This is a genomic window from Mesorhizobium sp. M0615, assembly GCF_040320805.1.
In the GTDB taxonomy this organism is placed as follows: Bacteria; Pseudomonadota; Alphaproteobacteria; order Rhizobiales; family Rhizobiaceae; genus Mesorhizobium.
Window position 1 is genome coordinate 112954 of sequence record NZ_JAMYQI010000007.1, and the last position, 57510, is coordinate 170463.

The window sequence follows — 57510 nt, forward strand, 5'->3', positions numbered from 1 at the left end:
CGGCGGCCTTGGCGACGATGCCGGGGCCGAGCTTCACATCAGGCGTGCAGACGATGAAGCCTTGCGCGCCCTGCGCGCCCAGATTGTCGATCGCCGACATCAGCTTCTCACCGTCCTCGGCGCCGATCTTGACCAGGGTAAAACCCTTCTCCTTGGCGGCCTGGTCGGCGAACTTCCATTCGTCCTGGAACCACGGCTCTTCCGGCTGTTTGACGATGAAACCGATCTTGGTGTCCTGAGCATATGCAGCGATGGTCGTGACGGACAGCACGGCAAGCGCGCCCGCGACGAGCGCGGTCTTCAGAAGTCGCATGATTACCTCCCAGCGATGGCCGGGCGCTCAGCCCGGATGCAGAGTCTCTAATTCTTTTTATCATACTCGTCAATTGATCTGGTATGATAATTGAGCTACATGCTCTGACAAGCGATCGCTGGCGCAAATCCTCCGCATCCGGTAAGGCCGGGGACGCGAGATCAGTGGTTTCGCCGCCTTGGAGGAGGGCTGAGGTGACCGAAACTTCGAAGAAGGCATCAGGCGACACCCGCCGCCCGCGCGTCATGCCCGATGTGACCAAGGCGCTTGCCGCAGACATCTTTTCCGGACGCTATCCCGCCGGCTCGTCCCTGCCGACCGAAAACGAACTCGGCGTCGAATATGGCGTCAGCCGCACCGTCATCCGCGAGGCGCTGAAGGTGCTGGCCGCCAAGGGGCTGGTGCTGTCGCGGCCGCGCATCGGCACGGTTGTATGTGAACAGGACAACTGGAACATCATCGACCCGCAGGTGCTGGCCTGGCACGCGCCGCATGCGCTGGACGACAAATTGTTCGACGCCATCCTCGAAACGCGCCGCGCCATCGAGCCGCTGGTCGCCGAACTTGCGGCGACTCGTGCGACGCTGCAGGAGATCGCCGATCTCGAAGCCGCCTGGCGCGGCATGGCCAATGCCGGCGAGGATCTCGCCGCCTTCTCGCGCTCGGACATCACCTTTCACCAGATCGTCTATGCCGCGAGCCACAACCCGATCTTTCGCCAGATCGGCAATCTGATCGACACCGGGCTGAAATTCTCGCTCGAAGCAACGGCGACCATTTCGCTCAGCCGGCGCATGGAAGCGGTCGCGGCGCATCGCGAGGTGGTCGAGGCGCTGCGCATGCGCGATGCCGCGGCGGCGCGTGCAGCGGCAGGCCGGATCCTCGACCTTGCGGCGCGCGACCTGGTCAGCGCCAAGAAACTCAAGAACAACTGAGACCAGCATGAAAATCATCTCGCTCACCACCTACATCGTCCCGCCGCGCTGGCTGTTCCTGAAGATCGAGACCGATGCCGGCGTCACCGGCTGGGGCGAGCCTGTCGTCGAAGGCCGCGCGCTGACGGTCGAGGCAGCGGTCAAGGAACTCGGCGATTATCTCATCGGCAAGGACCCGCGCCTGATCGAGGACCATTGGACGGTGATGCATCGCGGCGGCTTCTACCGCGGCGGGCCGATCCTGATGAGCGCCATTGCCGGCATCGACCAGGCGCTGTGGGACATCAAGGGCAAGGCGCTCGGCGTGCCTGTGCACGAACTGCTCGGCGGCAAGTTGCGCGACAGCATCAAGGTCTATTCCTGGATCGGCGGCGACCGGCCGGCGGAAGTGGCTGCTGGCGCCAGGGAGGTCGTTTCGCGCGGTTTCCAGGCGCTGAAGATGAATGGCACCGAGGAACTGCAGATCGTCGACAGCCATGGCAGAATAGATGCGGCTGTCGAACGCGTCGCCATGGTGCGCGAGGCCGTTGGTCCTGGTATCGGCATCGCGGTCGATTTTCACGGCCGCGTGCATCGGCCGATGGCGCGCATGCTGGTCAAGGAGCTGGAACCCTACCGGCTAATGTTCATCGAGGAGCCGGTGCTCAGCGAAAACCGCGAGGCGCTGAAGGAGATCGCAGCGCTGGGCTCGACGCCGATCGCGCTCGGCGAGCGTCTTTACAGCCGCTGGGATTTCAAGTCGGTGTTCGAGCAAGGCGCCGTCGACATCATCCAACCCGACCTCTCGCATGCCGGTGGCATCACCGAATGCCGCAAGATCGCGGCGATGGCCGAGGCTTATGATATTGCGGTCGCGCCGCACTGCCCGCTCGGCCCGATCGCGCTCGCCGCCTGCCTGCAGCTCGATGCCGTCAGCTACAACTGCTTCATCCAGGAACAGAGCCTCGGCATTCACTACAACGCTGCAAACGATTTGCTCGATTATGCCGCCAACAAGGACGTCTTTCGCTACGAGGATGGCTATGTCGCAATCCCCGATGGTCCCGGCCTCGGCGTCGAAATCGACGAGGACTACGTCAAGGAACGCGCCAAGGAAGGCCACCGCTGGCGCAACCCGGTCTGGCGTCACAAGGACGGCTCGTTTGCCGAGTGGTAGTCCGGCCGATCTTGCTGCCAGGCCTTCAGGACCTCGAGCTCAATTTCGCGGTGGCGCCAGCGTAACGCAGGCCTCTGATGGGCCGCGGCGCCGAGCACCAGCGCATGGGAAACGTCGGCGCCGGCAAGCCGCAACTGCTGACCGCCTCGGTTGCGGCAAGCGATCGAAAGCGGTCGCTATCCTGGGACATGGCGGATGTCCTGTTCTCATCGACCTTTTCTTGGCCCGCCAGCCGCGTCACCTGCCCGCGGCGTGCCGGCCTGCGTTCCTGCCGGAGAAGATGCAGCTGCCGAGAAATGTCCCTTCCAGCGCATTGTAGCCGTGATAGCCGCCGCCACCGCCGCCGGCCACCTCGCCTGCCGCATAGAGCCCGGCAATGGGCGCGCCATTGCCATCGAGAACCTGCGAATTGAGATTGGTGTGCAGGCCGCCAAGCGTTTTGCGCGTCAGGATGTTGAGGCGCACCGCGATCAGCGGCCCGTGCCTGGGATCGAGTATCTTGTGCGGCTTGGTCACCCGGAAGATCTTGTCGCCGATGTAGTTGCGGGCGCCGCGGATGGCTGTGACCTGCGCATCCTTGGTATAGGCATGGTCGACCTCTCGATCGCGCGCCACGATCTGGGCGTTGAGCCCGTCGTAGTCGAGCAGATTGTCGCCTGACAGCGCGTTCATCCCGGCGACCAGGTCGGCCAGGTTGTCGCGGACGACGAAGTCCTCGCCCTTTTCCAGGAACGCCGCCACCGATGGCGGCGCCTTGCCGCCGCGCCGGTTCTTCAGCACGGCCCGCCAATCCTTGGCCGTAAAGTCTAGGTTTTGCTCCGAGCCCGACAGCACGAACTCCTTCGAGACGATCGTCTTGCTCAGCAGGAACCAGGAATAATCGTGGCCGGTCGACAGGATGCGCTTCAAGGTGCCGAGCGAATCGAAACTCGGGAAGAACGGCGCCTCCATGCGTTGTCCGAGCGCATCGAACCATAGCGGCGACGGCGCCGACAGGATGCGAATGCCGTGGTTCGGCCAGATCGGATCCCAGTTCTTGATCCCCTCGACATAGTGCCACATGCGGTCGGCGTTGATGACGGCCCCGCCGGCGTCCTGGGTGATCGCCACCATGCGGCCGTCGACATGGTGCGGCACGCCGGCACCATACGCTTCGGCGCTGGCCCCAGCCGCCCGACCGGCCAGACCTTGCGAACCAACTCATGATTGCCGCCGATGCCGCCGGAGGTGACGATCACGACACCGGCCGAAAGGTCGAAATCGCCGACGGCCGTGCGGCTCGACTGCTTGCCGCGCTCGACATCGGATGCCTCCAGGATTTCGCCCGCGACGCCGGTGACCGCGCCGTTGGTCTTGATCAGCCGGCTGACCTGATGACGGAATTTCAAAGTGATCAGCCCTTTGGCGACGTGCTCGCGCACGCGCCTTTCGAACGGCGCGACCACGCCCGGCCCAGTGCCCCATGTCAGGTGGAAGCGCGGCACTGAATTGCCGTGGCCATTGGCCAGCGCGCCGCCGCGCTCGGCCCAGCCGACCACCGGCCACCAGCGCATGCCCATGGCGTAGAGCCACGGCCGCATCTCGCCGGCGGCGAAATCGACATAGGCTTCCGCCACTTTCCTTGGCCAATGGTCCTCGGGCCGGTCGAACTGGGCAGAACCCAGCCAATCCTGCCAGGCGAGGTCGCGGCTGTCCTTGATGCGCAGGCGGCGCTGCTCGGGCGTGTTGACCAAAAACAGGCCGCCGAGCGACCAGAATGCCTGGCCGCCGAGAAAACCGCCACCCTCTTGCTCGACGATGATCACGCGCTTGCCGGCATCGCCGAGTTCCGCGGCTGCGGCCAGGCCGGCCAGCCCGCCGCCAACGATGATTGCGTCCGCGTCAGCCATTGTCGTAGCTCCTGTGCCGGCTTTTGTTTTCGAGATCGGATGCTCGTTGCTAGCCGCGCAGCGCGTTCCAGATGATGCGCGGCAGCTTCAGGAGGCTCGGCTGGTAGTTGAACTCGGTGATCAGGCGGCCGACCATGTGTGCCCTTTTGTGGGTCAGGAACCAGGCCGGCTTCGGCATGATGCGGAACGGCGCTTCGAGCACGCTGCGTTCCGGTCTGTCGAACAAATAGGTGTTGTGGACGACGCCGATGCCGCTCTGCACGTCGTCGAGCGTGTGGCCAGGGAAAGCACCCCAGGTCGGGCGCAGCAGCGCGAACAGAACGCCGCTCCAGGAATTGATGCCGATGCCGCCATAGCGCAGTTCGGCAATGATTTCCTCGAAGCGCTGCCGGCCGATCTCGGCGATCGTCCTGGGATGGATGAGGATGTTGGCGGCAAGCGTGCCGTGCAGCTTTTCATTGGCGTAGGCGACAGCGGCGCGCAGATAGGATTCCGCATTGCCCGCCGGCAGCCGCATGACGCTGAGCGCCGGCGCGAACACCTCGGCATTTTCGAGATAGGTATCCGTGCCCGGCCGGAATGGCACCACCACGCAGGCCGGCCCGCCGGGCCGCTCGAATTTCTGTACGCTGTCGGCATGCGCCTCGAAGGCGGCGAGGCGCTCGGTCGCGCCGGGATAATAGGCCGGGCGCGACGGGGCTTTCTGCATCACCTTTTCGAGGGCCGCCAGAAGCGCGTCGGATTTGTCCCAGCCTTCGGGCAACACGAGCATTTGGCAGGCGATACAGTTGAAACCGGAATTGTTGAGCTTCTGTGTGGCGATCAGTTCGGCATGGTAGGCGATGTCGGCATTCGACCATGGGCCGGGCACCACGATGGTCGGCGCCACGCCGCCAAGCTCAGAGGTGATACGCCGGCTGTTGCGCGGCTTGCCCGCCGCCTTGTTCTTGCGGCCCTCCTCGCCAGGCCCCCAGACGATCGCGTCATGCGAGGCCGCGGCACCGGTGATGTGGATGTCGTCAACGAGATCGTGGTTGCACAGATACGCACCGACATCGGCGCCGCCGCGCACGATGCGCAGCGCACCGAATTCGATCAGCGGCCGCAGCGCCGGCCGCAGGAAATCGATCAGATAGTCGTTGACCGGGTTCATCTTGAGCAGAACCACCTGGTGCTCGACCAAAAGCTTGTGCAGGCAGTCGAGCGGCGCGATCGAGGCGACATTGCCGGCGCCGAGCACGAGGCCGATCTTGCCCTTGCGGCTGGTGCGCGGCGCGTCATAGGCCGAGGCGGTGTTTGCGGCGAGGTTCGCCTTGGTCACGCCGGGCTGCATCCAGATCTCGGCCTTCAGCCCGGTGAACAGCACCTTGTCCCAGAGCGAATTCGGAACCACCGTCACAGCCACCTGTCCGTTGGGCAAGGTGCGAACCGGCAGACTGTCAAGGAACTTCTTGCCGTCCATCAGGCTCAGCGTGTGGATGAACTGGTTGCAGCCATCCATCAGCGCCGCCGGGCCAGCCAGCCATTCCTCACCTTCCAGCGGCGAGCCGGTCGGGATGCCCTTCTTGCGCGTCGCGGTTTTGACCCACGCCTCGGCGACCTCGCGGATGTGATCCTTGACCTGCCGCAGCAAGGCGATCCGCTCGCCATTCGAGGTCTGCGCCCAGTCGTCCTTCCTGGCGTCGAGATCGGTGAGCGCGAGGTCGAGTTCGGCTGCCCATTCAGGCTGCACGGGCTGGGTTTTGACTGCCTTGGCAACCATCCTATCCTCCTCCACTTCGATCTCTTTGTTTGACGCAATTCCTGTGGGAAAACCGCTTCACACTTTTCCTGGAATTGCTCTACGAAAACGGCAGTGCGGCCCATTGCTCGACGAATTTCCCGCCGGAATAGACCTGGATCGAACCGAACTGCTGTAGCACGAATTCGCTCTGCGTCGGACGCAGGAAGGCGTAGTCGTCAGGCCCGACATTGACGTTGTCGGGCAGCGCCATGAATTGCTGATTGGTCGAAAAGCCGAACGTCTTGTCGGTCTTCATCCCCACGGGATGGACGGGCTTCGCCATCCATTTTCCGCCATAGAGAAAACAGCCGCGCCGCGGCAACAGCCCGAGCTTCTGCAGCAGCCAGGAGCGCTGGTCGAGGCCCGGCGCCTGGACATCGACCACTTTCAGGATCGGCGTCGCGATGAATGCCGCAGGCCGCAATTGGCTGAGGCTCGGCACATCGAAATCGGTCGGCAGCATAAAAGCCGATCCGATGGACAATTCATTGGCGCCGACCCAGCTGTCATAGAGCAATGCGGTGCTGCTGCCGCCAAGATTGAGGATCTTGCGCTGGTCGGCGGCAAGGCAAGCGACATACTGGCGAAACAGGCTGATCGCCTTGACGCGCGCCTTGGCCGGTCCTCCCAGCAGTTTGGGGATATGGCCGATATGCGCCTCGTAGGCCATGACGCCTTCGCATTTCAGCCGCGGGTAATTCGCCAACGCGGAAACTGCCCGGGCCAGTGAGTCGGGATCGCTGATACCGCCGCGATGAAGGCCGACATCGACCTCGAAGCAGACGCGCAGCTCGCGGTCGAGCTCGGCGGCAAGCGAGCCATAGGCGGCCAGCCGCTCCTCGGTATCGATCAGCCAGACGATGCGCGACGTAGCTTCGCCGAGCCCGGCGAGAACGCCCTTCGTCAGCGCGTGCCTGGCGCCGGCAACCGGCATCGGCTTGCCTAACAGGAGATCGACATCGGGAAACGCTTTCAGCATCTCGGCGCTGATCGGCAGATGAAAGGTCATCAGCCTGTCGGTCGCAAACGCCGCACGGATATAGTCGATCAGCGGCAGGCATGGCAGCGACTTGTCGACGAGGCGCAGATCGAGGCCCGTGGCGAACTTCGCCTTGATCGCAGCGATGTTGTGATCGAGCCGGTCGAGATCGAGCACCAGGCAAGGCTGAAAGATCCCGGCTGCCCTGAGCGCGCCCGACATTTCCGCGAAATAGGTGTCGGTCAGGCTCATGCCGCGACGCCGAGCAGCCTGGCAATATAGGGCGACACGAAGCGGTTGTCCGGGTCCATCTCGCGGCGGACCGCCATCGCATCGTTCCAGCGCGGATAGAGCGCGCTCAATTCCCTTGATGTCAGGCTGTGCATCTTGCCCCAATGCGGGCGGCCGCCGCGCTTCCTGAAGATCGGCTCGGCGGCGTTGAAGAACGCCATCGGATCGCGCTCGACGCCGTGATGGATGGCGATGGAACAGGTTGGGCGCTTGTAGAAGGGGCTGAGCCAGACATTGTCGGGCGCGACGACGCGCACCTCCATCGGAAAATAGACCTCTGGAAACCGCGTCTCGAGCAGCGCAATGATTTCGCTGAGTGTGGCCGCCCCTTCCTCGAACGGCAGGTGGTATTCCATCTCGTTGAACTTGACGTTGCGCTCGGAGGTGAAGACCTTCAGCCACTCCTCGATATAATCCTCGGCCGGCACCTTGGCGAAGGCCGAGCCGATGAGACGGCGGCGCAGCCAAGGGAGCCAGCTGAGATAGTCGCGCAGTTTTCTCAGCGTCGTCACCGCATCGTCGTCTTCCGTCGGCGGACGCACCGTCGCCGGCGCCTCGGTGATGTCGCTGGCAATCAGCAGCGCCTGGCCCGAAAACGGCACGTAGTAGAACTCGGCCGAACGATGCGCCGTCATGGTGCTTTCGAATTGCGCAAGCACATCGGCGATCGGCGCCGTCCAGCGGCGGTGCCGCATCCGGTAGCTCGCCACGTTGCGGATCGTCACTTCGGTGACGGCGCCGAAAGCGCCGAGCGAAGCGCCCATGGCTTCGATCATGTCGGGGCTCTTGGCACGGTCGAACTCTTTCACGGCGCCACGCCCGTCGACGATCTGCATCGCCTCGAGCTGGGTATGGTAAGCGCCGAGCGTGATGCCCGAGCCGTGGGTGGCGGTGCCCAGCGCCCCGCCGAACGCCTGCTTGTCGATGTCGCCCATGTTCGGCAGCGCCTGGCCGACGCCGTGCAACAGCTTTGCCAGCGCGCCGATCTTGGTGCCGGCGCCGACCCGTGCTGTCAGCCTTTCGGGATCGTGCGACCTCAGGCCCTCGAAGCGATCAAGCGACAGGATCGTCCCGTCATTCTTAACCAGAGGCGTGAAGGAATGGCCCGTGCCAGCGAATCGAACTGGTCCCGGCGCGTTGCGAATGGCACCACTCAGCTCATCGAGACTCTGCGGTTCGGCAAAAGCCTGCGGCGTGGCCGTGACATAGCCCGACCAATTGCTCCACTGGCTGATAGCCTCTCCCACGATCCCTCCCTGGGGCGCCGGCTTTGCCGGTCTTTCTCCTAGCGCTAGATAATATGATACATAGTCAGCTTTTCCGGATATGATACATTGTCAGCTTTCTGTCAAGCTGGCAATCGGAGGTGTCTTGCGTCCGCGCCGGCCACATGGATCTATAGCGACGCACGCTGAGCCGGCGTCGGCATTGAACGCAGTTCGTTGCCCCTTCAAGCCAGCCCAAACGTTTCCACGGCCCGCATGATGCCGCGCAATTCGGCCAGGCCCTTCAGGCGGCCGATCAGCGAGTAGCCGGGATTGATCCTTGTCTTGCCGATATCGTCGGCGAGCAGGTGGCCATGGTCCGGCCGCATCGGGATTTGCCAGTCGGCGCGGCCCTCCTTGCGGCGGCGCGCCTCCTCCTGCATCAGCGCCAGGATGACATGCGCCATGTCGGTGCCGCCTTCGAGATGCTCGGCCTCGTAGAACGAGCCGTCATCCTCGATGGTGATATTGCGCAGATGGGCGAAGTGGATGCGGTCGGCGAATTCCTTGACCATGGCGACGATGTCGTTGTCGGCGCGCGTGCCGTAGGACCCGGTGCAGAACGTCAGCCCATTGGCCTGGCTGTCGACGGCATTGAGAATGAAACGCGCATCCTCGGCGGTCGAAACGACGCGCGGCAGGCCGTAGAGCGAAAACGGCGGATCGTCGGGGTGGATACACATGCGCACCCCCTCCTCTTCCGCCACCGGAATGATCTCGCGCAGGAACCACGCGAGGTTGTCGCGCAACTCCTTCGACCCGATCCCGTCATAGTCCGCAAGCGCCTCGCGAAAACTGTCGCGGTCATACTTGCGCTCTGTAGCCGGCAGGCCGGCGATCAGATTGCGCTCGATCTGGTCGATCTTCTCGGGCGGCAATTCCTTCAGCCGCGCTTCCGCCTGCGCAATACGCGCCGGCGTATAGCATGCCACGCCGTTTCTGCGCTTCAGCACGAACAGATCGTAAGCGGCGAAATCGATCGCATCAAAACGCAGGGCGTAGCCTGTCGTCGGCAGACGGTAGGCTAGATCGGTGCGGGTCCAGTCCACCACCGGCATGAAATTGTAGCAGATCGTGGCGATGCCGGCCTTGGCCAGCGCGCGGATCGAATCGCGGTAATAGCCGGCATAGCGCTCGCGTTCCGGCGCGCCGATCTTGAAGGAATTGTGGACCGGAATGCTTTCGACGACCGACCAGGTCAGTCCTGCTTCCTGGATAATGCGCTTGCGCTCCAGCACTTCGGCCTCAGGCCACGCCCGGCCGTCATAGATATGGTGGAGCGCCGAGACCACGCCGGTGGCGCCCGCCTGCTTGACATGATCGAGCGTCACCGGATCATCGGGCCCATACCAGCGCCAGCATTGTTCCATTTTCGGCTTTCCTTCTGCGAGAGGTTGGCAACTTATTGTTGGACCCCGATGGGAGTCGATAGAAAATGGAGGAGTTTTTGGAAATGATGGATTTCGACGGCAAGGTCGCCCTGGTGACGGGGACGACCGGCATTGGCCTGGCAACCGCCAGACGCCTTGCGGCCGGTGGCGCCGCAATCATCGCCTGCGGCATCGACCGCGCCGCCAATGCGGCGATGAAGGCGCAACTGGAAAGCGCTGGAGCTGCGGTGCTGGTCATCGAAACCGATGTGTCCATCTCCGACCAGGTGCGCGACGCGGTGGCGGCTGGCGTCGCAAGGTTCGGCGGCCTTGATGTCATCGTCAACTCCGCCGCCGTCCATCCCTATGGCACCGCGACGACGACCGACTGGGAAACCTGGAACCGAACGATGACGGTCAATGTCGGCTCGATCTACCTGACCGCGCATTTCGGCATCCCCGAAATGATCAAGCGCGGAGGCGGCGCCATCGTCAACGTCGCCTCGGTGCAGGGCTTTGCCTGCCAGCAGAACGTCGCCGCCTATGCCACGACCAAAGGGGCCATCCACACGCTGACGCGCTCGCTGGCGCTCGACTACGCGGCATCAGGCGTTCGGGTGAATTCGGTCAGCCCGGGCTCGATCCGCACGCCGATCCTGGAGAAGGCTGCGCGCGGTGACGGCGGCAGCGATGCCGATGTCGAAGAGGCCTACAAGCGCTTCGGCGCGGCGCATCCGCTCGGCCGTATCGGCGAACCGGAGGAAGTGGCGGAACTCATCGCCTTCCTGTGCTCGTCGAAGGCCGGTTTCTGCACCGGCGCGGACTACAGGATCGATGGCGGCCTGACGGCAGGTATTGGCGTGAAGTAGCGCTATGATGGCGTTCTGCGCGCTTGCAGGCAATCGGTGTCCGACCGCGCTACAGCTTCCACATCCGCTTGGCATTGCCCGACAGCAATTTCGTCCTCTCCTCAGGGCTGGCGCCCGCGATCAGCGCGTGTGTCGCCGCCACCCAGGTGGCAAGGCCACCGCCAAGCGTGCACACCGGCCAGTCGCTGCCCCACACGACGCGGTCCCAGCCGAAAATGCCGATCGTGTGCTCGACATAGGGGCGCAAGGTCTCGACGGTCCATGAGCCGGCATCGGCATAGGCGACGACACCGGAGATCTTGCCGATGACATTGGGACGCCGCGCGATCTCGGTCATATGCTCGCGCCACGGATGTTCCGCACTGGCCTTGATGTCGGGCACGCCGCAATGGTCGAGCACGAACTGCACATCCGGCGCCAGATCGGCGAGCGCAACCGCCCTTGGAATCTGATGCGGCAGGACGACGAGGTCGAAGGTCAGGCCGGTGCCGGCAAGCCGCTTGATGTTTTCGCGAAACAGCGCGCTGTCCGAAAGCTCGTCCGGCATGACATGCAGCACGCGGCGGAACCCCTTGACGAAAGGGTCGGCTTGCTGGCGCCCGAGATAGGCGGCGAAGCCGGCCTCCTCCGGGCGGCAGGAGGCGATCGCCCCGCGCAACAGACTGCCCTTCTCCAGCGACTGCGCCTTCACATGGCTGGTCTCGGCCTGGATGTCGGCTTCATCGACGTCGACCTCCATATGCAGCGCGGCCTCGATACCGGCGCGGCGGGCCTGGATCGCATATTCTGCGTGCGGGAAATCGCGGTTGAGCGCCGGCTCGCGGCTGAGCCAGGGATAGCGCAGCGCCGACAGGTCGATCAGGTGCAGATGAGTGTCGATGATCATGGCTGTCCTCCTCGGTGATTTCAGATCATCGCCAAATGCCTAAACCCAGCGCATGACACAAGCTTTTGCTCAGGCCCGCTTCGGGATCTCTTTGTCCTCGAGCAGCAGCGTCAGCCCCATGGCGACGAAATAGAGCGCCGCCACCCAGATGAACATCACGTTGAAACCACTGGAGTAATGGTCGAGCACCACTTCGCGGATCGCGCCCGGCAGGCTCGACGCGAGGTGCGGCGTCAACCCGTTCAGGCCACCCGGCAGCAGGGCGGCGGCGTCTGCAGGAAGCTCGGCTGTCTGCCGGTTCAGCGCCCAGATCATCACCGCGCCGTTCAGCGCCAGACCCAGCGATGCTCCGAGCGTCCGCGCCTGGGTGATCAGCGACGTCACCGCGCCGATATCCTGCAGCGGTGCTGCCGCCTGGATCGCCACGATCAGCACCTGGAACTGCAGGCCCATGCTGATGCCGAACACTGCCATCATCGTCGCCAATACCCAGATCGGCGTATGCTGGTTGGTGAGGACGAAGCCCAGCATCAGAAACCCGCCAATAGCCATGGCGACCACCGGCATCCATTTGTAGCGTCCGGTTGCCGCGATCACCCGCCCGGCGACGATCGAAATGACCATGGACGTGAGCGACGCCGGCAGGAACAGGAAGCCTACCTCGGCCGGGCTCAGGCCCGTCAGCGTCTGCATGTAGAGGGCAAAATAGAAGAACATGCCCAGCGTCACCGTTCCAGCGACCAGCGACACGCCCGAGACGATGCTGACCGTCGAATAGCCGAACAGCCGCAGAGGTACGATCGGCTCTTCGGCCCGCCGCTCGACCATGACGAACAAGGTGATGGCGACTAGTGCCAGCAGCGGCAGCGCGAAGGTGATGAGGTCCGGTCCGCTGGGGTCGAGCACGTGGTAGCCCCAATAAACGATCGCCGTCGTGCCGGTGGCGAGCAGCACGCCGCCGAGATAGTCGATGCGGTGCCGCTTTTCGTTGAACCGGCTGCGCATGGCGAAGGCCAGCACCGCCAGCACGATGATCCCTATCGGCAAATTGACCAGGAACACCCAACGCCAGCCGAACAGGCTGGTGATGTAGCCGCCGGCCAGCGGGCCGAGCACCGACGACAGCGCGAACACCGCCGAACTGTAGCCCTGATATTTGGCGCGGTCGCGCGGCGAAAACAGTTCGCCGATCATGGCGAAGGCCGAAACCATCAACCCACCCCCGCCGATACCCTGCAGCACGCGCGCGGCGATCAAGCTCTCCATCGACCATGCCATGCCGCAGACCAGCGAGCCCAGCAGGAACAGGCCGATCGCCGTCAGCACGACATTCTTGCGGCCATACATGTCGCCAAGCTTGCCGTAGAATGGCGAGACCGCGGCGGTCGAGAGCAGGTAGGCGGCACCGACCCAGCCGAACAAATGCAGATTGCCGAGTTCGCCGGCAATGGTGGGCAAGGCGGTGACGACGATCTGCATGTCGATGGTTGCCATGAACATGGCGATCAGCGCGCCGAAATAGACGATCAAGGTCGTAAGGTCGGGCCTGACTTGGGCCTCCACGGGCGGCGCATCCGGCAGCGTCTGCTCGACAGTCATCGGTGTCTCCGTAGCTTGGGGCGCGATTTATGTCCCCACAACCAAGAGGTGTCAACCAGATATGTGCGCGTAGCATATAATTGACATCAGCATATATTCTTGCTAACGCGCTATGGGATGAGCAGCAACGCATCCGGCAGTCCGGACCGATTTCCAGCCCTGTTCCAGACGCGCGGCGACCGGGATCTCGCCGATCTGGCGCGCGGCAGCGGCCTGTCCGAACCGGCGGCCGAGGCCGTGGCCGCCATCGATGCGGTAATGAGCAAGGTGCGCCGCTCGATCCAGCGCCGCGACTTCGGCCGCATGATCCTGGCGCGCGTAGACCCTTCGCTGGAAGTGAGCCATCTCGATGCGATCAGCGCCATCGCGAACAATCCGGTTTTCAGCGCTACCCAGCAGGATGAGGTGACGGTTGGCGTCATCGCCGAGCGCCTCGAGATCGATCCGTCGCGCGCCAGCCGCATCGCGGCCGACCTCGTCGAACGCGGCTATGCCTGCCGTGTCGCATCGCAACGCGATGCCCGCCGCATCTGCCTCAAACTCACCGCCAAGGGTGAGCGCCTCGTGGCGGCGGTGCGCCAGACCAAATGGCGGATTTTCGCCGGATCTCTGGCACAGTGGGATGAGCAGGACCTAGTAAGGTTCGCCACCTTGCTGGAACGCTTCGCCGGTTGGGCCATGGACGAAGCCGGGATGAAAAGATCCGCCGAGGCCGTCAAGCAGTTGATGGACGAGATGCTGCCCGAAACGAAATAGGCGGCACGGCGTGGACGCTCACCCATGTGTGCGAGCCGTTCGATAGCCCTTGACGCTCGAGCCGCGTCGGATCGTTATCGGTCGAAGAAACCGGCGTCCTCTTCCGCCAGGTATTTCTTCGCCGCTTTGGCATCGATGTCGAGGCCGAGTCCCGGAGCTTCGAGCAGGTCCACCATACTGTCCCTGACGATCTGCCCCTTGGGCAGGCCGATGACGATGTCCTCCCACCAGGGGTCGGAGGCGCTGGGATATTCGAAGGCGATGTAGTTGGCCGGCAGCGTGGCGCAGACATTGATCAGCGCGCCGAGGCCGAGCAGCCCGTTCGCCGTGCCGTGCGGCGCCATCATGATCGAGTGCATGTAGGCGTGCTCGGCCACCCATTTGAGCTCGGCGATGCCGCCGATGTCGGCGGGATCCGGACCGATGACGCGAACCGCCTGCGTCTCGATCAGTTCCTTGAAGTTATGGCGCAGGTAGATCTGCTCGCCCGTGTGGATGGGGGTGGACGTCGATGTGGTGAGTTCGCGGTAGGCTTGCGGGTTGACCCACGGCACATAGTCGCCGGTCAACATGTCCTCCAGCCACATCAGATTGTATTTTTCGACGGCCCGCGCGAAGCGGATGGCGTCGGGCAGGAACCAGCCGGGGCCGCAATCCAGCGCCAGCGAGACCTTGTCGCCGAGCACCTCCTTCATGGCGATGACGCATTCGATCATATGCGCCATGCCGCGCTCGCTGATCTGCCCCTGGTCCATCGCGCCGTGATAGGTCGGCGGCTGACGCACGCCGTAGTGGAAGTCGGGGACGCTGGTCTTCATGTTGGAATGAAAGCTGATGCCTTGCTTGACCATGAAGAAACCTTCCGGCCGCTCCATCATCCATTTGACGTCGGCCGCGTAATCCTCCGGCCTGTCGCCGGTGCGCTTCTTGCGGATGGAACCGTTATAGACCCGCACCTTGTCGCGCACCTTGCCGCCGAGCAGCTTGTAGACCGGAACGCCTGCCGCCTTGCCGGCGATGTCCCACAGAGCATGCTCGATAGCGCTGACGGCGGCGCCGTAGGGCTTGAACGAGCCGCGCTGGCGGATTTTCAACATCACGCGTTCGACATCGGTCGGGTCCTCGCCGATCAGCGCGTCGCGGAAATGCAGCACCCAGGGCTTGAGATAAGACTTGGTGTACTCAACCTCGCCGAGGCCATGGAGGCCTTCGTCGGTGACGATGCGCACGATGGGATGCTTGCCGATGACGGCGCACCTGAGATCGGTGATCTTCATGATGTCCTCTATTTCACCGACGAGAAGGCGGTTGGCGCGAGAAACTGGCTGGAAATATTGGCCAGGATCGGGCCATCGCGCTCGGACTCGTCGCGGGCCTCGAGCCATGCCGGATCGGTGGTGAAGGCCTTCCATTTCACTTCGCGCTCGGCAAGGGATTCCCAGGCGATGAAATAGGTCAGTCGATTGCTGCTTTCGCCGACCACCGTGGTGAAGAACCCGGCCTGGCGAATGCCATGTCTATCCCACAGCGCCAAGGTATGGTCGTTGAAACGCTTGAGCAGCGCCGGCAGCCGGCCCGGCACGCAGTCGTAAATGCGAAGTTCGTAGATCATGGTCCATCCTTCTGTTCACCTCTCCCTCCGAGGAGAGAAGTGTAGAGTCAGCTCCAGGTGCGGTCCCAGGAGTATTCGTCGTCCCAGTGATCGGTCGGTTGCCAGATGCCGGTGACGCCGGGCTGCAGGTGCTGGCTGATCACTTCGTCGACGATGTCGTCGATGCCCAGACCAGGCTTGTCGGGCACGGTGATGAAGCCGTCCTTGACCAGCGGCTTGGGCAGGCCGGTGACGATATCGTCCCACCAGTCGACTTCGACGCTGTGATATTCGAGCGCCATGAAGTTTTCCGTCGCCACCGCGACATGCGCGGCGGCCATTGCCGCGATCGGGCTTTCCGCCATGTGAATGGCCATGGCGACGCCATGCTCCTGCGCCGCGTCGCCGATCTTCTTGGTCTCGAGAATGCCGCCGGTGGTCAGCAGATCCGGATGGATGACCGAGATGCCGGCGTTGAGCAGCGGCTCGAAGCCTTCCTTGAGGTAGATGTCCTCACCCGTGCAGATCGGCACCGAGGTCGCCTGCTGCAACTGCCGATACTGCTCGGTGTACTGCCAGGGGATCACGTCCTCGAGCCAGGCCGGTGCGTATTTCTCGATCCGCCGGGCCAGACGGATGCCGTCCTGCAGCGAGATGTGGCCGACATGGTCGATGGCGAGCGGAACCTCGTAGCCGATCACCTCGCGGACCTCGTGGATATATTGGTCGAGCAGGTCGATGCCCTTTTCGGTGAAGTGGAGGCCGGTGAAGGGATGCGGCACGTTTTGCGCGTCATAGGCGGCATTACGCGCCCGGCGCTCGTCCAGCGTGCGTGCCGGACCGCGCGCGGCATGGCTGCGGAAACCGTCGAGCACGCCGGCCGGCGCCACCACTGCGCCCGATATGTGCGAAATCTGCGCCAGACCGAGATCCATCTTGAGGAAGGTGAAACCGAGATCCATCCGCGCCTTGAGCCGCTTTCCGGTCTCGGTGCCGCTGGGCTTGTCCGCGTCGGTGTCGCAATAGACACGCACCTTGTCGCGAAACCGTCCTCCCAGCATCTGGTAGATCGGCACGCCATACGCCTTGCCGGCGAGGTCCCAAAGCGCGATCTCGATTGCCGAGACACCGCCACCTTGCCGCCCATGGCCGCCAAATTGTTTGATGCGGCGGAACAGCCGGTCGACGTCGCAAGGGTTCTCGCCCAGCAACCGGCTCTTCAGCATCAGCGCATAGGTCGCGCTGGCGCCGTCGCGCACTTCGCCCAGGCCGACAATGCCCTGGTTGGTGTAGATCTTGACCAGCGCGGAGGTGAACGGCGCGCCGACGATCTCGGCAACGCGCAGGTCGGTGATGCGCAGGTCGCTCGGCCTGGAGTTCGTATTTACCCGATTGAGCGCCTCGCCGGCGCTACCCGTCTTTGCCATAGCTTATCCTCGTTCTGATTGGTGGCGCCCCGCACCCCCGGCCTGCATAAGCGTTGCTAGCCAAGCTCTATCTCGTGGGCCTGCAGGTAGTCTCGGTTCATCTCGACACCGAGACCCGGCTTCGACGCCAGCTTGAGGCTGCCGTTCGAGACATCGAGTGGCTCGTCGATGAGGTGATTATATTTGTCCAGGTTCCACTCCGACGTTTCGAGCTTGTAGAAGTTGGGAACCGTCATCATCACCTGCGCTCCCGCAACCACATTGATCGGTCCCGCGGCGTCATGGGGCGAGACCGGGATGTAGTAGGCTTCGCACAGGGCGGAAATCTTCTTCAGTTCGGTAATGCCGCCGGTCCAGGTAACGTCCGGCATGATGTAGTCCGCAAGCCTGTTCTCGAGCACCGGCACGAAATCCCATTTGGTGTGGCCGCGCTCGCCCCACGAGATGGCGGCACTGACCTTCTCACGCACTTGCTTGAGAGCATTGAGGCTTTCTGGCGGGCATGGCTCCTCGAACCAGTCGATCTGGCCGGCTTCCTCGAGGCTTCGGCAGAGGCGAATGGCGGTGGGGACGTCGAAGCGGCCATGCGCGTCGATGAGAATGTCGACATCGGGCCCCGCCGTTTCACGGATCAAAGCCGTTAGTTCGGCAGCCTCGCGCTCGTCCTTGCGGGTCATGCTGCCATCGAGGTAGCCGTCCCGCTGTTCGCGCGCCAAGCCATCGGCGATGCGGCCCTGGTGGGGGAAAGGATCGAACTTCAGCCCGGTGTGTCCGGATTCGACGATGTCTCGAATTTCGCGGACCACAGCCTCCTTGCTGGTAAACTTGGCCTGGTTGGGATGGGTATAGAGCGCGATTTCATCGCGCACCGGTCCGCCCAGCAGCTCGTAGATCGGCTTGCCTAGAACTTTGCCGCGAATGTCCCAGAGCGCTATGTCGATAGCGCTCACGCATTCGACTGCGGCGCCGCGGCTGCCCATATAGGTGAAGCTGCGGAAAATCTTGTGCCAGAGATGCTCGATGCGCACCGGATCCTCACCTGTGACGGCAACACCGATCTGCCGCAGGATCGTGCACAGCGCGCGGTTGGCGAGCCTTGTGGTGGTGGTGATTTCCCCCCAGCCACTCACCCCTTCGTCGGTCGTCACCTCGACGAACAGGAACTCTCCCCAATAGGAAGCATCGGACTTGATCAGCCACGGCCGAACGCTCGTGATTTTCATCTCTCAACTACCTCTGTCTGATGGCTGGACCAATGATGTTCTGGGCTGGAAACTCTATCCGGCCCGAGCGGCATTGCGCGCACGCATCTGTTCGAGGACGTGCCGACCGGAACCCTCGACATGGCGGGAAATGAGTTCGGCCGCCTCGTCGGCATTTCCCGCTCTGATATGCGCGATGAGCTCGCGGTGTTCACGCATAATGGCGGCCCGCCGCGCGAGCGTGAAATTGAAACGCCGGCTCACGGCTCGCAGCACTTCGCGATGCTTCCACCAAAGCTCGGCGGCATGGCGGTTGTAGTGGCGCTGGTACATCACGGTGTGGAAGGCGGTATCCAGTTCACTGTGCCGCAATGTGTCGGTGAAGTTGTTCTCTTCGATCAGAGCCTGGATGCGTTCGAGTTCGGCGATGTCCTCGCCGGTCGCCATGTTCACGAACCATCGCGTCAGGGCCGGCTCGATCAGGACTCCGATCTCGTAGATATCCCGGACAAAATCCTGGTCTATGGGCCGGACGCGCGCGCCACGGTTGGCGACAAAGGTGACGAAGCCCTCCCCTCGCAACAGCTGCAGCGCCTCGCGTACGGGGTTGGTCGAGGTGCCGTGACGCCGGGCGAGATCGGTGACCACAAGCCGTTCGTTGGCGGCGAGCCGTCCCTCGATGATGTCTTCCCGGATCAGCTCATAAAGCGAGGCGCCCTCGCTGGACGCCCCGATGGGATCAATCCCCACGGGTGGCTCTGCTTTGAAATCACTTGTTTCGGCCAAAGCCGGCTCCCCCGATTAGTACATCGCATGCTCGATATCATACACGCGTTTTGCAAACAATGTACGATCGGGTGCGTTGACAGGCAATCCACGATCTGAAAACGTACCAGATGATCGAAGGGATACATTGAGCAGAAGGACGCATCCCGCACGGTCGGACGAGCCCCTTGGCGCACAGCGGCATGGGAGAATCTGGGAGGATACTATGACGAGGATTACACTCGGCGGTGCCGTCCTGCGCGGCACTGTCGCCACTGCTTTGATGGCGTCGCTCATGTCGGGATCGGCGCTGGGTTCGCCGCCAGTCGATTTGAGCAAGTGGTCGCCGGAATATGTGCGCTCCATCGCCGGCACACAGGATTTCGACACGGCCGCCGATTGCGGCAAGGTCACTCCGCTCGACTACAAGGGGCGACTGACGTTCTGGTATCAGGGCGTGTTCGAGGGCGACCCCGACCTGCTGCGTCAGTACTACAAGGATTTCTTCGAGACCTTCCGCAAGACCTATCCGAACATCCAGCTCGAGGATCAGGCCCTCACCTACAACGACCTTCTCGACAAGTTCCGCACGGCGCTGCTGGGCAATGCCGCGCCGATGGCGGTCCGCCTGCAAATCCTGGGCGGAACCGAGTTCGCCTCGAAGGGTTATCTGCAGCCGCTCAAGCCGGAAGATGTGGGCTATCCCACAGAGGATTTCTGGCCCGGCGCCATGAAGGCGGTAACCTGGGATGGCGTGACCTACGGCATTCCCACCAACAATGAGACGATGGCGTTCATCTGGAACGCCGACATTTTCAAGCGTGCGGGCCTCGATCCGGACAAGGCTCCGGCTACCTGGGACGACGTCGTCAAATATTCCAAGCAGATCCATGACAAGCTCGGCATAGCCGGCTACGGCCTCGTGGCGCGCAAGAACGCCGGCAACACGCCGTACCGCTTCATGCCGCAACTATGGGCCTATGGCGGCGGTGTCTTCGACGAAGCCTCCGCGAACCCGACCTATAAGGAGGTCGAGCTCAATAGCCCGCAGAGCAAGGCGGCGTTGCAAGCCTCCTACGACATGTATGTTCGCGACAAGTCGGTTCCGGTTTCGGCCCTCACCAACCAGCAGGCCGATAACCAGCCCCTGTTCGTCGCCGGCCAACTCGGCATGATGGTCTCGCACCCGTCCGACTATAACGTCATGCTCGACCTGCAGAAGAAGGCAACGGGCGCCGACAAGGACAAGGCGCAGACTGTCATCGACAACATGCGCTATGGCCTGATTCCGACCGGCCCCGACGGCAAGCGGGCCGTCGTGTTTGGCGGCTCGAACATTCACATCCTGAAGCCCGAATATGTCGAGGGCGGCAAGGTGGACGAGCCGGCCGCAAAGGCCATCATCTGCATGTGGACGAGCCCTGAATGGTCGTTGAAGATGGCGTATGCCGGCTCGAACCCGGGCAACCTCAACGGCTTCAAGACCAAATGGATGAAGGAACGTCTGGACAACATCAAGTTCCTCGATGTCACCACCTCGATGTTGCCATACGGCATTCCGTTCCCGGCGCTGCCGCAATCGCCCGAGATCATGAATATCATCGTCCCGGACATGCTGCAGAACGCCCTGACCGGAGCGATGACCGTCGACCAGGCAGCGGACGACGCGGCCGAGAAGGTGAAGAACCTGATGGACGGACTCTAGTCCGGGCCTGACCTGCGATCCGACCGGCTGTGCCGACAGTGCGTGCAGCCGGTTTGCTCCTAACAACAAGGGCACGCCATCGTGACGATCGTGACCGGCAAGGCCGAGGCTCGCCGAAGATTGCAACCCGGTAGCTCCGGCATGCTGCGGAATATCTGGGAGCATCGCGCCGACTACGCATACGTGCTTCCAGCGATCGCCGTGATGCTCATCGTCATCGCCTATCCGATCTACTACACGGTCGAGCTGTCGTTCTTTAAGACGCCGCCTGGCCTGCAGCTCCGCGACAAGACCTTCATCGGATTGGACAACTACACGGCCATCCTCACCAGTCAGGTGTTCTGGAAAGTCACCTTGAACACCCTGATCTGGACGATCGCATCTACCTTCGTTGCCTTTGCCTTGGGATTTGCCGCCGCGCTGGCCCTCCACCGCGAGTTTATCGGCCGGGGTGTCCTGCGCGCTATCCTGATCATTCCCTGGGTCATCAGCGCGGTTGCCGCCTCCTATATCTGGAAGTGGATCTACCATTCGGACTTCGGCATCATCGGCGCGGTGCTGGTCGGCCTCGGATTGGCTGACCGGCCGCCGAACTTCATCGACAACGTCAGCACGGTGCTGCCCTCCTTGATTGTCGTCAATATCTGGCGCGAGTTTCCGTTTGCCATGATCATGATGATGGCCGGTTTGCAGACGGTCCCCGACCAGTTGTTGCGCGCCGCGGAAGTCGACGGGGCCAATGCATGGCAGCGTTTCTGGCACGTCACCTTCCCGCATCTGCGCAACGTCTCGACGGTGACGATCCTGCTGCTCGCAGTGGCCAATTTCAATTCCTTCATCATCCCGTGGATCATGACCGGTGGCGGGCCGTCGAACGCTTCGCACATCTGGATCACCCACATTTATGAGCTCGCCTTCGGCCGGCAGCGATGGGGCGTCGCATCGGCCTATTCGGTACTCCTGTTCCTCATGCTGATGGTGCTGGGCTACTTCTACGTCCGTGCGCTGGCCGGCAACGAGCGCAACGAGGGGAGCGCATGAGCACGATCGTCGAGACAGTCCCTCGACGTCCGGCCCGGCGCCGCATGCGCATCGACGGATGGCGTTGGGCCGGGCGCATCTTCCTCGTGTTCATGCTGCTTTACACCGCGTTGCCGATGATCTGGATGCTGATCACCTCGATCAAGTCCGGCTTCGCGGCGATGCAGTTCCCACCGCAATGGTGGCCGGAAGAGCCTACCCTGGCCAGCTACCAAAAGCTGCTCGATCCGCAAAACAGCGTCGGCCAGGACTTCCTGCGTTTTTTCTGGAACAGCCTCTACGTGTCGACCGTCACCACAATCCTTTCGGTGATCGTGGCCGTTCCTGCGGCCTACGCCTTTTCGCGCTTTCGTTTCCCCGGTCGAAACTTCCTGTTCTTCACCGTGCTTTTGCGCAACATGTTCCCGGCGGTGATCTTTCTCGTGCCGCTCTTCATCCTGATGCGCGCGATCGGGCTGGTGAACACGCATGGCTCGCTCATTCTCACCTATCTCACCTTCGGCCTGCCGCTGGCGATCTGGCTGCTCAAGGGCTTTTACGACAACCTTCCGGTGCAGCTCGAGCAGGCGGCGCGGATCGATGGGGCGACCCGGTTCCAGGCCTTCATCCTGATCGTGATGCCTCTGTCGACGCCCGGTATCATCGCCACCGCGATCTATTCCTTCATTGGCGCCTGGAACGAGTACATCTATGCCTACACCTTCCTTTCCAAGAACGAGCAGTTGACCCTGCCGGTCGGCATACAGCGTTTCTTCTCGGAGAATACGACGGACTTTCCGGGCCTGATGGCGGCCAGCTTCATGATGAGCGTGCCCGTCGTGGTGCTGTTCCTCCTCCTGCAACGATACTTCGTACGCGCCCTTACAGAAGGTGCGGTCAAACACTAGAGCCGGATGATTTCAGGTCTGTTCGACCTGAAATCTGAATGCGCCTCTAAATCAAAGAGATAGAGCATGATGTCGTCCGAAAACCGCTTCACACTTTTCGGCATCATGCCGTAGGGAGTTGCCGATGGCCCACGTGGTCCTGAGAGATCTCGTCAAGACCTATGGCGGCTTCAAAGCTGTCAACGACGTTTCGCTGACGGTCAATGACGGCGAGTTCGTTGCGCTCGTCGGCCCTTCGGGCTGCGGCAAGACAACCACGCTCAATCTTGTCGCGGGATTGATCCCGGTCACATCGGGCGACATCGTCATCGGCGACCGCGTGGTGAACGACCTCGACCCCAAGGACCGGGACATCGCGATGGTGTTCCAGAACTACGCGCTCTACCCGCAGAAATCGGTCTACAAGAACCTGGCGTTCCCGCTGCAGATGCGCAAGCTGCCCAGGGACGAGATCGACAGGAAGGTCAAGGAAGCGGCGCGCGTGCTCGACATGACGCACCTGCTCGAGCGCAAGCCGCGCGAACTTTCAGGCGGGCAGCAGCAACGTGTCGCCTTGGGGCGCGCCCTCGTCCGCGACCCTGCCGTTTTCCTCATGGACGAGCCGCTCTCCAACCTCGACGCCAAACTGCGGGTCCAGATGCGCTCGGAGATCAAGCGCTTCCACCAGGACCTCAAGGCGACCATCATCTATGTCACGCACGACCAGCTCGAAGCCGTGACCATGGCCGACAAGATGGCGGTGATGAACGGCGGCTACCTGTTGCAATACGATTCTCCGGCGCAGGTCTTTGCCCATCCGGTGAACATGTTCGTCGCCAGCTTCATCGGCAGCCCGGCGATGAGCCTTGTTCCACTGGAGGCATCGACAGCAAACGGCAACACTGCGTTGACCGGCGCGGAGGGCTGGAGCCTTGAGCTCTCGCCGCTCAACGCCCGGAAGGTTGCGAAGGCAACGTCGAGGAAAGTCGTGCTCGGCGCACGTCACTCGAACATCAGGCTCCACAAGAGCGCGGTGCCAGGCAGCGTCCCGGCCAGGGCCTATACAGTGGAGCCGACCGGAGACGTCACCTTCGTGCAGGCGTTGCTGTCAGGCGCCATCGTCAACATCAGCGTGTCCCCCAACATCGCCGTCGCACCTGACGAGCAGATCTGGCTCGAGTTCGACCAGGAGCGGCTGCATCTGTTCGATGGCGAAACTGAACTGGCCCTCAAGGCCGGCTGAGACAAGACGGGGTTCATTGGGAACGTTGGGGATGACTGAAAAGCTTAAGATCACCGCGATCAAACCCTATCCTGTATGGGTTGGAACGCGTAATCAGATGCTCGTCAAGATCGAGACCGACCAGGGCGTCTTCGGCTGGGGCGAGAGCGGCTTGAGCGGGCGCGAAAAGGCCGTTGCCGGCGCGGTCGAGCATTTTCGCGAGTTTCTCATCGGCCGTGACCCGATGCAGATCGGGCGGATCTGGCAGGAGGCATATCGCAGCCAGTACTTCGAAGGCGGGCGCGTTCTGCAGGCGGCGATTTCCGCCATCGACATCGCCCTGCACGACATCAAGGGCAAGGCGCTGGGGGTGCCTGTCTACGAACTGCTGGGCGGCAAGCAGCGCGACCGCATCCCCACCTTCGCCTCGACCGGAGACGAGGCCGAGGGCGACGTCGCCATCGAACGAGCCCGGGAGCTGCGCGCACGGGGGTGGCAGGCGATCCGCTTCTTCCCCGTAGGGCAAAGCAGCAGGGACATCTTCGAACCCCGCGAGTCGATCGGCGCTACCGCGAGCATGCTGAACAAGGCGCGCGAGGCGCTGGGCGACGACGTCGTCCTCGGCATCGACTATCATCATCGGCTGTCGGTGGCAGAGGCGGCGAGCTTCTGCAACAAGCTCGGCCGCGGCGTGCTTGATTTTCTCGAGGAGCCGATCCGCGACGAGACACCTGAAGCCTACGAATCCCTGCGCAGGATGACCGACATTCCCTTTGCCATCGGCGAGGAATTTGCCAGCAAGTGGCAGTTCCTGCCCTACATCGAGCGCGGCATCCATCAGTTCAACCGGCTCGATGTCTGCAATGTCGGCGGGCTCACCGAGGCGATGAAGGTCGCTGGCTGGAGCGAGGCGCATTATGTCGACCTGATGCCGCACAATCCGCTTGGTCCGGTGTGCACGGCCGCGACCCTGCATCTCGCCGCCGCTGTACCCAACTTCGCGTGGCTCGAGACCAGGGAACCCGAGACGAAGCTGGGCTTCGACAATTCCGACTTCTTCCCCGTGCAGCCACGGCTCGACGGTCCCGACTATCCGGTCAGCGACCTGCCGGGGCTCGGCGTCGAGGTCAACGAAGCGGCGGTCCGGGCGGAGGCTTTTCGTTTCTGGGAAGCGCCTCACCTCAGGCGCCGCGACGGGTCTGTTACGAACTGGTAGTCCCAATTGAACCGGAGTCCACAATGACGCATACCCCTGACATCACGCGGCCGCCCAAAGACCTCATTGACGCCCTGAGGGAAATCGGCGCCGCGACGGTTGCCGGCACGCTTGGCCATATGGGTTTCCGCAATCCCCACATGGTCGGTCCGGTGGCGCAGAACCGTGGGAAGTCGATCGTCGGGCCGGCGCTGACGCTGCAGTTCCTGCCGCAGCGGCCGGACCTCTTCAGCGAGGGAGAATACGCCGACCCGGAAACGCAACTGCACCGGCACGTGCTCTATCACGCGCAGGAAGGCGATGTGGTGGTCGTCGACGCGCGCGGCGACATGAGCTCGGGCGTCTTCGGCGATATGATGTCGACATATTTCAAGGGCAGAGGCGGCGCGGGCATCGTCATCGACGGATGTATGCGCGACCGGCCGAATGTCGAAAAGCTCGATCTGCCTTTATGGCTGCGCGGCTGGACGCCCAACTACCATGTGCAAACCAGCATCTATCCGAACGCCGTCAACGTTCCGATAGCCTGTGGTGGTGTCACGGTGATCCCGGGCGACATTATCATCGCAGACGACGACGGGGCGGTTGTGCTTCCCGTCGCAATGGCGGCAAAGGTAATTGAAGAATCGAAAAAACATCACGATTGGGAGGAGTTCTCGCGCGAGAAGCTCATGCAGGGCGCCCCGCTGCAGCGCTACTATCCGCTGCACGACGATGCTCGCGGCGAATATGAGGAGTGGCGCAAAGCCAATCCAGTGAAGGGCTGAGGCCCGGCAGCAACGGCATTCGGCATGCAGCCGTTCAAGAGGTGATTGTTGCCCGCAATACGTGGGTTTTGAGACCCTTGCCTTCGGCTACATGCCTGGTCCCACTCGAAAACCCTGCCGACGGGCCTCCCGATCCAGAAAAACGCTTTCCTCGGGTGAAGCGGCGGCTCCGATACGGAAGGCGAAGGACGTCACATGCGTCGCATTGGTGTCGATCCCACAGTGAAAGCGCACATGATACCAAGTCGTCGCGGTACGAAAAGCGGTATCCGGGGCGTCCAGAAGATTGCCGACCTCTAGTGGAATGCTTGGGAGCAATACGGGGCGATAAGCGGCGTCGTTCAGTTGCTGACCCAGAAGATTGGAGCAAAGGTCGGCTACGCGTTGCCCCCGTGGCACGTCGGCCATCGAGTTCGTTGCGAAGGGATCGCCGGTAGCGCCTTTTGAAAAAAGCTTGCGAACACCCGGAAGCCCCGCATACGCTAGTGAGTTGGCCGTGGGGTTTGGCTCTGCGGCCTTTGCGCGCGGCGGCTTCGCGGCCTTCGCCGGGCTGGGTTTCGGTGCAGTGTCGGGTCTGGCCTCAGGCGCCTGAGCCGACGCAGGAAGCTCGATCTCACCGCCATCATCAGCCGAAGGTGTTGCAGCGGCCGATTCGTGCCTGTCGGCGTCAGGAGCTCCCGCCTCCTGTTTGTCAGCTTCCGGCTTCTCATCGATGCTGGCTGGCTCCGCCGGCTTTGCAGCGTCGGGCGTCGGTTCAGATCTGCTCTCCGCATCGGTTGGCGTGGCAGCCGGCTTGGGCTCGCTGTCCTTGGCGGTGGACGACGCTTGGTCCTGAGCGCTTCTCCCATCCAGCGATTTCCTGGGGCCGGTGTCTTTGTCACCGAACTGGAATGCAGGCTTCAGGACTTTCTCTGACGGCAGGTTGTCCGGTACCGACTTTTCGACCTTCTTTTCAGGCTGACTTTTGGCTTCGGGTTTCGGCTTTGGTGGTTCGGGCGGCGGCACGAGTGCGACATTGATAGGTTGCTCCTCCTGCGGCTGCTGGGCAGGAACGGGCAGGCCGTAGACCAGGAACGCAGTGATAAGCGCGTGCAGGACCAGCGAGGCGGGCAAGGCCCACAGCAAAGTCCGCCGCCGCTCGGATGTCTCGGTCTTCATCCCTTTCGATGTGGAGCGAAACTGCGGCCGCATCAAGCATGGCCACTGCATTGGCACAATTTAGCCGCAGCTCAGCAGTGAGGAGACGACGCCTGATTGCTACTCGCCGCCGGCTCCATTCTGCATGGTCGCCTCCAATCTCAGCGACGCAGGCTGGCGTCGCGGGCACGCTCGCGGATCTCTTCGCGAGAAAGGCCCGCATCCGCCAATATGCTGTCTGGAAGCCGCCTCAAGCTCGCGATCGTCTGGCGATAGGCAAGCCAGCAGGCGAAACGGTGTCGAAGTTCATGCAACATGATCGTCTCCTTGGCGAGCGGGATACCCACGCTCTTGGATTGGTCGAAAACGCAAAACAATCGCGCAAAGCGTATGCACGATCGAACGGATTGCGCTGACTGCCTGGCCAACCGAGGTGCCTGTCATTTTCCCGCCAGGGCAGAATTATCAAGCGCTTCCAGTGCCTATATACTTGCGCGTGATGGCCGCTTCGCGCTACAGCCACGGTCGCAAGGAGTTTTTCATTTCTGCAAAATGGATATTGGCTGGGACGATCTGAGGTTGTTTCTCGACGTTGCGCGGCTGGGTGGCCTGAGCGCGGCTACGGCAACCACGCGCCTCAGCGCAGCCACACTCGGACGACGCGTCACCGCGCTCGAAAAGCAGATCGGTGAAGCGCTGTTCGTACGTCAGCAGACCGGCTACCGGCTAACCCCGGTCGGTGAAGAACTGCTGCGGCGCGCCGAAGACGTCGAAGCAGCAATGCAGTCGCTGACCCGCTGGCGCGAGGGAAACCTCCCCGACCGCATTGTCCGCGTCTCGGCCGGGCCTTGGACCTCGGCCTTCGTTTCGGCCCATATCGGCGAAATCTGGACGGTCGATGACGGCATCAGGGTGGAACTCGTCACCACCACCGACCGGGTCGACATCGGTCGCCGCGCCGCCGATATCGGCATCCGCAGCGAGCGTCCAACCGAACAGTGGCTGGCCGGCCGCCAGAGCGGCAAGGTCGCGTATGCCATTTATTCCGGACGCCACCTGATCAACGGCATCGCTGCCGGCTTGTTCGTCGGCGTCACCGGCGAAGGAGCAAACGTCGCCTCGGCGCGTTGGCTGCAAGCCCATCACGGCGACCGCATCGGCGTGCGAGGCAACAACACCCATTCGGTGCGAGAACTTGTGGCCGCGGGCGCCGGCCTTTCCGTGTTTCCGTGTTTCGTCGGCGACAGCGATCCGCGGCTGGTTCGCGTCGCTCAGCCTATCCCCGAACTCGAAACCGACCAGTGGATCGTCACCCATCATGAGGAACGCCACTCCCCGCCAGTACGAAAGATTGCCGACCGGATTGCCGCTCTGATGCGGGCCCATCAGCCGTTGTTTCGCGGCAAGATGCCGATCCGCTAAGCGTCAGGCGTCGATCGGCCGCCAGATTCTCAAGGTTCTGGCGCGTAAGGCGGGCGCGTGAAGCTTGAAGGGGTTGGATCCCGGATTGTGGATTTTCGCTGGCCAGAAGCCGGGCCAATTCCGGAAATTGGCTGGAGACTCGTCCAAAAGGTCGGCTCGTTCAGGGGTATATGGTACAAGTCCCACATCTTGTCTTGCCGCAAAGTTCACCCTCTGATTCCCTGTGCCAAGGCGATAGAACCTGATTCTTGCACCTGGCGTGTTCAAGCGGCGCGTTCCGGGAACTTTTTTATCGATCAATTCCAAGGAGACAAGACGATGAGCACCGCGGCAAGGCCCGTCATCTCGGAAATGCGGCCGAAGATAACCGTTATCGGTGTCGGCGGTGGCGGCGGCAACGCGGTCAACAACATGATTGCCGAAAATTTGCAGGGTGCGGAGTTCATCGTCGCCAATACCGATGCCCAGGCACTGACCATGTCGAAAGCATCGCGGCTGATCCAGCTGGGCGCCCATGTCACGGAAGGCTTGGGCGCCGGGTCCCTGCCGGCGGTCGGCCGCGCGGCAGCCGAGGAATCGATCGACGAGATCAGGGACCACCTTGCGGGAACCCATATGTGCTTCGTGACCGCCGGCATGGGAGGCGGAACTGGAACCGGTGCCGCGCCCGTCATAGCGAACGCTGCACGGGCAGCCGGCATCCTGACCGTGGCCGTCGTCACCAAGCCGTTCACCTTCGAAGGGAAGCGCCGCATGCAAGCCGCCGAAGAGGGCATCGAGCAGCTTCGCGAATGCGCCGATACCGTGATCGTTATTCCGAACCAGAACCTCTTCAGGATCGCCGACGCAAAGACGACTTTCGCGGACGCCTTCGCCATGGCTGATCGCGTCCTTTATTCCGGCGTCGGCTGCATAACCGATCTCATCGTCAAGGAGGGGCTGATCAATCTCGACTTCGCCGATGTGAAGTCGGTGATGCGCGACATGGGCCGCGCGATGATGGGTACCGGGGAAGCCACGGGCGAGGACCGCGCCAGGAAAGCCGCCGAAGCGGCGATAGCAAACCCGCTTCTCGACGAAGCCTCGATGATCGGCGCCAAGGGCGTCCTGGTCTCGATCTCGGGCGGCATGGACATGACGCTGTTCGAAGTCGATGAGGCCGCCACCCGTATCCGCGAGGAGGTCGACGCCGACGCCGACATCATCGTCGGCGCCATATTCGACCGGGCACTCGCCGGAAAATTCAGGGTCTCAGTCGTGGCGACAGGATTGCGGCAGGGCCTGGCGATACCGCAGTAGGCAGGATCCGGGCTGCTGATTTATGAGTCTGGTGGACCGTGGTCATGGGCTTCGCCACCGAAAAGTCGGCCCGCAAGCCCGCACCATTGAACTTGCGGGTGAATTCGCGTTGCCGGCCTAGGGACCGAATTCGTTTCGAGGCCGCTGCCACGAATGCGCGAACTCGCATCAGCGCCGCCGCAGAACCGCTCCCAACTGCAACCGCGCCGCGAATGCGCATCGACCCGGATCCCCAACAGGAGGCCATACAGATTGAACACGGCAGACATTTCGCCTGCGATATGGCCAGCATCTGCTGACCACATGATCGGCCCTTTTTGATCGGTGATGCGGGCTCGCTGGATATGGCACAATAAAACCGGCATGGGTCAGACGTCGGGAGCATCCAGTGGCGGCCAGCCTCGCAAGCACTATATCGAAGAAAAACTCAGGTCTACCCGACAGGAGCATACTCCATGGCTGACACGCCGACACCCGATGCTTCGTTTCTCGCGGCCCTGACGACAGAGCATTTCGTGCAGCAGACAGCGATCAGCACGTCTATAAGTGAAATGGCGTCGCGAACGACCATCTACATTATGTCTCTGTCGAGCGCTCTGGTGGCAACGGGCTTTGTTACGCAGTCCTCCGAGTTCTTCCTGCCGTTTGTCGCGGTTGTGCTGCCATCGGTCTTTTTACTGGGTGCCTTTACCGTCTTGAGGTTGGTCGACATCGCCGCTGAGAACATGCAGGCCCATATCGGCATTGCCCGGATCAGAGCCTACTATCGAACTTTGGGCGACGAGGCTGCCTTCCAGTTTTCCAAGGAATTCGGGCGCTGGCCCGAAAATGACGCCGAACCTTCTCTTCGTACTGGGCCTCTCCTGGCGTACCTGACCACTGCAGCGACTATGATCGCATTCATAAATGCCATCGTCGCTGCGGCGGGCGTTACTCTGCTTGCGTTTCGTGTCGGTGCAGAACTATTGCTCGCGCTGTGTCTTGGCGCTGGAACAGCAATCGGCTTGATGACGATTTTCTATTTATACCAGCGCCTCCGGACGAAAGGCATGGTCCGCATTGCCAAACCCTATGGTTCTGAGAAGAGCGTGCTTTGAGCGGGTAATGAATGTGGTGTTTGTCTGAACGCCACCGGCATGGCAATTCCAGTCTCATTGACGACCAATGCTCCACGCTCCTCGCGGGCTGTTCGCAATGGCGAGCCCTTTCGGGATCGAGATATTTGCGCAAACTTTTTTGCCCGGCATGCGTTGTTCGTTCTCCGAGCACAGGAGAAAGCCATGCAGACTAAGTCGCAGACTTCAGCTGAAGCCGCCAAGCAACGCCATATCCAGCGTGGTATCGACGCCAAAGACGAGACGAAGAGCAATGGCAAAATGCAACAAGCGATGCAAGCCGGCGCCCGCAAATATCCCGAGCCGCCTTTTCCCGAGCAGCATCAACCCAAACCGGGGCATGAATGGGCGATCGAGCCCGCTCCGCTCTACGATGCGCCTTACTACCTCGGATCGAAAAAACTCGACGACAAGGTAGCGCTTATCACGGGTGGTGATTCCGGCATCGGCCGTTCGGTGGCAGTCTTGTTCGCCCGCGAGGGCGCCGACATTGCGATCGTATACTTGAGTGAAGACAGGGACGCCGAAGCGACCAAAAACGCCGTCGAAAAGGAAGGCCGGCGTTGCATACTGATAAAAGCCGATGTCAGTGAACGCGAGCATTGCCGCAACGCCGTGGCGCTGACGGTCGAAAAATTCGGCAGGATCGACGTGCTGGTCAACAACGCCGCTTTCCAAATCCATTCCAGTGACTTCAACGACCTGACCGAGGAACATTTCGACACGACGCTGAAGACCAATCTTTACGGCTATTTTCATATGGCGCAGGAGAGCGTGCCGCACATGGAGCCGGGCTCCGCGATCATCAATACCGGTTCGGTGACCGGCATCGACGGTTCCAAGCAACTGGTTGACTATTCGATGACCAAGGGCGGCATTCATGCCTTCACGCGAGCGCTTTCGGGCAATCTGATCGGCAAGGGCATCCGGGTAAACGCGGTCGCGCCAGGTCCGGTGTGGACGCCGCTCAACCCTTCGGACAAGGAAGCCGACGACGTCTCGAAATTCGGCGCGGATACGCCGATGAAACGGCCAGCGCAACCGGAAGAACTTGCCCCGGCTTACGTGTTCCTCGCCTCGTCGCATTGCTCGAGTTACATCACGGGAGAGATCCTGCCGGTGGTCGGTGGCTACTGAGGTCGCGGAACGTATTTCATTGCATTGGGCTACCGAGTAGACGGCACGCGACGACGTCGTCTCCAGGGAGACGCTTGCCGTGCTCGGTCGCTTCAAGAAACGCGTGATCGGTGCCGTGCGCCGCCGCTACACGGCACCCGCCACGGCTCCGGAGCAATAGCGCTCCGCGTTGGTCGAAATCCTCGCCCGCGTTTTCAGTTTTCTGAATTTCCGCTTGGAACTCTCCCGCCGGCATCCCGTTCAAACATCATTGAGCCAGGAGAACGACCATGCCACGAGGCGACAAATCGAAATACAGCGACAAACAGGAACGCAAGGCCGACCACATTGCCGCAGGCTATGAGAAGCGCGGTGTTTCCGAGAAGGAATCCGAGCGCCGGGCATGGGCGACCGTCAACAAGGACGATGGCGGCGGCAAGAAAGAAGGCGGCTCGGGTCGTGGTAAACACACCGGACACCCCGCGGCCCACAAGGGTGGGAAAAGCGGCGGCAAGGCATCGGCTTCACGGTCAGCCGCAAGCCGATCGGAATCGGCAAAGAAGGCAGCGGCAACCCGCAAGCGGAATGCCGAGCACCATGCCCATTAACTGCCCCGCAACAGGTTCGGAACGCCATGAAACCCAAGCTCGCTAATCAGGTCAGCGGGCAAAGAATTTTCGTCGTCGTGCTCGACCTCGGCGACGAAGGCGTCGGCGAGCTGACAGCCTTCGCAACCGACCAAAACCTCGGCAGTGCCTCTTTGACTGCGATCGGAGCGTTCGGCGCCGCCTTGATCGATCTTAATGCGTGAGGTTGGCAAGCGCCTACCCGGCTCCTTGGCCATCAAGGGCGGATGTCTCTGTGGCAGGATCCGATTCAGCGCCGGGATCGAACCGAGGGTTCACTACTGCCACTGCGATATGTGCAGACGAGCGACCGGCAGCGCGTTTGCAGTTCTTGCCTGGATGCCCTGCCAAAGCCTGACCTGGAATTCCGGAACGCCAACATATCGAAGGTCTTCGCCGATCGCGCAAAGAGGCTTCTGCCCAGAATGCGGGTCGCCGCTCAGCCTTTGCTACGACGCGTCGCCAACCGAGATCGCGCTGCACGTCGGTACCTTCGATGATCCGGCTAATCTGGAGCCTCGGTACAACTATGGTTCAGCGCAGCGCCTTGGTTGGGTGTGCTGCGGAATAGACCTACCGGACCGCGACACCGAGGAACGCTGGTAGCGCCGACTGTTGCGAATGACCAAGATTGCCGATCAGGAATGCGGCCCTTTGCGACGTGGCCAGACCGTTGACAACCCCTAAGCGCTAGCCGGTTTTGATCTTTTGGGGGGCCGCATTCTCTATCGCGAGGAAAATCGCTTCGAACAGATCCTCGTCCCGGAAGGGCTTGCCGAGCAAGGGCACGTCGGCCGGCCGATCGGCAATCTCCCGGGCATCGGCATAGCCCGTGATCATGACCGCTGGCCAGTCCGAGCGCAAATTGCGCGCGAAGCGGATCACGTCGACGCCGGATACGAGTGGCATGGCGAAATCGGTGATAATGACGTCGAACTCGTCGGGAGTGCGCTCCATCATGGCCAGCGCCTCCGCCCCTCCTCCCGCGCAGGTCACCTCGAAACCACGCTGGCGAAGGGACTCGGCGGTCAATTGCCGCAAAACATGGCTGTCGTCGATCAGGAGGATTGATGGGTGCTCCATTCCGGCATCGGCGAACGCTCGTTCAATGCCGGGTTCCACCACAGGATCGACCGGCTGTTCGGTCGAACGTGGCAGCCAGAGTTGCATGGTAGTTCCGCGGTTGACGACGCTTTCTATGCGAAGTGTCCCACCTGACTGCTTCATGAAGCCGTAAACCGTGCTGAGGCCGAGGCCCGTTCCCTTACCGACCGGCTTGGTGGTGAAGAACGGTTCGACGACCTTGGCGACAAGATCGGGGGGTATGCCGGATCCGGTGTCCTTCACGGCGATCAAGACATAGTCGCCCGGCGGAATATCCTCTGTTTGCGTCCCGATCGATCGATTCTGCGCATGCACGGTTATTGTCCCGCCAGAGGGCATGGCGTCACGCGCGTTGAAAACCAGATTCATCAGGGCCAATTCAAGTTGGCCTGCATCGACATGCACCGGCCAGATCGTGTCATCGATCTGCCAGTCGAAACGGATCAACCCCCCCAGTACGGGCGCCACCAATCCATTCATCGTGTCGCCCAGCGCAGCAAGGCGCACCGCTTCCGGCTTCAGGGTCTGGCGCCGCGAGAATGCCAGCATTCGCGCCACAAGGTCAGCGCCTTGTTTTGCAGAACGCCGCGTCAGGTCGAGTACCTGTTGCGCCTGATCATCCAACGTGGCTCGGCGTTCAAGCAGCCCTAACCCACTGAGAATTGCGGCGAGCAGGTTGTTGAAATCATGCGCCAGGCCGCCGGTTAGCTTGCCGATAGCGTCGATGCGCTGGGATTGAAGCAGCTGATCCTCAAGACCGCGCCGCTCGGTGATGTCAAGCAATGTGCCGATAATTTCCGGTTCACGGCCATCTGAGCCGTCCGACATCACGCCCTGGTCGAGAAAGATGCGATACTCGCCATTGGCGCATTGCCAGCGGAACTCGCACGTATAGGAGCCGGTGGTTTTTGCCGCCAGCAGCGCTTCCCTCAATCGCGGCAGGTCGTCCGGATGAACGCGGCTGAGACCGAACTCTGGATCCGATGTCAGGTATTCAGGCGCAAAGCCGGTCAAGCGCTCGACGCCCTCGGTAACAAAGCGCGCCGCGAAGGGTGGCTCGGCTGCCCGAGCATGAAAGCAGACCGGCAACGAATTCAGGATGGCATCCTGCCGTTGCTCGGCGCTGCGCAGCGCGCGTTCGGCCTGAAGCTTGTCCTTGTGCGCCTGCAACGCCTGCGCCAATAGTCCCTGCTCGACCTCCGCCTTGCGCTGGATCTCGAGCGTCTTCTCGTGGAGTTCGACGAAAACCGCGACTTTCGAACGCAGCATGATCGGATCGAATGGCTTGAACACATAGTCGACCGCGCCGGCATCATAGCCGCGCAGCATATGCGCATCCTCCTTGTTGATGGCGGTCAAGAAGATGATTGGGGTGCGCTTGGATTGCTCGCGCTGGCGGATAAGTGCGGCCGTTTCATACCCGTCCAACCCTGGCATGAGGACATCCAGGAGAATGACGGCGAACTCCTCTTTCAGCAGAAAGCGCAGAGCCTCTTCGCCCGATTGGGCGCAGATGACCTCTCCGATAGTCGCGAGCACTTCGCTGATCGCCAGCAGATTGCGCTCATCGTCGTCCACCGCCAGGATGCGGGCTCTTGCCGGCCCTTCGGCAAGAGCTGCCACCTCAAGTTTCCTAACCCTGTTTCTTGCCAGCTTTTGCATCGAAGGGCCGTCAGTTCGCTGCCAGGAGAATTTTTTCCGGGCTCTCGACACGGGATCGGGCACGCCCGATCCAGACACGAAGCAGCGCCAGCAGGAGATCCAGGTCGACGGGTTTGGCGATGTAGTCGGAAGCCCCGGCATCCAGACATTTTTGCCGATCCCCCTTCATCGCCTTTGCGGTGACGGAAATCAGCGGGATATGAGCAATCGCCGGTGTGCCGCGAATGCGCCGCATCGTCTCGTAGCCGTCCATCTCCGGCATCATGATATCGATCAATGCCACGTCGACATCGGGCGCCTGTTCAAGAAGCGCGATGCCATCACGGCCCCGCTCGGCATGCAGAACCTGTATGTCATAGGTCTCCAGAACACTGGTGAGCGAATAGATGTTGCGAATGTCGTCGTCGACGATGAGAACTTTCGCCCCGGCGAGATCGGACTTGTCGTTGTGTTCAGTTCCTGCCCAGGCCTCTTGGCGACCTTCTCCCGGCAGCGTTGCCGAAATATGCAGCGCCAATTGAGCGAAGTTCTCCGCCCGCGGTGCTTCCGCCAAGGCCGGGTTCAATGCCAGTACCTGTTCAAGCGCGTCCGGGTGAGGCGTAAAGAACAGGAGCTGCGGCAAGGCTTCGCCGAATTGGCCGGTGATCTCGTCTAGCGCCTTTGCGTTGTCCTTGGCGGAGCGTCCAAAGCCGAGCACGACGGCATCATAGGAGGCGAGGCCAACGTCTTCTGCATTGGCCGCAACACGACCGATCGCGGTGACCGACGTTACGCCGTCGCGGATTGCCTCGACCAGCGCCAGACGCCGCTCCGGGTCAGGGTCCACGACCAAAACGCGGCGCTGAACGCGGAGCTTCTTCGAGTGGATATCCTGAAACACCTTCATCAGCTCGTCCGAGGAAACGGGCTTGGTGGAAATGCTGGACGCCCCCTTGCGTGCGAGACTGTCGATGTCTTCGGCACCCGAGATGACATGGATGGGAATTCCCCTCGTCTTCTGGTCATGCCGCAGCAGATCGAAAAGCACCCAGCCATCGATATCCGAAAGTCCGAGATCAAGTGTGATTGCGTCGGGAACGAGCTTGCGGGCCAATGCCAGCGTGCCGGAACCTGCAGTCGACAGAACGCCTTTCAGCCCGGCCGACCGGGCGAGGCCAAGCAGCAACCCGCCAAAGGTCGGATCGTCTTCGACGATCAACACGATCCGATCGGTGGGTAGGATTGAATCGCGGTCGTCGATCAGCTCTGCCGAGGGCGGACTGCTGAGCAGAGCTGTCGCAGCAACCGCCTCCGCCGCCGGAGCCAAGGTCGACTGTACTGTCGTCACGCGGGGGCCGTCGAACGGGATGATGAGGGTAAATGTCGACCCCTTGCCCGGCGTGCTTTCGACCCGCAATTCGCCGCCAAGCAAGCGAGCGATCTCGCGGCTGATCGAGAGCCCAAGGCCGGTGCCGCCATACTTGCGGCTGGTGGTGCCGTCGGCCTGCTGGAAGGCCTCGAAAATCAGCTTCTGTTTGTCTTCTGGAATGCCAATGCCGGTGTCGGTGACGGCGATCGCGAGAGCCTTCACCGGCTGCGTCGCGCCATTGCGGCGGCCGGCCTTTTCAACCCGGAAGTTCAGGCTGACCTCGCCTTCCGAGGTGAATTTGAATGCGTTGGAAAGCAGGTTGAGGACAATCTGCTGCAAGCGTTTCTCATCTGTGCGGACCGTGTCGGGAAGCGCCGGATCGACCTTGATGGTGAAGCCAAGTCCCTTGTCGGCTGCCAGCTGACGAAAAGTTCGTTCCATATGCTGGCGAAGATGCGTCACCGGCATATCGTTGATGTCGATGGAAACAGTGCCCGACTCGATCTTCGACAGATCGAGGATATCGTTGATGAGGCTGAGAAGATCGGTTCCTGCCGAATTGATGGTGCGGGCGAACTCTACCTGTTTTTCGTTGAGGTTGCCGTGCTGGTTGGTCGCCAGCAGGTTTGACAAAATGAGCAGCGAATTGAGCGGCGTGCGCAGTTCGTGGCTCATATTGGCCAGGAATTCGGATTTGTATTTCGACGTGAGCGCAAGTTGCTCGGCTTTCTCCTCCAGCGCGCGTCGCGCCATCTCGATTTCGAGATTCTTGTTTTCGACCTGCTTCTTTTCGTTCTCGAGCAGCTGCGCCTTTTCCTGCAGCTCCTCGTTCGTCGCATGCAGCTCTTCCTGCTTTTTTGTCAGCTCGGTTTGACGCGCTTGCAATTCCGACGTCAGCAGTTGCGACTGCTTGAGCAGGCCCTCCGTGCGCATCGTCGCAGCGATGGTGTTGAGAACGATGCCGACGGATTCCATGAGCTGGTTGAGGAACGACTGGTGTGTGTCACGAAACTCGCCGAACGAGGCGAGCTCGATGACGGCTTTGACTTCATCCTCGAACAGAGCAGGCAGGATGATGACATTGGCTGGCGAGGCGCTGCCAAGACCAGATGTGACCCGAAGGAATTCTGGCGGCACATTGTCCAGCATGATGGCGCGCTTGTCGGCGGCACTTTGCCCAACCAGGCCCTCTCGCAGATCAAGCCGCTGCTTGATGGCAGCTTTGCTCTCGGCGCCATAGGAAGCCGCCAGCTCAAGATAGGATTCCTCCTCGTCGCGATTGGTGACGTAGAACACCCCATACTGGGCGTTCACCAGAGGAGCGAGTTCGGACATGATGAGCCGCGAGACGGTGGCAAGGTCGCGCTCGCCTTGCAGCATGCGCGAAAACCGGGCGAGATTGGTCTTCAACCAGTCCTGCTCGGCATTCTTCAGCGTCTGATCCTTCAGATTGCGGATCATCTCGTTGATGTTGTCTTTTAGCGCGGCGACCTCGCCGGAGGCTTCGACGCTGATCGAACGGGTAAGATCGCCCTTCGTCACCGCCGTCGAAACCTCGGCGATGGCACGCACCTGGGTGGTCAGATTGGCAGCGAGTTGATTGACATTGTCGGTGAGGTCGCGCCAGAGGCCGGCGGCACCTGGCACACGCGCCTGACCACCGAGCTTACCCTCGATGCCCACCTCACGGGCGACGTTGGTCACCTGGTCGGCAAAGGTGGCAAGCGTCTCGATCATGCCGTTGATGGTGTCGGCCAGCAGGGCGATCTCTCCCTTCGCGTCGACCGTCAGTTTGCGCCTGAGATTGCCTTGCGCGACCGCCGTCACGACATCGGCGATGCCGCGCACCTGATTGGTCAAGTTCGTCGCCATCAGGTTGACGTTGTCGGTCAGGTCCTTCCAGGTACCGGCAACACCTTCGACGCGCGCCTGGCCACCAAGCTTGCCCTCGGTGCCAACCTCACGCGCGACTCGGGTGACCTCGCCGGCGAAGGAGTTCAACTGGTCCACCATGGTGTTGATGGTCGACTTGAGCTCCAGGATTTCGCCCTTCACATCAACGGTGATCTTCTTCGACAGGTCGCCGCGCGCCACGGCGGTCGTGACTTCGGCGATGTTGCGCACCTGGCCGGTCAGATTCTCGGCCATCGAGTTCACATTGTCTGTGAGATCCTTCCACGTGCCGGCAACGCCGCGCACCTGCGCCTGGCCTCCCAACTTGCCTTCCGTGCCGACCTCGCGTGCCACGCGCGTGACTTCCGAAGCGAAGGAATTGAGCTGGTCCACCATTGTGTTGATGGTGTCCTTCAGCTCCAGGATCTCGCCGCGGACATCGACGGTGATCTTCTTCGAAAGGTCCCCGAGCGCCACGGCGGTGGTCACCTCGGCGATGTTGCGCACCTGGCCGGTCAGGTTGGCCGCCATGGCGTTGACGTTTTCGGTCAGGTCCTTCCACGTGCCGCCGATGCCGCGCACCTGGGCCTGGCCGCCGAGCTTGCCATCGGAGCCGACCTCGCGCGCCACACGTGTCACTTCCGAAGCGAAGGAATTGAGCTGGTCGACCATCGTGTTGATGACGTCCTTGATCTGCAAGATCTCGCCCAGCGCGTCGACGGTGATCTTCTGGGTCAAGTCGCCGGTCGCGATGGCCGTTGCCACCTTCGACACGTCACGCAACTGCACCGTCAAATTGCCGGCCATGGCGTTGACGTTGTCGGTCAGATCCTTCCAGGTGCCACCGACGCCTTCGACATGCGCCTGGCCACCAAGCTTGCCTTCCGATCCCACTTCGCGGGCCACACGCGTGACCTCAGAGGCGAAGGAGTTCAGTTGGTCGACCATCGTGTTGACGGTGTCCTTGAGCTCCAGGATCTCGCCTTTGACGTCGACGGTGATCTTCTTCGACAGGTCGCCGCGCGCCACGGCGGTGGTGACTTCTGCGATGTTTCGAACCTGGCCAGTCAGGTTGGCGGCCATGAGATTGACGTTGTCCGTCAAATCCTTCCATGTGCCACCGACGCCCCTCACCTCGGCCTGGCCGCCCAGCTTGCCTTCGGTGCCGACCTCGCGCGCCACGCGCGTCACTTCCGAGGCAAAGGAGTTCAGCTGGTCGACCATCGTGTTGATGGTGTCCTTGAGTTCCAGGATTTCGCCTTGCACGGCGACCGTGATCTTCTTCGACAGATCGCCCGACGCGACCGCCGTCGTCACCTCGGCGATATTGCGCACCTGACCGGTCAGGTTCTCGGCCATCGAGTTGACGTTGTCGGTGAGGTCCTTCCAGGTGCCGGCGACGCCGCGCACCTGCGCCTGGCCGCCAAGCTTGCCTTCGGTGCCAACCTCGCGTGCCACGCGCGTGACCTCGCCCGCGAATGAATTCAGCTGGTCCACCATCGTGTTTATCGTGGATTTCAGCTCGAGAATCTCGCCCTTCACGTCGACCGTAATCTTCTTCGACAGGTCGCCCAAAGCCACCGCGGTCGTCACTTCGGCGATGTTGCGCACCTGGCCAGTCAGGTTCTCGGCCATGGAATTCACATTGTCGGTCAGATCCTTCCACGTGCCACCAACACCCTCAACGCGCGCCTGGCCGCCAAGCTTGCCTTCAGTGCCGACCTCGCGCGCCACGCGCGTCACTTCCGAAGCGAAGGAATTAAGCTGGTCCACCATCGTGTTGATGGTGTTCTTCAGTTCGAGGATTTCGCCCTTGACATCGACTGTGATCTTCTTCGACAGGTCGCCCGACGCGACTGCGGTCGTAACCTCCGCGATGTTGCGCACTTGCCCGGTCAGGTTCGTGGCCATCGCGTTGACGTTGTCGGTCAGATCTTTCCACGTGCCGGCGACACCCTTGACCCGGGCCTGGCCGCCGAGCTTGCCTTCCGTACCGACCTCGCGCGCCACGCGCGTCACCTCAGAGGCGAAGGAGGCCAACTGGCCGACCATGGTGTTGACGATCTTGCCGATGCGCAGGAATTCGCCACGCAGCGGTCGGCCGTCAATTTCGACCATCATGGTCTGCGACAGGTCGCCCTTGGCGACGGCGCCGATAACGCGCGCAACCTCAGCCGTTGGCTGAACCATGTCTTCTATGAGATCATTGACTGAACGGACACTGGATTCCCAACTGCCGGTGGCATTGCGAACCCGGCCGCGCTCGCCTATCCGCCCTTCCTTGCCGACGACCCGGCTCAAGCGCTCGAACTCGCGCGTCACTTGGTCGTTGAGGTCAGCGATCTCATTGAAAGTCTCAGCTATCTCGGAATCGAGGCCTTCATAAACATTGTCGATGCGGACGGAGAAATCGCCGCGCCGGAAGGCTTTCAGAGAATTCAGAATGCTTCGACGGTCCAATTGCTTCTTGGATGCCTGCACGGTCACAGCGCCACTCCCAGCCCTATGGATTTATACGGATAAAATTGCCCCCGCGGCCAATGTGGATCGCGCCGCAAGACCCCAAACGCGGCATTTTCCATTTTGTTCCATCGTGCCGTGAATTCCAGGCCGACGATTGCGCCTTGGTTTGAACGCCGGATTCATGATGCGGTTGTGGATTTATCGGGCTTTAGCCGACCACGACACGTCATCGCCGTTTGCCATTGCCAGAGAGGCATGAATTGCGTTGCGCAACTCGGAAGGCGAGGCAGGCTTTGCGACCCATGTCCCTTGAAGGAAAATCGGATCGTGAAAACCCGAATTGGCGTAGCTTGCCGAATGGACGACAAAGGGGATGTTTCGGCGTCAAGCAACGTAGCTATTCGTACGCAATCCCCGTCCGCCAGGCCGATATCCATGACAACAATGTCGGGAGAACTGCCCCTGAACCATTCCAGCGCGTCGACGCAGGACGAAAAGACCCCAGCGATGTCGAACCCCGCGTCGCGCAACATGTCTTCAAGTTCGAGCGCGATAAACGCCTCGTCTTCCAAAATCGCAACGGACCTATGGTGGTCCAATTATCGCAGTCCTTTGCTCTCCGAAGCGATCGGCAGCGCAGCACGCCGCCTGACCGGTTCCACCCGGTGGTCGAAGCTCACGGCAATTTTCTTGCCGGACATGGCATGGACCATAAGCCCGACCAATTCCTCGTCGTCGCAGCGACACTCAGGAAACCTTGCGCGGATTTCATCGACCGCAAACGCCGTCGAGATAATGTCGTCAGCGCGATAGCCAGAGATCACCGCGTAGACTGCGCTATAGGTTTCAAGGTCAATGGCTTCGGTTTTCAGCACATCATCCTCCCTGCGGAAGGCCGACGGCAGAGGCGCCGGATGTCTCGCAAAGATTGCTAGATGCCGGCATCGAGTCTTCGGCGCTGTATCCTGTTCATTCTATGACGGTTGGCCGCGCTGTCGATAGCTCTGCAAGGCTTTGTACGCTTCCAGACACTGATTCACGCGAGCGACCAGATCAGGCAATCGTGCCGTTCATATACGTTTTCCGGTTCACTGTAGTGCCGTCCGCCAACTGAAACAGTCCGCCCGACCAGAATGACGATTGTCGGCCCTTTCACTTGAAGCCCCCCAGATCAGCGAGTGAGTTGTGGCCAACACTCCAAAACCTCCGCCATGCTGGCCGCCTCAATCTGCTCACTGAAGCGGGAATGGTATACTTCCATCAGTGCGTCATGGGTCTGGTCGGCAGAGCTGCAGATGGCATCGGTGACGAGAATGACGCGAAAGCCACGATCGATGGCGCCAAGCACGGTCGCGAGAACGCAAACGTCGGTTTCGCCACCGGTGATCACGAGCGCACGCACGCCGGAGCCACTCAGCAGCGCGTCGAGCCGCCCCTCGGTCCAGGGCGAATAGACATGTTTGTCGACCACCGTCGCCGGCGGTACAAATCGTGCAAGTTGAGGCATCAGCTCGATCAGGCGCGGATCGATGTTGGAAAGGGTTACCTCCGCCCACCGACGATAGTAGTTTGCCCACATTCCCGGCGCCTCGCCCGGGCGGGCGGCAGGAATGAAGCGCGTGAACAGGGTACGGCTGGCATGTCTGGCGACCAGTTCTTCGATCGCCGGGACCACCTTTTCAGCCCACGGCACGGGCCAAGGTCCACCCGGCGCAAACAGGCGCTGCATGTCGACGCACAGATGCAGGCCATCGTCGCCTATTGGTCCGTGAATCAATCCTTGGGCGGCCACTGGTGGATTCCGTCGGGTTTGGGTTACTGGCCTGCCTGCCGCGCTGCATCGGCCTCAGCCACATCAACAGTGTAAAGCAATTCACCGTTTTCGTTGGATACCCTCACAAGCCAGCCGGACAGAGCGTCCGTGCCAGGCTGCAGGTCGGCGAGAAGATCGATTGCGCAGCGGATAGCTTCGGACCGGGCCGCCTCAAGGCTCGCCATCCTCGACGGCGGTATGCGTCGGCTGGTTTCGCCATCGCGATACTCAAAGACATATACGTCGCCGGCGCCGTCGCTTGCAGAGGTTATCTCGACCTGGTCGAAATTGCCGTTGCTGCTCGCGTCATATTCATTGGCTGCGAGATCAAAGGTCGCTGTCTGGACCAGGATTGCCTTTGCGCGGGCAAGCACGTCATCTTCAGCTTGTATCCCGACGTTTGCCATGTCCACCGTAACGCAGTCGCCGCCCTCGCCGCAAAATATCACCCGGCGAACCGACTGCCCGTCTGGCGCCCTGGCATTCACCACTTCGGTCCGAACGACTTGCATGACACTCTCCTGCCTGTGTCTGACAATGTTCATGGTGCGGTTTCGGTTCCTGCGGATGCAGGGCGTCGGCCCGGCTGTCGCGACCGACAGGACTTCCCCGCCGGACATTGACGTGCACCGAGCCCCCGCCGCAGGAACAATTCGAACGGAAAGGCGTTGCCCTAGCTGGAAACGGGATAAGCGCAAAATGGCCGCGCCACGTGCTGCCTGGAAGGGCTTCTTGAAGGTTGGTTCGGTTACTTGCGGCGTGAAGATTGTCGGCGCAACCAGCGAAGCATCCAAGATCCATTTCAAGATTTTGAACCGCAAGGACGGTCTGCCGGTCAGGAGCGTCTACGCCGACGAGGAGACCGGAAAGCTGGTGGATGCAGCGGATCAGGTGAAGGGTTTCGAGATCGAAAAAGACGAATTTCTCCAGATCGAACCTGACGACATAAAGGCGTTGAAGCTGACGTCGAAGCACACGCTCGAAGTCGGCGAATTCGTATCGATTGACGATATCGATACGCGCTATCTCGAGAAGCCCTACTATCTGATCCCGGCCGACGGCGCCGCAATCGAAGCATACGGAGTGATCCGCGATGCCATGAAGAACAAGGGCGTGGCCGCTCGATCCTGCGTGGTGCTCTACCAGCGCGGCCGCGAAGTGCTGATTCAGCCCTATGGCAAGGGCATGGTGATGACCGAGCTTCGCAACCACAACGAAATGGTTTCGGAAAGCACTGTGTTCGATGGATTGGCCAAGCAGAAATACGACCCCGATCTGCTCGAAATCGCCGGCATGCTTATTGACAAAAAAGTGACGACCTTCGATCCCTCGAAATTTGAAGACACCTATGAAGACGCGCTGATCGCCATGATCGATGCAAAGCGCAAAGGCAAGAAGCTGCCGAAGCCCGCACCAAGGCCACAGGAGAATGTCATCAACCTCGCTGAGGTGCTGAAGAAGAGCCTCAAACAGGAAGGGCTGGCGAGATCCACAAAGAGAGCCTCACCGAAACGCAAGACAGCATAGTTGATAACTGCCCAGCCAGAAGGTCCGCACAGCAGCTCCAGCCGCCCTTAATAGCTCGGAACAATTCTCGCGGTTGCCCGTTGGCCACCAAGGACGATGCCTTATGGCCGAGATCAAGAACGTCGACAGGGCAGTCCTCAAAGAGCCAGAGGCAGCGGATGCCAACATTGCGTTCAAAGGAGCCGGAACGCAGGACTCTGATCGGGCGCCGACAAGCCCCAGGACCGCTGGCCATCGGTAAAAATACATGGGGTGTGAAAAGACCCTTTCGCCTCCAGACGCGGCGACGCGCGACCTGTGGCGGGCCGAACCCCACGCCCAAGCGAAACCCGGAGAATAGATGTGCCCCCCAAACCAGAGCCAACCGAAGAGCCGCCAGTGGATGCGCCGACGTGGACGCCGGACATACGCGAGCCTGAGCCGGATCTTCTTCCCGACGAAGTGCCAGTTCCTAATCCGGACGAGAACCGTGATCCGCCAAAGCGAGGCGTGGTGACAGACTGAACAACGAGTTTGGTCCGGCATCCTCCTGCAAAGGCGTTTATCTCGCCGCCGGGTTCAAGATCGCCAGTGAAATGCGACTGGATTTGGCTGCGCCGAATGCTTGACGGATTTGGTCTCGATGGTGTGGACCTGTCGACGCCTCGCCAAGCCTCATTTTCCAAGTATCTGTTCGAACGTGCATTGCTTCGGGCTTTTGTCAGGACGCCATCGCAGAAATTTGGTGCCATGACGGAAACGATCGCCGGTGACATGATCGAACCGCACCTCCGCCACCAGTTCGGGCCGCAATGGCTCCCATTGTCCGCTTCTTTCCGTGCTCCACCGACTGGGACCGCCCGGCGCTTTTCCCGTGAAGCCAGGAGCCGATCGCAAAGCTTCAAGTTGTCGCGTAAGCTTGGCCCTGTCCTCCCGGGCGATGGTCGAAGTGAACCCGACATGGTCGAGTTGCCCCTGGTCATTGTACAGGCCAAGCAACAGGGAGCCGACTTCACGCGAATTCGCCAGGTAGCGGAACCCTCCGACGACACAATCGGCCGTGCGCAGGCGCTTGACTTTGACCATGGCGCGCTCGCCGGGTCGATATTCGTCATCGAGAAGCTTGGCAACGACCCCGTCGGTCGAACCTTGTCCGGATTGGCCAAGCCATCTGCCTGCCGCCGCCAAATCACGCGTCGCCCGAGACAGTTCGAGATCCTTTCGCGCGGCCGACTTTACGAACAGTTCGAGTGCAGCGCGCCGAACCGAGAGCGGCTGCTGCATCAAGGCGCCCTCGGAGGTCGCCAACATGTCAAAGAGGATCAGCTTTGCCGGCGTCGCGACCGACAGTTTCCGGATCCTGCTTTCCGCCGGATGCAGCCGCATCTGCAAGGCGTCGAAAGAAAGAGAGCCTGCAATTTCGATGACGATCTCACCATCGACCACGAACTCTTTTGTTTTCAGTTCATGCAACATCGCGACGACTTCCGGGAAATACCGCCCTAACGGCTTGCCGGATTTTGCACGCAACTCCACGGCCGCGCCGGATTTAAAGGCCAGGCAGCGGAACCCGTCCCATTTGGGTTCGTATTGCCATCGGCCAGCATCGGCCGGCAACGTGTCGGCAGCCTTTGCTTCCATCGGCGCCGTGCTCAACGCCACGCCGAAAGACGATTTTACACTCGTCGGCAGATCGCGAGAGATGGCAGATTCGCCCGTCATGAAAGTTCCGTGGACAACGATGGAGATCGACTCAACGCAGCACTGGTGCCGGCTTTGGAAAAAATCATGCTCCAACAGGGTTAGGTCATGATGAGATTTCAACCAATCTCATCATGACCTGGGACGGTCTACTCGGCAGCCTGCATGTTGATCTTGCTTTCCGCCATTTCGGTGAGCTTGCGATCGGTCGCCTGCTCTTCTTTCAGGTTCTTGGCCAATACGTTGGCGCAGTCACTGCGGCCAAGCTGCTTGGCCCAGGCGATGAGCGTGCCATATCTGGTCATCTCATAGTGTTCGACCGCCTGCGCCGACGCTATCAGCGCCGCGTCTAGAACCTCCTTGTCGTCGACGTCGCCGCTCACATCGTCGGCTTCCTCCAGAATGCCGTCTATCGCCGGGCAGTTGACCTCCTTGGCCTTGACGCCATGCAATTCGAACACCTGTTCGACGCGCTCGATATGGCCTTTGGTCTGCTCGAGGTGTTTTTCGAATCCGGCCTTCAATTGCGGATCGGTTGCCTTGCCGATCATCTTCGGCAGCGCTTTCTCGATCTGCTTTTCGGCGTAATAGATGTCGCGCAGCGTGTGCACGAAGAGATCGTCGAGTGTCTTGATGTCCTTCGAAAAGAAGCCCATGGCCTTACCTTTCATTGTGCAGAAGTTCGGGTTCGGCGGCGGCTTGCCCGCCACCCGCGGAGGCCGGGAACTCGTCCCGGCTTGCTGGTCAACGCACCGGTGCTGGAGGAGTTCCTGATTCCGAGCCGGGCCGTTACTTCTTTTCGAGACGCTGCGATCCATCTCCAAAGGAGCTTTGACCCGATCACACGTTCCATGATCCAGACGACGACCCCAAGGCGCACGCCGGCGCGGAAAAACTGACGGCCAGGAGAGCGGAAACGTGCTCTGCGCCGCAAGCTCTCGCAGGCGATGGCTGCCTCGACAAATGCAATGCCAGCGTCGGGCGCGCACTATTGTCGGGAGAACTCTTGGTCAAGTATGCGAAGGCCCTCTTCATATTTGGCCGCCGACGCTCCGACCTGCCTCGACTGCCAGATGTTGTCCTCCAGATCGGCGCGTTTTACGGGGAGCGCCACTGGGTTCGACGCAGCCCGCCGGACAAAGGCGAAATACTCCTCATCCGGCCTGCGCGACATGGCATCGACCGCCGCGGCAATTGTCGGTCCGAAGCCTGCTTCTTCGAGCTTGGCGCGGTCCAGCCTTCGCCTTTCTCCAGAACGTCATGAAGGTAGGCAACAGTCTTCTGATCGATTGTCTCGACGGCGTCGACGATACGGCGGCAATGCTCGATGTAGGGCCGCCCGGTCTTATCACGCTGCGACGCGTGAACCTCCTCCGCAATCTTTGCCGCCTGGTAGAAAATGCTCATCGCGCCTGTCGTTACCGTGATTGTCTCTGCCTGATGAAACCTATTCGACGATATGTGGCGTGTGTCGCTTGTCCTCGGCAGGATCGACATCGATACGGGCCTTTTCCGGATCGAAAGCGCCGTGACCTGCAATAGCCAGAGCAGCCGCATCGGGCGTTTCGTAGGCCCACATGAAATCGTCGGAAGAACTGCCGACGGCGTGGACACGCCAGTAGGTTGCGGTGCCTTTAAGCGGGCACCGGGTGGTGGTGTCGGTCTTTTCGAAAAGATCGAAATAGATGTCCTCGAAGGGGATATAGAAAACGGGCTCGTGCCCGTCTTCACGCAGGACCTTCGCCCGCTCCGTAGCTGCGACGATGGCGTCGGAAAACCGCACCGTCACCGTGCCGGAAAACGGTTCTATGGCCAATCGGCCAAGGTTTTGCTGTGAAGTTGCGCCTGAAGTTTGCATCTGAATTTCTCCCTGGCGATTTCCGCAAGATCGGTCATGCCTGGAGACGAAATGCGCGGCGGCGCTTCAGGTTCCGGCATGTCCGATGAAGCTGAATGGCAGCCGGCCCTAAAGCGCCTACCGCTTGCCGTATCCAGCAGTTCTCGTTGGTAAGGCGCGGTGAAATGCTCGTCCAACCCATTCGAAGACTTTGGAAGGACGACACGGTCGTCGCTTCCGTGGAGCGTCAGGGCTGGCACCGAAATGATCTTCGCCGCTACTTGCCGGCGGGCGAGTTCGTGGCTGGAGATGCTCCAGCTGTTTGGCCGTCGTCAGCTGCCGCCTCATGTACGGGCTCCGGGGCGGCCTCAGTTGCTGCCAAGTGGGCCGCAAGGTCCCTATAGACCTTGTCCCTGCCGCCATCGTGTTTAGCGATCAGGCCAAGTAGGTCATGACGGCTTAGCTTTGCAATCTTCATTAGGAATTCGAATTCGTGCTTCGGAATCGAGGCTGCTAAGCGATCGAGTTTGGCCCGCCGGGTCTCTTTGGACACATGTGCTCCTACGTATCCAGCCATGCGAGGCACGTACTCGGAGGCCCGCCATTGTCTTGATGGCGGGCCTTCGGGCGGCCGAAGCCGCTAGGTCCATCGGCTACTTGTTGCAATTTTGCACGGTCGAGGTCGTTGCGCCACTTGCAGTGTTGTTATCGATGTCATTGCCTGCGGCGTCCTTGCAACGGTCGGTCATGCCGTTCGATTTTGTAGTCGAGTTTGTGGAATTCGTATCGGTTGGCACGGCCGCATTCCCGCTGCCAGTGCCATTGCCAGCGGCGCCGCCGCTGCCAACAGTTCCAGTACCAGTTCCATTACCCGCGCCAGCCGTGCCGCCAGCACCCGTTCCATTTGTCTGCGCCAGGGCGGAACCGGCCAAGGCAATAGTTAGCACCGACGCGGCTAGAATTTTCTTCAACATTGGAGTCTCCGTGTTTGAATCGCCGAATTGCGATCGCTTTCCCAACGACAGGTTTTTCTCATTGTTCCCGGCGTAATGGATTGTGATCCGCAGCAGCCTTCGTCGAGGTGGACACTCTTGACGGCGCACGAATTGTGATGAGACCTGACAAGGGCAGGATGGGCTTTGTTCAACACCAAAGCGATATGTTGGGCGCGGCTGCATGCATCCGTCGCGGATCGCGATGCGGAATGTGGGCAAGACGGGTTACAACAGAAGCGGCGATCAGAGCTGCGAGCGAACCGGCCTTGATGTTAATCTGACGGTTGAATCTCAAGACCATTCTGACGCAGGAGCAGAACGCATGCCGGCTCGATCCGAAGGATTTACAATCGCTCTGGCTCACAACGGGGATGCACGAACGCAGGCGGCCGCTGCGCTCTATCGACACAACATCGAACAAACCGGAATCGATGACCGGGCAGTGATCGGCGCGGAGCTTACCGACCCCTCGGGAAAGATCTGGGGTGGAATTTGGGGCAGAACGGAACTGGGGCTCCTGTTTCTCGACATGTTCTTCTTGCCTGAAAAATTGCGTGGCCGATCCTATGGATCACAGCTTCTTATGGCGATTGAGGAGGAAGCCGTTAGGCGTGGATGCAAGAGAGCCGTCGTCGAGACGAGCAGTTTCCAGGCGCCTCAATTTTACCGGCATCATGGGTTTGAGGAATTCGGCAAGGTCGAATTCGTTATTCCAGGACACGCCCGCATCTTTCTTCGCAAGAACCTGCAGTAATCTTTGCGGAGGCGCCATCTGCACGAACGGCTGTTCGCCGGCAAAACGCCGGCGCCTTAGCCCTCCCAGCCGTAGCCATCTACTCCCGAAGGTCCTTTTGCCCTTTCCATCCGGGAAGCTCGGTCATCGGGCATAGCAGCCGCGGTCGCGCCGGATCGGAGATATCGAGTTTATCCCAGGGAATGCGGTACAGGCCGTCGCGACGGCGCAGCCGAAACAGGTCGAGCATCGCGATGCCGATGGTCGAAGCCGACAGACGCTCGAACGCGGCGTAGATGCCAACGTGGAATTCAGTAACGACGAGCTCGTCGCCACGCTGTTCGGCGAGAATCTCTTCGATGTGACCGATGCTCTTTCCACGCTGCGAGAGCACGCGTCGCCCGGCAAGATGTTCGAGGTTGACTGTCCTCATCATCACGCTCCTGGGATGCGCCCGATGACATGATCGCGCAACCAGTCCTGCCAGGCGAAAATCGACGTCTCGCCCACCTCGATGTCACATTCGATGTCGAGCCCGTTGTCCTGCACCTTTTTCCACGCAATCCTGTGTGGCACGGCGTGGCGTTTGCCACCCACCCTCGTCGTCAGTTGCGCCATCCATTCCCCGGGCCGCGCGCCAAGGCGGCGCGCCAAAGTGATGGAGCCGAGTTCTATCGCGACAATCCTTGGTGGTTTGCCCCGCCGCAACTCGGCCACCACTCCGTCGACCTTGCCGATCTTGACCCGCCGGCGGTCGAACACCTGCTTGTCCAGGAGATCACGCATCAATTCCATCATGTGCCTCCGAATATCTGCAGCGGAATCGTCACCACGGCGAGCACGAAGGCAAGCGCGATAATGAAGACAACGGCGGCATTCGAAATGATGCCGTTGCGATGTTCGCCGACATAGCGTTCGTCATTCAGCAGGAAGAGAAATGGAACTACCGTCAGCGGAAGGCTCGCCGCCGTTACCGCCATGGAAAAGATGGTCAGCCTCAGTGGGTCGAGGCCAAGCATGATCGGAATGGCGGCCAAAAACAATGATGCCGTATAGACGGCACTGAAGCCCGGATCATCGCGCGGCTTGCGATCCTCGCCCCAGGTCCAGCCAAAGCCCTGTGCCACCAGATATGCCTGTTGCAACCCGACTTCGAGTGCGGCGCCGAAACAGGCAATGGCGAGCGAGGCAACGAATAGAACGAACCCCCAGAAGCCGAATATAGGGATCAGCATCAACGGCAGTTGGTGATAGTCGTCCACCTGGTCGATGCCGCGCGTCGCGAGAACGAGAGCAGCGACGATCAACACGCCGATCGAAATGGCCCCACCGAAGGTCATGCCCAGCCCGGCGATGGCACGATTGGCCCCCAGGTGGCTTTCATCCCATTTGTCCTCAATAGCTCCCGAGGAATAGAACATGAAAAGATAAGGCGATATCGACGCGCCGAGAATGCTGGCCGCCATGAACCAGTAATTGATGGCATCGTGAGCCGGCAGCGAAGGCACGGCGCTGCCAGCGACCGCTGTCCAGTCGGGCTTTAACATCACCGCACCAACCACGAAGCACAGCGTCACGAGGCCGAGGACCGACATGCCTTTCTCGATAAAGCCAAACGTGCCTTTCCACAGCAGCAGCCATGCCAGCAACGCCACCGGCAGTGCCCACCACTGGAAGCCTATGCCGGTGGCAAGTTCGAGTGCGATGGCCACACCGCCGATCTCAGCGGACAGCACCATGAAATTGACGAGAAGGACGACGAGCAACGGCCATAGGAAGACGTTGAACCCAAACCTTTCACGAATGCCCTCTGAGATCGTGTGATGGCTCATCGCGGCGAACCGACCGGCCATTTCAACCAAAAAGATGATGCATATGGTGCCGAGAACTATGGCCCAGATCAGCTGGAATCGGAAGGCGGCACCCGCCTGCGCCGCCGTAGCCATCGACCCGACTTCGAGGAAACCTCCGACACTGGTGACGACGCCAAGCGATATTTCCAGAAGCTTCTTCACGGTTTTGGTCCGAAAGCGCTGGTGTAAGCGGCGGCGAGCGAGCGCATGGCCGCCCGAAGATCCTGTTGTGCGCTTTTCACCTCAGTGCGATTGTTCACCCGCAATCCCGCCTCGGCATGCGCCACCGCCACCGACAAACTGTTGACTGCTGCCGTCAGTCCTGCTCGCCCGGCTGGTTCAGCGGTCTCGGCCGATCGAATTTGCGCCTCGACCTCGGCCAGCGTTTTTCCGACCGAGTGCAGTGCGGCCGTGGCATAGGCGGACGGTGCCGCTCCCTCCACCCAGGCATCCAGCACCATCGATACGGTCTGTGCCGCGGAGGCCGCTGTTCGTGATTGCTGCGCCACCTGATTGGAAGACGAGCATCCGGCCAACCCGGCTAGCATCAGAAGCAAGCACAGGCAGCCAACCGGAAAATGACGGTCGTTACGGGGTACAGCGCGCGTTGGATGCGCCACGCGGATTTCCTCCCCGGCCCGAACCAACTGCGTCCGGCATCAATGATCTAGAGCGCTCGGAGAGCTCGTCAAACGAAACCGACGACGAGCCTGTGAGGTCGGCTAGTCCAACGTAACAAAACGCTCCATCCCGGACAGCCGTTAAAAGGGGGGGCCCGCGCTTCTCTTTGGCGCGGAGAAGCGCGGGCAGATCGGGCTGAGGGGATGACCCGATCGCGCAGCATCAACATGGGAGGGCAACAACGCTGCACGGTTCGAACTTCCAACCGGGCCACTTGTTCCAACTTCAACTGATCCGTTCTGAGTACTCAATCCATGCGTTCGGGGGGCCTTTTTTTGAAGGTAGGCCATCGCGAGTTCTCATGGCGTAGAACGGTTTTTGTCGCAACGGCCCATCCATGAATGCGCGCGACGACCGCGACGACGACCGTCGCCTGACCGTCATGACAGCGCACGATCAATCCAGCGCAAACGCCACGGAACAATTGTGCCCGCTCGTGGTTCCGATGGCACGAAGATGGAGGATATGATGACGGACGCCAAACTCGCTGTGGTGACCGGCGCCTCGAGTGGCATCGGAAGGGAACTCGCAAAGCTGTGCGCTAAAGACGGTTACGACCTGATCATCGCCGCCGACGAGCCGGCTATCCGGCAGGCGGCAGAGGCACTTGAGACCCGCAATGTAACGGTCGAAGCCATTGAGGCCGATCTGGCGACCGTCGAGGGCGCCGATCGGTTGATCTCCCAGATCGGCGATCGCGATATCGACCTGTTGTTTCTCAATGCGGGACGCGGGCTCGGCAACGGCTTCGTCGACCAGGACTGGCGAAAAGTCCGCCGGATCATCGACACCAATGTCACTGGAACGGTCTATCTGGCGCATGAACTCGGCGCCAAGATGGCCCGGCGAGGCCGCGGGCGCATCCTGTTCACCGGATCGATCGCCGGCTTCATGCCCGGCACATTCCAGGCCGTCTACAACGGCACGAAGGCGTTCATCGATTCCTTCTCGATCGCGCTCCGCCATGAGCTGAAAGATAGCGGCGTGACGGTCACCGTGCTGATGCCCGGCCCCACGCAGACGCGATTCTTCGAGCGCGCTGAAATGATGGATACCAAGGTCGGCTCCGATAAAAAGGACAATCCGGCCGATGTCGCCAAGACGGGTTACGAGGCGATGATGGCCGGTGATGAACAGGTCGTCAGCGGTTGGAAAAACAAGCTGCAGGTCGCCGCCGCGCATGTCACGCCGGCAGGCACCTTGGCCGAACAGCACCGTAGGATGGCCGAGCCTGGGTCGGCGTCCAGCGACTGAGCTGATATTTCGCGTCATCAAACGGGCTGGCATTCGCAGAGACCGCATGTGCTGCGCGAGGCAATCTATCGCTGCCGCAAGGCGGCACCATCTCGGTTCCCGGCGTCTGTGTTGGCCTGGTCGATCACATCCCGTTTGGCGGCGATGAATGAGGGACCGGCTTTCCGGATGGGCCAGACGCATACGCAACGCCACCTGGAACCTTTATTGGCCATGGTCCAGAACGGCGCAATCGATCCCTCCTTGTGATTACCCCCGGGCCGATCTGAAAGCAGGGCCGGATCCCTACAAGACGTTCCGCGACAAGCAGGATGGCTGTATCAAAGTCGTGACGCGGCCTCACAGCTAAGACGGGCAAGGCGACCGACACTCACTGCAATCACAAGGGAACATTCGCGTCGACGGCCGGTTAGGTGCCACTTCCGTAACGGTCACCTGCCGTCAAAGCGAGCCCATGATGAACCACGACCAGCATGACTATGTACCAGACGCAGCGCGCAGACTTGTCGTCGGAAGCATGGCGGGAGGAATTCTCGCCGCTTATGCTTCCACGGCGTCAGCCGATACGGGAACAGTGCCTGCTAAAGCAGGCCCTGCGAGCCCGATGCTCAAACAGAATCCGGTGACGCAATATCCCCAGCCGCCGTTCAAGCCACAGGAACAGAAGTGGCCGGGTTTGGCCAGCAAGATGGTGCCGCGCCCGGATCACGGCGAAACGACCTACAAGGGATCAGGCAGGCTTGCCGGCCGCAAAGCGCTGATAACCGGCGGCGATTCCGGTATTGGTCGTGCGGCGGCGATTGCATTCGCGCGCGAGCGTGCGGACGTTGCTTTCGGCTACCTCCCCGAAGAACAGGAAGACGCCGACGAACTGGTGGACCTAATAAAAGCGGCAGGTCAAAAGGCTTGCCGGCGATATCCGCAATGAGGCCTTTTGCAGAAAGCTGGTCGATGAAGCAGCAACGCCCCTCGGCGGTCTCGACATCCTGGTCAGCAACGCTGCCCGCCTCACTCGAGTCCACGGTCCTCAAAAAGGGCCGCCAAGGCCACCGCTCCTTAGGCGTGGTGGGCTTTCAGACTGTCTACAGGAGGAACCAATGGCTGGCGATGAAATAGAAAGAAGGCGACTGCAGATGTTGATCGAACAATATCTGGAGACCCGTAAGCGACGGCACGATTTCGTGTCGATCGCGAATGCCGAACTCGCGATCAAGGCGGTCATGCCGCATTGCCCGGTGTCAAACGCAGCGTTGGCAGAGATGATTGCCGCTGGCGCCGTCACTTACGGCCTTGGCGTCCTATTCGACGCGAAGCAAACCGAGGGCGAACTGCCCGTTGTTTGCTAGGCTCATCGCCTGACCAATCGTCGCGCGGTCGCGAAGTTTCGCCCAGCTCTGGAATACGCCAGACCGGGAGCATGCCAATCGTGCCGGCCGGATCGCAGGCACTTGCCGGCGACGTCGTCTCGGGCCTGGACCCGAATGTCGTCGCATATCTGATGAAAAACCAGTGTCTTTGTGCAGTTACCGGGCTTCTCGTTGGGTTGGCACCGTTCCGCTGTCCTGGTGTCTTGCCAAAGCTGTCGGTTGAACACCGAGCATATTTCGCACGGCCTCGACCAGCGCAGCAGCCCACACGGGTTTTGACAGCATCTTGTGATGACGCAAATCTTGCGGGATGTCGGATGCCGTGTACCCACTGACGAAAACAAACGGAATTCCGCGTTGCGCTAGAAGAGGGACAAGGGCAGCGCTGGTCTCGCCGCCGAGACCAATGTCCAGGACCGCAGCAGATATGACTTCACTCTCGATCAGCTTTTTCGCGCGAGCAACGGACGGCACTGGCCCGGCGATGGCGAAGCCGGCCTCTTCCAGGATTGCGCGGTGCTCCTCCGCGACCAGCCATTCATCTTCGACGACAAGGATACGAGATGCAGTCACGTTTCGCTCTCCCGATGATCAAACGGAAACTCAATCCGCAAGCTCAAACCATCGGAACCGAAAGATGTTTCAAAATTTCCGCCAAGCCGATACTCAATTTCGCCCTTCACCAGCGAAAGACCAAATCCCGTCTTCTCAGGCGGACTGACAGCGGGACCGCCGCTTTCTAACCATTCGAGCTGAAAACCGTGATCCGACGCCGACCAAGTCACGGACACCACGCCGTTTGGCACGGACAAGGCGCCATATTTTCCAGCATTCGTGGCAAGTTCATGGATCACCATGCCAAGCGACAGGCCCTGCTGAGGCTTGAGCCGAATGTCCTCGCCTGTGGTGTTGATGCGTTCCAGCCCGAACGGCTCGACTTCCTGCCGCACGATTTCCTCGACCGAGACCTCTTTCCAGCTTTCGCGCGAGAGCACTCCGTAGGCCCGCGCCATGGCGCGCAGGCGACCGATGAGCGCTTCGGCGAAAGCCTCCGAAGAGGGAGCATTTTTCAGGGTCTGACTGGCAATGCTGACCGTAACAGCCAGCATGTTCTTGACCCGATGGTTGAGTTCCGAGATCAATACCCGCTGGTGGGCTTCGGCTTCAGCCATGGTCGTCACATCGACAAAGGTCACCACCACGCCCTGGATTTTCCGCGCGCTGTCGCGGTAGGGGATCAGCCGCACGAGATAGTGGATGCCGTTGCTATCGCGCGGCAGCTGGTGCTCGATCATCTCGCCGGCCCTGAAAACCTGGGCAATATGGTCGCGCAGGTGCGGATAATCGAGCCGGCTGGCAAGATCGGTCAGCGGTCTTCCGATGTCGGTCGGCAGCAAGTTGAAGAACGAAGACGCCGCCGGCGTGAAGCTGCGGATAACCAGCTTGGTATCGAGAAAAACAGTCGCGATCTGTGTGCTCTCGAACAGGTTCTTCAGATCGCTGTTGGCACGATCGAGATCCTCGATCTTGGAAACCAGTTCGGCATTGATGGTGTTCAATTCCTCATTGAGGGACTGCATTTCTTCCTTGGAGGCCTCGAGCTCCTCATTGGAGGACTGGGCTTCTTCGTTGACCGAGACGAGTTCCTCATTGGAAGATTTCAACTCCTCCAACGCGGTCTCATATTCTTCGATCGTCGATTGCAGGCGCTCGCGCGTATCGCGGAGCTCGCGTTCGAAATCAGCAATCCCGGATGGCTGACGAACCTTTAGAGCCTCCAGCCGCGGCTGCGGCTGGCCCACCGGTTCGAACAGGACGAGAAACAGCGGCTCGCCGCTGCCGCGATCAACCAAGGGCTCGATCGTCAATGTGACGAACTGGACCCGATCTTCATCTTCTTCAATGGCTATCGCTTCGCGCACAACCGTGCGCCGGCCTTCGGCCGCTTCCCGCAAAGCGCCGCGCAGTTCCAGACGCAGGCCGCTGCGTGCCATTGTGAGCAATTGTCTGCTCGGCACCCCTTGCGGCGGCTCGAGATATTTGCCGGTTCTGACCGAGTAATAGACGACATCTCCATCACCATTGATGACGACATGGGCCGGAGCGTAGCGTTCGAGAACATGGGCTTCAACGGTTTGCCTTAGGGAATAAGACAAGCCGCGGCGGGCATGAGTGTCATTGGCGCTGGAAAAGTTGCTTGCAGGCGCAGCATTCAACAAGATCGGCAGCCGCGGCGGCGCCGTATGTTCTCGTGCCTTGAATATCCGTTGTTTCTTGTCGACCGGTGCAAACAGATCGGCATGCTGGCTTATGCTCTCGGAGGTGCCAAGGAACAGATAGCCGCCGGGCTTCAGCGAATAGTGGAAGGTCGGAATAACCTGCTTTTGCACATCGGGGCCGAAATAGATCAGCAGGTTCCGGCACGACACCATGTCCATGCGCGAGAAGGGTGGATCGCGGATGACGCTGTGCGCCGAGAAGATGCAGAGATCACGTACGCTCTTGCTCAAGATGAAACTTGTGCCGTCATTGCTGAAGAAGCGTTCGCGACGTTCAGGCGAAACGCCCGCAAGCAATGACTCCGGATAGCGCGCCGAACGTGCGATGCCCAACGCCGCGTCATCGATGTCCGTGGCGAAAATCTGGATGCGCGGCACAGCCGAAAGTGTATCCATATGCTCGCGCATCAGCA

The 57510-nt window shown here is 61.1% G+C and carries 51 protein-coding genes and 3 pseudogenes (2 of these 54 cut by a window edge); 22 read left to right on the top strand and 32 right to left on the bottom strand.

Annotated features, from left to right (window positions below; translation table 11 throughout):
- On the bottom strand, positions 1-313 hold the 5' portion of the coding sequence (locus NKI46_RS13885) for an arabinose ABC transporter substrate-binding protein (protein ID WP_023739509.1). Its footprint begins 677 nt before the window's first position; only the first 313 of its 990 coding nucleotides appear in the window; the start codon lies at positions 311-313; its stop codon lies beyond the left edge, outside the window.
- 245 nt (positions 314-558) lie between these two features.
- Between NKI46_RS13885 and NKI46_RS13890 the strand changes: the two genes are divergently transcribed.
- Positions 559-1248, top strand: a complete 690-nt coding sequence (locus NKI46_RS13890) for a FadR/GntR family transcriptional regulator (protein WP_245260479.1) — start codon at positions 559-561, stop codon at positions 1246-1248.
- Between the two features lie 7 nt (positions 1249-1255).
- Positions 1256-2404 (top strand): galactonate dehydratase, encoded by a 1149-nt coding sequence (gene dgoD, locus NKI46_RS13895; protein ID WP_023739511.1) that lies wholly within the window; start codon positions 1256-1258, stop codon positions 2402-2404.
- A 237-nt stretch (positions 2405-2641) separates the two neighbouring features.
- Here the strand turns inward: dgoD and NKI46_RS13900 are convergent.
- The 5 genes and pseudogenes from NKI46_RS13900 to uxuA form a co-directional block, all read right to left on the bottom strand.
- A pseudogene (locus NKI46_RS13900) lies at positions 2642-4293 on the bottom strand (FAD-binding dehydrogenase).
- 49 nt (positions 4294-4342) lie between these two features.
- Entirely contained in the window at positions 4343-6055 is a 1713-nt protein-coding gene (locus NKI46_RS13905; protein WP_023739513.1) for an aldehyde dehydrogenase family protein, read from the bottom strand.
- Positions 6056-6134: 79 nt separating this feature from the next.
- Positions 6135-7307, bottom strand: a complete 1173-nt coding sequence (locus NKI46_RS13910) for an alanine racemase (protein ID WP_031253280.1) — start codon at positions 7305-7307, stop codon at positions 6135-6137.
- Positions 7304-8593 (bottom strand): D-arabinono-1,4-lactone oxidase, encoded by a 1290-nt coding sequence (locus NKI46_RS13915; RefSeq protein WP_023739515.1) that lies wholly within the window; start codon positions 8591-8593, stop codon positions 7304-7306. The genes NKI46_RS13910 and NKI46_RS13915 overlap by 4 nt, the downstream gene beginning before the upstream one ends.
- Positions 8594-8796: 203 nt before the next feature.
- Entirely contained in the window at positions 8797-9981 is a 1185-nt protein-coding gene (uxuA, locus tag NKI46_RS13920; protein ID WP_023739516.1) for a mannonate dehydratase, read from the bottom strand.
- 83 nt (positions 9982-10064) lie between these two features.
- Between uxuA and NKI46_RS13925 the strand changes: the two genes are divergently transcribed.
- A complete protein-coding gene (locus tag NKI46_RS13925) occupies positions 10065-10850 on the top strand; it encodes an SDR family NAD(P)-dependent oxidoreductase (protein WP_023739517.1) in 786 nt (261 codons plus the stop codon).
- Positions 10851-10899: 49 nt separating this feature from the next.
- Here the strand turns inward: NKI46_RS13925 and NKI46_RS13930 are convergent, their stop codons facing one another.
- Both NKI46_RS13930 and NKI46_RS13935 read right to left on the bottom strand, forming a co-directional pair.
- Positions 10900-11736, bottom strand: a complete 837-nt coding sequence (locus tag NKI46_RS13930; protein ID WP_023739518.1) for an amidohydrolase family protein — start codon at positions 11734-11736, stop codon at positions 10900-10902.
- 69 nt (positions 11737-11805) lie between these two features.
- The gene (locus tag NKI46_RS13935; RefSeq protein ID WP_352746639.1) at positions 11806-13335 is read right to left on the bottom strand and encodes an MDR family MFS transporter; all 1530 of its coding nucleotides are present in this window, start codon (positions 13333-13335) and stop codon (positions 11806-11808) included.
- Between the two features lie 117 nt (positions 13336-13452).
- Between NKI46_RS13935 and NKI46_RS13940 the strand changes: the two genes are divergently transcribed.
- Positions 13453-14091, top strand: a complete 639-nt coding sequence (locus tag NKI46_RS13940; RefSeq protein WP_023739519.1) for a MarR family winged helix-turn-helix transcriptional regulator — start codon at positions 13453-13455, stop codon at positions 14089-14091.
- Positions 14092-14165: 74 nt separating this feature from the next.
- Here NKI46_RS13940 and NKI46_RS13945 read toward each other — a convergent pair whose 3' ends face one another.
- Genes NKI46_RS13945 through NKI46_RS13965 form a run of 5 tightly spaced genes read right to left on the bottom strand, consistent with a single transcriptional unit; the run spans position 14166 to position 19097 of the window.
- Positions 14166-15368: a mandelate racemase/muconate lactonizing enzyme family protein gene (locus NKI46_RS13945; protein ID WP_352668268.1), complete on the bottom strand. Its 1203-nt coding sequence runs from the start codon at positions 15366-15368 to the stop codon at positions 14166-14168.
- 8 nt (positions 15369-15376) lie between these two features.
- Positions 15377-15703, bottom strand: coding sequence for an NIPSNAP family protein (locus NKI46_RS13950; RefSeq protein ID WP_352668270.1), 327 nt, complete (start codon positions 15701-15703; stop codon positions 15377-15379).
- A 47-nt stretch (positions 15704-15750) separates the two neighbouring features.
- Entirely contained in the window at positions 15751-17109 is a 1359-nt protein-coding gene (locus NKI46_RS13955; protein WP_023704649.1) for a mandelate racemase/muconate lactonizing enzyme family protein, read from the bottom strand.
- 56 nt (positions 17110-17165) lie between these two features.
- Positions 17166-18332: a mandelate racemase/muconate lactonizing enzyme family protein gene (locus tag NKI46_RS13960; protein WP_023752135.1), complete on the bottom strand. Its 1167-nt coding sequence runs from the start codon at positions 18330-18332 to the stop codon at positions 17166-17168.
- A gap of 54 nt (positions 18333-18386) precedes the next feature.
- On the bottom strand, positions 18387-19097 hold the full coding sequence (locus tag NKI46_RS13965; RefSeq protein ID WP_023739522.1) for a GntR family transcriptional regulator: 711 nt from the start codon (positions 19095-19097) through the stop codon (positions 18387-18389).
- A 205-nt stretch (positions 19098-19302) separates the two neighbouring features.
- Between NKI46_RS13965 and NKI46_RS13970 the strand changes: the two genes are divergently transcribed.
- From NKI46_RS13970 to NKI46_RS13995, 6 genes are all read left to right on the top strand, one after another.
- Positions 19303-20781, top strand: coding sequence for an ABC transporter substrate-binding protein (locus tag NKI46_RS13970; RefSeq protein ID WP_023668101.1), 1479 nt, complete (start codon positions 19303-19305; stop codon positions 20779-20781).
- A gap of 81 nt (positions 20782-20862) precedes the next feature.
- Positions 20863-21822 carry a carbohydrate ABC transporter permease gene (locus NKI46_RS13975; RefSeq protein WP_023733177.1) on the top strand — a complete coding sequence of 320 codons (960 nt, stop codon included), beginning with the start codon at positions 20863-20865 and terminating at the stop codon, positions 21820-21822.
- On the top strand, positions 21819-22709 hold the full coding sequence (locus NKI46_RS13980; protein ID WP_352746643.1) for a carbohydrate ABC transporter permease: 891 nt from the start codon (positions 21819-21821) through the stop codon (positions 22707-22709). The genes NKI46_RS13975 and NKI46_RS13980 overlap by 4 nt, the downstream gene beginning before the upstream one ends.
- Positions 22710-22833: 124 nt before the next feature.
- Positions 22834-23931, top strand: a complete 1098-nt coding sequence (locus tag NKI46_RS13985; protein WP_352746646.1) for an ABC transporter ATP-binding protein — start codon at positions 22834-22836, stop codon at positions 23929-23931.
- Positions 23932-23962: 31 nt separating this feature from the next.
- Positions 23963-25126, top strand: a complete 1164-nt coding sequence (locus NKI46_RS13990) for a mandelate racemase/muconate lactonizing enzyme family protein (RefSeq protein ID WP_352562396.1) — start codon at positions 23963-23965, stop codon at positions 25124-25126.
- A gap of 23 nt (positions 25127-25149) precedes the next feature.
- Positions 25150-25893, top strand: coding sequence for a ribonuclease activity regulator RraA (locus NKI46_RS13995; protein WP_023739525.1), 744 nt, complete (start codon positions 25150-25152; stop codon positions 25891-25893).
- An 87-nt stretch (positions 25894-25980) separates the two neighbouring features.
- Here the strand turns inward: NKI46_RS13995 and NKI46_RS14000 are convergent, their stop codons facing one another.
- Positions 25981-27051, bottom strand: a complete 1071-nt coding sequence (locus NKI46_RS14000; RefSeq protein WP_023739526.1) for a DUF930 domain-containing protein — start codon at positions 27049-27051, stop codon at positions 25981-25983.
- A gap of 140 nt (positions 27052-27191) precedes the next feature.
- A complete protein-coding gene (locus NKI46_RS14005) occupies positions 27192-27347 on the bottom strand; it encodes a YjiS-like domain-containing protein (protein WP_023739527.1) in 156 nt (51 codons plus the stop codon).
- A 235-nt stretch (positions 27348-27582) separates the two neighbouring features.
- Between NKI46_RS14005 and NKI46_RS14010 the strand changes: the two genes are divergently transcribed.
- The 7 genes from NKI46_RS14010 to NKI46_RS14040 all read left to right on the top strand — a co-directional run bounded on the left by NKI46_RS14010 (position 27583) and on the right by NKI46_RS14040 (position 33214).
- A complete protein-coding gene (locus NKI46_RS14010) occupies positions 27583-28452 on the top strand; it encodes a LysR family transcriptional regulator (RefSeq protein ID WP_023748088.1) in 870 nt (289 codons plus the stop codon).
- Positions 28453-28770: 318 nt separating this feature from the next.
- On the top strand, positions 28771-29751 hold the full coding sequence (ftsZ, locus tag NKI46_RS14015) for a cell division protein FtsZ (RefSeq protein WP_031193049.1): 981 nt from the start codon (positions 28771-28773) through the stop codon (positions 29749-29751).
- A gap of 455 nt (positions 29752-30206) precedes the next feature.
- Entirely contained in the window at positions 30207-30848 is a 642-nt protein-coding gene (locus NKI46_RS14020; protein WP_023702102.1) for a hypothetical protein, read from the top strand.
- A gap of 183 nt (positions 30849-31031) precedes the next feature.
- Positions 31032-32003, top strand: a complete 972-nt coding sequence (locus tag NKI46_RS14025) for an SDR family oxidoreductase (RefSeq protein WP_023687856.1) — start codon at positions 31032-31034, stop codon at positions 32001-32003.
- Between the two features lie 269 nt (positions 32004-32272).
- Positions 32273-32590, top strand: coding sequence for a hypothetical protein (locus NKI46_RS14030; protein WP_023687854.1), 318 nt, complete (start codon positions 32273-32275; stop codon positions 32588-32590).
- A gap of 26 nt (positions 32591-32616) precedes the next feature.
- The gene (locus NKI46_RS14035) at positions 32617-32793 is read left to right on the top strand and encodes a PCC domain-containing protein (protein WP_023739530.1); all 177 of its coding nucleotides are present in this window, start codon (positions 32617-32619) and stop codon (positions 32791-32793) included.
- Positions 32786-33214 carry a GFA family protein gene (locus NKI46_RS14040; RefSeq protein WP_084014358.1) on the top strand — a complete coding sequence of 143 codons (429 nt, stop codon included), beginning with the start codon at positions 32786-32788 and terminating at the stop codon, positions 33212-33214. Before NKI46_RS14035 ends, NKI46_RS14040 begins: the two co-directional genes overlap by 8 nt.
- An 84-nt stretch (positions 33215-33298) precedes the next feature.
- On the opposite strand, the gene NKI46_RS14045 is transcribed toward NKI46_RS14040, so the two are convergent.
- The 6 genes from NKI46_RS14045 to NKI46_RS14070 form a co-directional block, all read right to left on the bottom strand.
- Positions 33299-35374 carry a PAS domain-containing hybrid sensor histidine kinase/response regulator gene (locus tag NKI46_RS14045; RefSeq protein WP_023739531.1) on the bottom strand — a complete coding sequence of 692 codons (2076 nt, stop codon included), beginning with the start codon at positions 35372-35374 and terminating at the stop codon, positions 33299-33301.
- A gap of 10 nt (positions 35375-35384) precedes the next feature.
- Positions 35385-41096: a HAMP domain-containing protein gene (locus NKI46_RS14050; RefSeq protein WP_031259075.1), complete on the bottom strand. Its 5712-nt coding sequence runs from the start codon at positions 41094-41096 to the stop codon at positions 35385-35387.
- 161 nt (positions 41097-41257) lie between these two features.
- Positions 41258-41677, bottom strand: coding sequence for a response regulator (locus NKI46_RS14055; RefSeq protein ID WP_352746652.1), 420 nt, complete (start codon positions 41675-41677; stop codon positions 41258-41260).
- Positions 41678-41953, bottom strand: a complete 276-nt coding sequence (locus NKI46_RS14060) for a hypothetical protein (protein WP_023741805.1) — start codon at positions 41951-41953, stop codon at positions 41678-41680. It abuts the gene before it with no gap.
- A gap of 296 nt (positions 41954-42249) precedes the next feature.
- On the bottom strand, positions 42250-42870 hold the full coding sequence (locus tag NKI46_RS14065; protein ID WP_023687850.1) for a cysteine hydrolase family protein: 621 nt from the start codon (positions 42868-42870) through the stop codon (positions 42250-42252).
- A 23-nt stretch (positions 42871-42893) separates the two neighbouring features.
- Positions 42894-43436: a DUF6894 family protein gene (locus tag NKI46_RS14070; RefSeq protein ID WP_023700055.1), complete on the bottom strand. Its 543-nt coding sequence runs from the start codon at positions 43434-43436 to the stop codon at positions 42894-42896.
- Here NKI46_RS14070 and ku point away from each other — a divergent pair.
- Positions 43429-44418 (top strand): non-homologous end joining protein Ku, encoded by a 990-nt coding sequence (gene ku / locus NKI46_RS14075; RefSeq protein WP_502896815.1) that lies wholly within the window; start codon positions 43429-43431, stop codon positions 44416-44418. The genes NKI46_RS14070 and ku overlap by 8 nt on opposite strands.
- 654 nt (positions 44419-45072) lie before the next feature.
- Here ku and NKI46_RS14080 read toward each other — a convergent pair.
- The 5 genes and pseudogenes from NKI46_RS14080 to NKI46_RS14100 form a co-directional block, all read right to left on the bottom strand.
- Positions 45073-46119 (bottom strand): ATP-dependent DNA ligase, encoded by a 1047-nt coding sequence (locus NKI46_RS14080; protein ID WP_023815880.1) that lies wholly within the window; start codon positions 46117-46119, stop codon positions 45073-45075.
- A 128-nt stretch (positions 46120-46247) separates the two neighbouring features.
- On the bottom strand, positions 46248-46754 hold the full coding sequence (locus NKI46_RS14085) for a YciE/YciF ferroxidase family protein (protein ID WP_023668075.1): 507 nt from the start codon (positions 46752-46754) through the stop codon (positions 46248-46250).
- A 332-nt stretch (positions 46755-47086) separates the two neighbouring features.
- A pseudogene (locus tag NKI46_RS14090) lies at positions 47087-47505 on the bottom strand (HD domain-containing protein).
- A gap of 40 nt (positions 47506-47545) precedes the next feature.
- On the bottom strand, positions 47546-47956 hold the full coding sequence (locus NKI46_RS14095; protein WP_023821860.1) for a DUF427 domain-containing protein: 411 nt from the start codon (positions 47954-47956) through the stop codon (positions 47546-47548).
- 632 nt (positions 47957-48588) lie between these two features.
- Positions 48589-48909, bottom strand: a complete 321-nt coding sequence (locus tag NKI46_RS14100; RefSeq protein ID WP_352746656.1) for a hypothetical protein — start codon at positions 48907-48909, stop codon at positions 48589-48591.
- Positions 48910-49111: 202 nt separating this feature from the next.
- Between NKI46_RS14100 and NKI46_RS14105 the strand changes: the two genes are divergently transcribed.
- Positions 49112-49684: a GNAT family N-acetyltransferase gene (locus NKI46_RS14105; RefSeq protein ID WP_352746659.1), complete on the top strand. Its 573-nt coding sequence runs from the start codon at positions 49112-49114 to the stop codon at positions 49682-49684.
- Between the two features lie 79 nt (positions 49685-49763).
- Here the strand turns inward: NKI46_RS14105 and NKI46_RS14110 are convergent, their stop codons facing one another.
- The 4 genes from NKI46_RS14110 to NKI46_RS14125 are packed head-to-tail and all read right to left on the bottom strand — an operon-like array spanning position 49764 to position 52136.
- Positions 49764-50096 (bottom strand): hypothetical protein, encoded by a 333-nt coding sequence (locus NKI46_RS14110; protein ID WP_023681169.1) that lies wholly within the window; start codon positions 50094-50096, stop codon positions 49764-49766.
- Between the two features lie 2 nt (positions 50097-50098).
- A complete protein-coding gene (locus tag NKI46_RS14115) occupies positions 50099-50461 on the bottom strand; it encodes a hypothetical protein (RefSeq protein WP_352562394.1) in 363 nt (120 codons plus the stop codon).
- Positions 50458-51678 (bottom strand): NRAMP family divalent metal transporter, encoded by a 1221-nt coding sequence (locus NKI46_RS14120; RefSeq protein ID WP_352459533.1) that lies wholly within the window; start codon positions 51676-51678, stop codon positions 50458-50460. Before NKI46_RS14120 ends, NKI46_RS14115 begins: the two co-directional genes overlap by 4 nt.
- Positions 51675-52136 carry a hypothetical protein gene (locus NKI46_RS14125; RefSeq protein WP_352746664.1) on the bottom strand — a complete coding sequence of 154 codons (462 nt, stop codon included), beginning with the start codon at positions 52134-52136 and terminating at the stop codon, positions 51675-51677. The genes NKI46_RS14120 and NKI46_RS14125 overlap by 4 nt, the downstream gene beginning before the upstream one ends.
- 517 nt (positions 52137-52653) lie before the next feature.
- On the opposite strand from NKI46_RS14125, the gene NKI46_RS14130 reads away from it, so the two are divergent.
- The 3 genes and pseudogenes from NKI46_RS14130 (at position 52654) to NKI46_RS14140 (ending at position 54797) form a co-directional block, all read left to right on the top strand.
- Positions 52654-53451, top strand: a complete 798-nt coding sequence (locus tag NKI46_RS14130) for an SDR family NAD(P)-dependent oxidoreductase (RefSeq protein WP_502896816.1) — start codon at positions 52654-52656, stop codon at positions 53449-53451.
- 604 nt (positions 53452-54055) lie between these two features.
- A pseudogene (locus NKI46_RS14135) lies at positions 54056-54458 on the top strand (SDR family NAD(P)-dependent oxidoreductase); the annotation flags it as partial.
- Between the two features lie 90 nt (positions 54459-54548).
- Positions 54549-54797, top strand: a complete 249-nt coding sequence (locus NKI46_RS14140; protein WP_023681163.1) for a hypothetical protein — start codon at positions 54549-54551, stop codon at positions 54795-54797.
- 177 nt (positions 54798-54974) lie between these two features.
- Here the strand turns inward: NKI46_RS14140 and NKI46_RS14145 are convergent, their stop codons facing one another.
- Positions 54975-55391 carry a response regulator gene (locus NKI46_RS14145; RefSeq protein WP_023700039.1) on the bottom strand — a complete coding sequence of 139 codons (417 nt, stop codon included), beginning with the start codon at positions 55389-55391 and terminating at the stop codon, positions 54975-54977.
- Positions 55388-57510 carry the 3' portion of a CheR family methyltransferase gene (locus tag NKI46_RS14150; RefSeq protein ID WP_352746668.1) on the bottom strand. 985 nt of this gene lie beyond the right edge of the window, so 2123 of the gene's 3108 nt are visible here — the last part of the coding sequence; its start codon lies off the right edge, out of view; its stop codon occupies positions 55388-55390. Before NKI46_RS14150 ends, NKI46_RS14145 begins: the two co-directional genes overlap by 4 nt.

Bases quoted from the DNA above. Each gene is read 5' to 3' on its own strand.
- NKI46_RS14035 (WP_023739530.1), top strand. From the start codon at position 32,617: ATGAAACCCAAGCTCGCTAATCAGGTCAGCGGGCAAAGAATTTTCGTC.
- NKI46_RS13935 (WP_352746639.1), bottom strand. From the start codon at position 13,335: ATGACTGTCGAGCAGACGCTGCCGGATGCGCCGCCCGTGGAGGCCCAA.
- NKI46_RS13890 (WP_245260479.1), top strand. From the start codon at position 559: ATGCCCGATGTGACCAAGGCGCTTGCCGCAGACATCTTTTCCGGACGC.
- NKI46_RS13945 (WP_352668268.1), bottom strand. From the start codon at position 15,368: ATGAAGATCACCGATCTCAGGTGCGCCGTCATCGGCAAGCATCCCATC.
- uxuA (WP_023739516.1), bottom strand. From the start codon at position 9,981: ATGGAACAATGCTGGCGCTGGTATGGGCCCGATGATCCGGTGACGCTC.
- NKI46_RS13990 (WP_352562396.1), top strand. From the start codon at position 23,963: ATGACTGAAAAGCTTAAGATCACCGCGATCAAACCCTATCCTGTATGG.
- ku (WP_502896815.1), top strand. From the start codon at position 43,429: ATGTTCATGGTGCGGTTTCGGTTCCTGCGGATGCAGGGCGTCGGCCCG.
- NKI46_RS13985 (WP_352746646.1), top strand. From the start codon at position 22,834: ATGGCCCACGTGGTCCTGAGAGATCTCGTCAAGACCTATGGCGGCTTC.
- NKI46_RS14030 (WP_023687854.1), top strand. From the start codon at position 32,273: ATGCCACGAGGCGACAAATCGAAATACAGCGACAAACAGGAACGCAAG.
- NKI46_RS14005 (WP_023739527.1), bottom strand. From the start codon at position 27,347: ATGTTGCATGAACTTCGACACCGTTTCGCCTGCTGGCTTGCCTATCGC.
- NKI46_RS13925 (WP_023739517.1), top strand. From the start codon at position 10,065: ATGATGGATTTCGACGGCAAGGTCGCCCTGGTGACGGGGACGACCGGC.
- NKI46_RS13950 (WP_352668270.1), bottom strand. From the start codon at position 15,703: ATGATCTACGAACTTCGCATTTACGACTGCGTGCCGGGCCGGCTGCCG.
- NKI46_RS13980 (WP_352746643.1), top strand. From the start codon at position 21,819: ATGAGCACGATCGTCGAGACAGTCCCTCGACGTCCGGCCCGGCGCCGC.
- NKI46_RS13995 (WP_023739525.1), top strand. From the start codon at position 25,150: ATGACGCATACCCCTGACATCACGCGGCCGCCCAAAGACCTCATTGAC.
- NKI46_RS13930 (WP_023739518.1), bottom strand. From the start codon at position 11,736: ATGATCATCGACACTCATCTGCACCTGATCGACCTGTCGGCGCTGCGC.
- NKI46_RS13955 (WP_023704649.1), bottom strand. From the start codon at position 17,109: ATGGCAAAGACGGGTAGCGCCGGCGAGGCGCTCAATCGGGTAAATACG.
- NKI46_RS14115 (WP_352562394.1), bottom strand. From the start codon at position 50,461: ATGATGGAATTGATGCGTGATCTCCTGGACAAGCAGGTGTTCGACCGC.
- NKI46_RS13960 (WP_023752135.1), bottom strand. From the start codon at position 18,332: ATGAAAATCACGAGCGTTCGGCCGTGGCTGATCAAGTCCGATGCTTCC.
- NKI46_RS14130 (WP_502896816.1), top strand. From the start codon at position 52,654: ATGGAGGATATGATGACGGACGCCAAACTCGCTGTGGTGACCGGCGCC.
- NKI46_RS14100 (WP_352746656.1), bottom strand. From the start codon at position 48,909: ATGTTGAAGAAAATTCTAGCCGCGTCGGTGCTAACTATTGCCTTGGCC.
- NKI46_RS14095 (WP_023821860.1), bottom strand. From the start codon at position 47,956: ATGCAAACTTCAGGCGCAACTTCACAGCAAAACCTTGGCCGATTGGCC.
- NKI46_RS13970 (WP_023668101.1), top strand. From the start codon at position 19,303: ATGACGAGGATTACACTCGGCGGTGCCGTCCTGCGCGGCACTGTCGCC.
- dgoD (WP_023739511.1), top strand. From the start codon at position 1,256: ATGAAAATCATCTCGCTCACCACCTACATCGTCCCGCCGCGCTGGCTG.
- NKI46_RS14070 (WP_023700055.1), bottom strand. From the start codon at position 43,436: ATGAACATTGTCAGACACAGGCAGGAGAGTGTCATGCAAGTCGTTCGG.
- NKI46_RS14010 (WP_023748088.1), top strand. From the start codon at position 27,583: ATGGATATTGGCTGGGACGATCTGAGGTTGTTTCTCGACGTTGCGCGG.
- NKI46_RS14105 (WP_352746659.1), top strand. From the start codon at position 49,112: ATGCATCCGTCGCGGATCGCGATGCGGAATGTGGGCAAGACGGGTTAC.
- NKI46_RS14020 (WP_023702102.1), top strand. From the start codon at position 30,207: ATGGCTGACACGCCGACACCCGATGCTTCGTTTCTCGCGGCCCTGACG.
- NKI46_RS14040 (WP_084014358.1), top strand. From the start codon at position 32,786: ATGCGTGAGGTTGGCAAGCGCCTACCCGGCTCCTTGGCCATCAAGGGC.
- ftsZ (WP_031193049.1), top strand. From the start codon at position 28,771: ATGAGCACCGCGGCAAGGCCCGTCATCTCGGAAATGCGGCCGAAGATA.
- NKI46_RS14085 (WP_023668075.1), bottom strand. From the start codon at position 46,754: ATGGGCTTCTTTTCGAAGGACATCAAGACACTCGACGATCTCTTCGTG.
- NKI46_RS14000 (WP_023739526.1), bottom strand. From the start codon at position 27,051: ATGAAGACCGAGACATCCGAGCGGCGGCGGACTTTGCTGTGGGCCTTG.
- NKI46_RS14110 (WP_023681169.1), bottom strand. From the start codon at position 50,096: ATGAGGACAGTCAACCTCGAACATCTTGCCGGGCGACGCGTGCTCTCG.
- NKI46_RS13940 (WP_023739519.1), top strand. From the start codon at position 13,453: ATGAGCAGCAACGCATCCGGCAGTCCGGACCGATTTCCAGCCCTGTTC.
- NKI46_RS14045 (WP_023739531.1), bottom strand. From the start codon at position 35,374: ATGCAAAAGCTGGCAAGAAACAGGGTTAGGAAACTTGAGGTGGCAGCT.
- NKI46_RS13910 (WP_031253280.1), bottom strand. From the start codon at position 7,307: ATGAGCCTGACCGACACCTATTTCGCGGAAATGTCGGGCGCGCTCAGG.
- NKI46_RS14025 (WP_023687856.1), top strand. From the start codon at position 31,032: ATGCAGACTAAGTCGCAGACTTCAGCTGAAGCCGCCAAGCAACGCCAT.
- NKI46_RS14140 (WP_023681163.1), top strand. From the start codon at position 54,549: ATGGCTGGCGATGAAATAGAAAGAAGGCGACTGCAGATGTTGATCGAA.
- NKI46_RS13905 (WP_023739513.1), bottom strand. From the start codon at position 6,055: ATGGTTGCCAAGGCAGTCAAAACCCAGCCCGTGCAGCCTGAATGGGCA.
- NKI46_RS14080 (WP_023815880.1), bottom strand. From the start codon at position 46,119: ATGACGGGCGAATCTGCCATCTCTCGCGATCTGCCGACGAGTGTAAAA.